Origin of the sequence: uncultured Zhongshania sp. (genome assembly GCF_963975605.1) — a bacterium.
Classification (GTDB): Bacteria; Pseudomonadota; Gammaproteobacteria; order Pseudomonadales; family Spongiibacteraceae; genus Spongiibacter; species Spongiibacter aquimaris.
The window spans coordinates 346,029-403,699 of the sequence record NZ_CAXBHN010000001.1; the positions used below are offsets into that span (position 1 = coordinate 346,029).

Annotated in this window: 50 protein-coding genes (2 of these 50 cut by a window edge); 36 read left to right on the forward strand and 14 right to left on the reverse strand. The window is 49.4% G+C overall.

Annotation, left to right across the window (positions count from 1 at the left end; all coding sequences use genetic code 11):
• Together AAC007_RS01495 and AAC007_RS01500 are read right to left on the reverse strand one after the other, a co-directional pair.
• On the reverse strand, positions 1 to 898 hold the start of the coding sequence (locus tag AAC007_RS01495) for a hypothetical protein (RefSeq protein WP_339674286.1). Its footprint begins 2,306 nt before the window's first position; the window shows 898 of its 3,204 coding nt (coding positions 1-898); it begins with the start codon at positions 896 to 898; the stop codon falls past the left edge of the window.
• Positions 899 to 1,651: 753 nt separating this feature from the next.
• Positions 1,652 to 2,542 (reverse strand): TIGR01777 family oxidoreductase, encoded by an 891-nt coding sequence (locus tag AAC007_RS01500; RefSeq protein WP_339674287.1) that lies wholly within the window; start codon positions 2,540 to 2,542, stop codon positions 1,652 to 1,654.
• A 517-nt stretch (positions 2,543 to 3,059) separates the two neighbouring features.
• Between AAC007_RS01500 and AAC007_RS01505 the strand changes: the two genes are divergently transcribed.
• The 3 genes from AAC007_RS01505 (at position 3,060) to AAC007_RS01515 (ending at position 7,155) form a co-directional block, all read left to right on the forward strand.
• Positions 3,060 to 3,380: a hypothetical protein gene (locus tag AAC007_RS01505; protein ID WP_339674289.1), complete on the forward strand. Its 321-nt coding sequence runs from the start codon at positions 3,060 to 3,062 to the stop codon at positions 3,378 to 3,380.
• A 56-nt stretch (positions 3,381 to 3,436) separates the two neighbouring features.
• Complete coding sequence (gene secD / locus AAC007_RS01510) at positions 3,437 to 5,953, forward strand: protein translocase subunit SecD (protein WP_339674290.1); 2,517 nt, start codon at positions 3,437 to 3,439, stop codon at positions 5,951 to 5,953.
• A 230-nt stretch (positions 5,954 to 6,183) separates the two neighbouring features.
• Entirely contained in the window at positions 6,184 to 7,155 is a 972-nt protein-coding gene (locus AAC007_RS01515) for a calcium/sodium antiporter (RefSeq protein ID WP_339674291.1), read from the forward strand.
• A 112-nt stretch (positions 7,156 to 7,267) separates the two neighbouring features.
• Here AAC007_RS01515 and AAC007_RS01520 read toward each other — a convergent pair whose 3' ends face one another.
• Positions 7,268 to 9,706, reverse strand: a complete 2,439-nt coding sequence (locus AAC007_RS01520; protein ID WP_339674292.1) for a TIM-barrel domain-containing protein — start codon at positions 9,704 to 9,706, stop codon at positions 7,268 to 7,270.
• 20 nt (positions 9,707 to 9,726) lie between these two features.
• Positions 9,727 to 11,187 (reverse strand): GDSL-type esterase/lipase family protein, encoded by a 1,461-nt coding sequence (locus tag AAC007_RS01525; RefSeq protein ID WP_339674293.1) that lies wholly within the window; start codon positions 11,185 to 11,187, stop codon positions 9,727 to 9,729.
• A 145-nt stretch (positions 11,188 to 11,332) separates the two neighbouring features.
• Between AAC007_RS01525 and AAC007_RS01530 the strand changes: the two genes are divergently transcribed.
• The 5 genes from AAC007_RS01530 (at position 11,333) to AAC007_RS01550 (ending at position 18,116) form a co-directional block, all read left to right on the forward strand.
• Entirely contained in the window at positions 11,333 to 11,998 is a 666-nt protein-coding gene (locus tag AAC007_RS01530; RefSeq protein ID WP_295877387.1) for a TetR/AcrR family transcriptional regulator, read from the forward strand.
• Between the two features lie 482 nt (positions 11,999 to 12,480).
• On the forward strand, positions 12,481 to 13,497 hold the full coding sequence (locus tag AAC007_RS01535; protein WP_339674296.1) for a nucleoid-associated protein: 1,017 nt from the start codon (positions 12,481 to 12,483) through the stop codon (positions 13,495 to 13,497).
• Positions 13,498 to 13,765: 268 nt separating this feature from the next.
• A complete protein-coding gene (locus tag AAC007_RS01540) occupies positions 13,766 to 14,245 on the forward strand; it encodes a hypothetical protein (RefSeq protein WP_339674297.1) in 480 nt (159 codons plus the stop codon).
• 188 nt (positions 14,246 to 14,433) lie between these two features.
• Positions 14,434 to 15,537: an acyltransferase gene (locus AAC007_RS01545; RefSeq protein ID WP_339674299.1), complete on the forward strand. Its 1,104-nt coding sequence runs from the start codon at positions 14,434 to 14,436 to the stop codon at positions 15,535 to 15,537.
• 401 nt (positions 15,538 to 15,938) lie between these two features.
• Positions 15,939 to 18,116 carry an FdhF/YdeP family oxidoreductase gene (locus tag AAC007_RS01550; protein ID WP_339674301.1) on the forward strand — a complete coding sequence of 726 codons (2,178 nt, stop codon included), beginning with the start codon at positions 15,939 to 15,941 and terminating at the stop codon, positions 18,114 to 18,116.
• Between the two features lie 41 nt (positions 18,117 to 18,157).
• On the opposite strand, the gene AAC007_RS01555 is transcribed toward AAC007_RS01550, so the two are convergent.
• Together AAC007_RS01555 and AAC007_RS01560 are read right to left on the reverse strand one after the other, a co-directional pair.
• On the reverse strand, positions 18,158 to 20,035 hold the full coding sequence (locus AAC007_RS01555) for an N-acyl-D-glutamate deacylase (RefSeq protein WP_339674302.1): 1,878 nt from the start codon (positions 20,033 to 20,035) through the stop codon (positions 18,158 to 18,160).
• A gap of 17 nt (positions 20,036 to 20,052) precedes the next feature.
• Positions 20,053 to 20,649, reverse strand: coding sequence for a TetR/AcrR family transcriptional regulator (locus AAC007_RS01560; RefSeq protein WP_339674304.1), 597 nt, complete (start codon positions 20,647 to 20,649; stop codon positions 20,053 to 20,055).
• 149 nt (positions 20,650 to 20,798) lie between these two features.
• Between AAC007_RS01560 and AAC007_RS01565 the strand changes: the two genes are divergently transcribed.
• The 3 genes from AAC007_RS01565 (at position 20,799) to AAC007_RS01575 (ending at position 23,434) form a co-directional block, all read left to right on the forward strand.
• On the forward strand, positions 20,799 to 21,713 hold the full coding sequence (locus AAC007_RS01565) for an alpha/beta hydrolase (RefSeq protein WP_339674305.1): 915 nt from the start codon (positions 20,799 to 20,801) through the stop codon (positions 21,711 to 21,713).
• Between the two features lie 292 nt (positions 21,714 to 22,005).
• Positions 22,006 to 22,485, forward strand: a complete 480-nt coding sequence (locus AAC007_RS01570; protein WP_339674308.1) for a DUF411 domain-containing protein — start codon at positions 22,006 to 22,008, stop codon at positions 22,483 to 22,485.
• Between the two features lie 370 nt (positions 22,486 to 22,855).
• Positions 22,856 to 23,434 (forward strand): TetR/AcrR family transcriptional regulator, encoded by a 579-nt coding sequence (locus AAC007_RS01575; protein ID WP_339674310.1) that lies wholly within the window; start codon positions 22,856 to 22,858, stop codon positions 23,432 to 23,434.
• Positions 23,435 to 23,452: 18 nt separating this feature from the next.
• Here AAC007_RS01575 and AAC007_RS01580 read toward each other — a convergent pair whose 3' ends face one another.
• From AAC007_RS01580 to AAC007_RS01600, 5 genes are all read right to left on the reverse strand, one after another.
• Positions 23,453 to 24,499 carry an NAD-dependent epimerase/dehydratase family protein gene (locus AAC007_RS01580; protein ID WP_295877426.1) on the reverse strand — a complete coding sequence of 349 codons (1,047 nt, stop codon included), beginning with the start codon at positions 24,497 to 24,499 and terminating at the stop codon, positions 23,453 to 23,455.
• An 18-nt stretch (positions 24,500 to 24,517) separates the two neighbouring features.
• On the reverse strand, positions 24,518 to 25,195 hold the full coding sequence (locus AAC007_RS01585; RefSeq protein WP_339674314.1) for a sterol desaturase family protein: 678 nt from the start codon (positions 25,193 to 25,195) through the stop codon (positions 24,518 to 24,520).
• Positions 25,196 to 25,221: 26 nt separating this feature from the next.
• A complete protein-coding gene (locus tag AAC007_RS01590; RefSeq protein ID WP_339674316.1) occupies positions 25,222 to 26,832 on the reverse strand; it encodes an aldehyde dehydrogenase family protein in 1,611 nt (536 codons plus the stop codon).
• A 19-nt stretch (positions 26,833 to 26,851) separates the two neighbouring features.
• Complete coding sequence (locus tag AAC007_RS01595; RefSeq protein WP_339674318.1) at positions 26,852 to 28,462, reverse strand: GMC family oxidoreductase; 1,611 nt, start codon at positions 28,460 to 28,462, stop codon at positions 26,852 to 26,854.
• Between the two features lie 231 nt (positions 28,463 to 28,693).
• Entirely contained in the window at positions 28,694 to 29,839 is a 1,146-nt protein-coding gene (locus AAC007_RS01600; RefSeq protein WP_339674320.1) for a MarR family transcriptional regulator, read from the reverse strand.
• A gap of 147 nt (positions 29,840 to 29,986) precedes the next feature.
• On the opposite strand from AAC007_RS01600, the gene AAC007_RS01605 reads away from it, so the two are divergent.
• The 18 genes from AAC007_RS01605 (at position 29,987) to AAC007_RS01690 (ending at position 47,317) form a co-directional block, all read left to right on the forward strand.
• Positions 29,987 to 31,192: a cytochrome P450 gene (locus tag AAC007_RS01605; protein WP_339674321.1), complete on the forward strand. Its 1,206-nt coding sequence runs from the start codon at positions 29,987 to 29,989 to the stop codon at positions 31,190 to 31,192.
• Positions 31,193 to 31,201: 9 nt separating this feature from the next.
• A complete protein-coding gene (locus AAC007_RS01610; RefSeq protein WP_339674323.1) occupies positions 31,202 to 32,083 on the forward strand; it encodes an NAD(P)-dependent oxidoreductase in 882 nt (293 codons plus the stop codon).
• Between the two features lie 52 nt (positions 32,084 to 32,135).
• Positions 32,136 to 33,596, forward strand: coding sequence for an aldehyde dehydrogenase family protein (locus tag AAC007_RS01615; protein ID WP_339674325.1), 1,461 nt, complete (start codon positions 32,136 to 32,138; stop codon positions 33,594 to 33,596).
• Between the two features lie 9 nt (positions 33,597 to 33,605).
• On the forward strand, positions 33,606 to 34,391 hold the full coding sequence (locus AAC007_RS01620) for an SDR family oxidoreductase (RefSeq protein ID WP_339674327.1): 786 nt from the start codon (positions 33,606 to 33,608) through the stop codon (positions 34,389 to 34,391).
• Positions 34,392 to 34,401: 10 nt separating this feature from the next.
• A complete protein-coding gene (locus AAC007_RS01625; RefSeq protein WP_339674329.1) occupies positions 34,402 to 34,722 on the forward strand; it encodes a 2Fe-2S iron-sulfur cluster-binding protein in 321 nt (106 codons plus the stop codon).
• Between the two features lie 34 nt (positions 34,723 to 34,756).
• Positions 34,757 to 35,497, forward strand: coding sequence for an SDR family oxidoreductase (locus tag AAC007_RS01630; RefSeq protein ID WP_339674332.1), 741 nt, complete (start codon positions 34,757 to 34,759; stop codon positions 35,495 to 35,497).
• A 14-nt stretch (positions 35,498 to 35,511) separates the two neighbouring features.
• Positions 35,512 to 35,904, forward strand: coding sequence for a carboxymuconolactone decarboxylase family protein (locus tag AAC007_RS01635; protein WP_339674335.1), 393 nt, complete (start codon positions 35,512 to 35,514; stop codon positions 35,902 to 35,904).
• Between the two features lie 2 nt (positions 35,905 to 35,906).
• Entirely contained in the window at positions 35,907 to 36,332 is a 426-nt protein-coding gene (locus tag AAC007_RS01640) for a nuclear transport factor 2 family protein (RefSeq protein WP_295877465.1), read from the forward strand.
• 160 nt (positions 36,333 to 36,492) lie between these two features.
• Positions 36,493 to 38,139, forward strand: coding sequence for a cytochrome P450 (locus AAC007_RS01645; RefSeq protein WP_339674338.1), 1,647 nt, complete (start codon positions 36,493 to 36,495; stop codon positions 38,137 to 38,139).
• Between the two features lie 4 nt (positions 38,140 to 38,143).
• Complete coding sequence (locus AAC007_RS01650; protein ID WP_339674341.1) at positions 38,144 to 39,151, forward strand: NAD-dependent epimerase/dehydratase family protein; 1,008 nt, start codon at positions 38,144 to 38,146, stop codon at positions 39,149 to 39,151.
• Between the two features lie 51 nt (positions 39,152 to 39,202).
• Complete coding sequence (locus AAC007_RS01655) at positions 39,203 to 39,841, forward strand: hypothetical protein (RefSeq protein WP_295877953.1); 639 nt, start codon at positions 39,203 to 39,205, stop codon at positions 39,839 to 39,841.
• Between the two features lie 52 nt (positions 39,842 to 39,893).
• Complete coding sequence (locus AAC007_RS01660; protein WP_295877954.1) at positions 39,894 to 40,679, forward strand: hypothetical protein; 786 nt, start codon at positions 39,894 to 39,896, stop codon at positions 40,677 to 40,679.
• A gap of 28 nt (positions 40,680 to 40,707) precedes the next feature.
• A complete protein-coding gene (locus tag AAC007_RS01665) occupies positions 40,708 to 43,239 on the forward strand; it encodes a TonB-dependent receptor (protein ID WP_339674345.1) in 2,532 nt (843 codons plus the stop codon).
• 12 nt (positions 43,240 to 43,251) lie between these two features.
• A complete protein-coding gene (locus AAC007_RS01670; protein ID WP_339674347.1) occupies positions 43,252 to 44,334 on the forward strand; it encodes a TIGR03857 family LLM class F420-dependent oxidoreductase in 1,083 nt (360 codons plus the stop codon).
• 27 nt (positions 44,335 to 44,361) lie between these two features.
• Complete coding sequence (locus tag AAC007_RS01675) at positions 44,362 to 44,553, forward strand: hypothetical protein (RefSeq protein ID WP_295877961.1); 192 nt, start codon at positions 44,362 to 44,364, stop codon at positions 44,551 to 44,553.
• Complete coding sequence (locus AAC007_RS01680; RefSeq protein ID WP_339674350.1) at positions 44,553 to 45,425, forward strand: SDR family NAD(P)-dependent oxidoreductase; 873 nt, start codon at positions 44,553 to 44,555, stop codon at positions 45,423 to 45,425. Before AAC007_RS01675 ends, AAC007_RS01680 begins: the two co-directional genes overlap by 1 nt.
• A gap of 46 nt (positions 45,426 to 45,471) precedes the next feature.
• Positions 45,472 to 46,284 (forward strand): SDR family NAD(P)-dependent oxidoreductase, encoded by an 813-nt coding sequence (locus tag AAC007_RS01685; RefSeq protein WP_339674352.1) that lies wholly within the window; start codon positions 45,472 to 45,474, stop codon positions 46,282 to 46,284.
• Complete coding sequence (locus AAC007_RS01690; RefSeq protein WP_339674354.1) at positions 46,277 to 47,317, forward strand: medium chain dehydrogenase/reductase family protein; 1,041 nt, start codon at positions 46,277 to 46,279, stop codon at positions 47,315 to 47,317. The genes AAC007_RS01685 and AAC007_RS01690 overlap by 8 nt, the downstream gene beginning before the upstream one ends.
• 2 nt (positions 47,318 to 47,319) lie before the next feature.
• Here the strand turns inward: AAC007_RS01690 and AAC007_RS01695 are convergent, their stop codons facing one another.
• The 3 genes from AAC007_RS01695 to AAC007_RS01705 all read right to left on the reverse strand — a co-directional run bounded on the left by AAC007_RS01695 (position 47,320) and on the right by AAC007_RS01705 (position 50,949).
• Positions 47,320 to 49,509: a molybdopterin-dependent oxidoreductase gene (locus AAC007_RS01695; RefSeq protein WP_339674356.1), complete on the reverse strand. Its 2,190-nt coding sequence runs from the start codon at positions 49,507 to 49,509 to the stop codon at positions 47,320 to 47,322.
• 228 nt (positions 49,510 to 49,737) lie between these two features.
• Entirely contained in the window at positions 49,738 to 50,409 is a 672-nt protein-coding gene (locus tag AAC007_RS01700) for a pseudouridine synthase (protein WP_339674358.1), read from the reverse strand.
• A 24-nt stretch (positions 50,410 to 50,433) separates the two neighbouring features.
• Positions 50,434 to 50,949 carry a winged helix DNA-binding protein gene (locus AAC007_RS01705; protein ID WP_339674361.1) on the reverse strand — a complete coding sequence of 172 codons (516 nt, stop codon included), beginning with the start codon at positions 50,947 to 50,949 and terminating at the stop codon, positions 50,434 to 50,436.
• Positions 50,950 to 51,119: 170 nt separating this feature from the next.
• Between AAC007_RS01705 and AAC007_RS01710 the strand changes: the two genes are divergently transcribed.
• The 7 genes from AAC007_RS01710 to AAC007_RS01740 form a co-directional block, all read left to right on the forward strand.
• Positions 51,120 to 52,514, forward strand: coding sequence for an aldehyde dehydrogenase family protein (locus AAC007_RS01710; RefSeq protein WP_339674363.1), 1,395 nt, complete (start codon positions 51,120 to 51,122; stop codon positions 52,512 to 52,514).
• Positions 52,511 to 53,773 carry a cytochrome P450 gene (locus AAC007_RS01715; protein WP_339674365.1) on the forward strand — a complete coding sequence of 421 codons (1,263 nt, stop codon included), beginning with the start codon at positions 52,511 to 52,513 and terminating at the stop codon, positions 53,771 to 53,773. Before AAC007_RS01710 ends, AAC007_RS01715 begins: the two co-directional genes overlap by 4 nt.
• A 33-nt stretch (positions 53,774 to 53,806) precedes the next feature.
• Positions 53,807 to 54,115, forward strand: a complete 309-nt coding sequence (locus tag AAC007_RS01720; RefSeq protein WP_296434436.1) for a hypothetical protein — start codon at positions 53,807 to 53,809, stop codon at positions 54,113 to 54,115.
• Between the two features lie 10 nt (positions 54,116 to 54,125).
• Positions 54,126 to 54,557, forward strand: a complete 432-nt coding sequence (locus tag AAC007_RS01725; protein WP_296434435.1) for a nuclear transport factor 2 family protein — start codon at positions 54,126 to 54,128, stop codon at positions 54,555 to 54,557.
• A 25-nt stretch (positions 54,558 to 54,582) separates the two neighbouring features.
• Entirely contained in the window at positions 54,583 to 54,924 is a 342-nt protein-coding gene (locus tag AAC007_RS01730; RefSeq protein ID WP_339674368.1) for a hypothetical protein, read from the forward strand.
• A 94-nt stretch (positions 54,925 to 55,018) separates the two neighbouring features.
• Positions 55,019 to 57,370: a TonB-dependent receptor gene (locus AAC007_RS01735; protein WP_339674371.1), complete on the forward strand. Its 2,352-nt coding sequence runs from the start codon at positions 55,019 to 55,021 to the stop codon at positions 57,368 to 57,370.
• A gap of 81 nt (positions 57,371 to 57,451) precedes the next feature.
• Positions 57,452 to 57,671, forward strand: partial view of a hypothetical protein gene (locus AAC007_RS01740; RefSeq protein ID WP_339674373.1) — the 5' portion only. The gene runs 209 nt beyond the window's last position; the window shows 220 of its 429 coding nt (coding positions 1-220); it begins with the start codon at positions 57,452 to 57,454; the stop codon falls past the right edge of the window.

Genomic DNA, 57,671 nt, shown 5'->3' on the forward strand with positions numbered 1-57,671 from the left:
TTTTAACTACCTTGTTCTTGGCTCTTGGTACACGGGTTTCGTTTTCGTCAAGTACACAGAGATTCACCGGAGGATCGAGATCTGTTCCAGCTAGGGGCGGTATTAATCCTGAGTGTGGGGAGCCCGAATTTAACGGTGCAGAAATAGCTTGTACTAATTTTCTCTTTCGGCGGCGCTGCTTAACGATTTCCTCGCTCATTTCTTTTGATCTGAAATACTTCATCAAATTACTAAAACGATCTAAATCACGCTCAAACCCCGTTAATCCAGTATCGGCGTCATCAATTTTATTTGGATATTCGGTTCTGACGGTTAGCTGTATCCGTGAGATGCCTTTGATTAGGCCCTCCCAGTCACGATCCCGTATAAATGACGAAAGCGCCATCTCAATTTCGCCCTGGGGGTACGTGCCTGTCTCAGTGAGAAGTACAGAGGGTCGATGCCGAAAGAGGCGACAAAACTCGGAAGCTTCAACTATGACATTCTTAGGTAATTGGATTCGTCCCAAAACATGCAGCAGAAGCATAAGCCGCACTGTTCGTTCGAGCTCAACAGCTACGTCATCATTTCGTGTGGGATCGGGGTCCATCGCAACAAAAATCGGAGCTTTTTTTGCGTACGACACTTGGGAGTGGGCGCCGGCCCGATCTTTAGAAATCAGAGTTGCGTTTGGGTCATAAGTAGCTGCTATTGCTCTGGAAAGTTCGATGGCTGACTCTAATTCGTCGGCATCTAGCTGGTCGGAAAACGCCTGGGCGGTGGCTAAAATTTCTTCGGCGACATTGACGGCGAATTTCGAATGAATCGACTCATCCCACCTCACTCCCGGGACACCGAGGTCGGAGATGGGGGGCAGTTCGCTTGATTCTTCTTCAGCAAGCTCTCCGCCTCTCGACATTGTTCAATGTCTCCTTCGTCTGATCAGTTGGTGAAATAATGTATAAGTTCACTAACTTATCGAGAGAAGAGGTAAATTACAATAATAATTAATGTAGCGTATTTAAGGCTATTAAAATTCAATAATATAATAAAACTACTATTTATATTGATGTAATAATATTTATATAGTAGTAAAAACAATGACTTATGATTATAATAGTATTTATATGGATTAAATTGTAATATTAGGAAATGTCTTTTAACCAATTGGGGTTCGAATCCATCACGGCACCATCAAATTCCGAAGAAAATCAAAGCGTTGCAAATGTGCAGCGCTTTTTTTTCGTCTCTAGTTTCTTTCTGTGACCGCCTTGGGCCGCTCTGCGCCCATTTTGTGCGCAGACGCTTATATAAATTAAATGGAAAATCAGCCGAAATGGCTAGTTAGCCTACTTTAGGCCTTTTTTCCTTTGACTGGTTCAGGATGGCATCAACGACGAGCAAATTTTTCTGCTCATTGGCGACCGCAATATTTAACAAGTCGCTATTTTTCGACTTTCAACCCCGCCAATTTCATACTCGCAATTTTATCAGCGCCAGTCTTTTCGCCTAGCCGCCAAGGTTTGCCCTCGCAAATAGTTATATTCTTGCAGCTCTGCAAGCATCCCCTGCACGGTAATCTCGTTCTTGTAGTGCCCATAATCGCCCCAGTAATTGCTCTAGAATTTTGTAATTGCGTGTTCGTCCATAACCGACGGTCTTAGATACGTACTTAATTAAGTAAATTGATCAAGGCGGACTTTAATTTACTAAACTCAAAGCTAAACCCTCTATTCAACAAGGTCTGCGGCACTACTTTCTGGCTATCTAATAACAAGCTAGATGACTCACCGAGTAAGGCGTGTAAGACAAACCGTGGCATCGGAAAAATTGCTATACGGCGCAGGGATTTCGCAAGTGTCTGAGTAAATTCCTTGTTTTTCTCCGCGTTTGGAGCCACCAAATTAACCGGGCCGGAAATGCCTTTGTCCTTTAACAGGAAGTGCATCGCGGCAATATGATCGCGGTAGTGAATCCACGCCATGTATTGCTGGCCACTGCCTATAGGGCCGCCAAGACAAAGTTTAAATGGCAATAGCATTTTTGCTAATGCGCCACCCTGCTTCGCTAAAACAATACCTGTCCTCAATAACACTACCCGTGTGTACGGTTCGGCTTGCCGCGCAATACTTTCCCAGCGTATACACAGGCGTGTTGGGAAATCCCTTTCGGATACCGATGATTTTTCCGTTAAGGACTCATCTCCGCGATTGCCATACACGCCAATTGCCGAGCCACTTAAAAACACCGACGGTGGCGTCGCGCTTTTGGCAAACAAATCTACCAATTGTTGAGTTATCTCCCAGCGACTCTGACAGATAATATCCTTTTGCTCATCACGCCATCGCTTATCAACAATGGGTTCCCCCGCTAGGTTTATTACCGCATCAAATTCATTGAGATGTGGAAGCGTTGACAGGGATTCAATGCAGGTAACCGAGGAGGGCAATGTCGATTTTGCTCCCGCAGTCGACCTGGTGAGCACGGTGAATTGGCAATCCTTAGCGCTTTCAATAAACGCCGATCCGATTAAGCCAGTACCACCGGTTATTAATATATTCATCACATCCCTCAGTTAATAGACAAATAACTACCGCTGCTAGAGTAAGTTCTCAATGCAGCTTTCTAAATTGGCATCCACGCGACTATCGCTGCTAAGTTGGCGACAGTCGCGGCAGTGCCACTGACACCAAAACGCGTATTTTTTAACCGCGTCTCGTCGATCAAATTATGCTCTCTATACTTCTAAGCATTATCCTCATAAAGAACGACATTGGATTCCCTGGATTTGTTCGGGAGCTCTGCTGCCGCCGCAACGCTAAACCGTTGACTAAATAGATACGTCGAAAAGTCGGAATCAGATAATTCCAGGGCAGTAAATGGCAAATGTCACAGAGGCCTGTTGCCCCGCACCAGGCCACCGCGAATGTGAATTTTGACGCTTGGCACTATATAGCTAGAAACGGTGCTTGATTAACGCTTGATTCGCCCCAATAATCCGCGAACTGCAGACACTGTATATAGCCATCATGTTTAAGCCCCCAATAAGTACAAAACTGGATAAGCGCTCGGCGCCGAAGATGCTGGTTTGGCTTTTTGCACTTGTTGGTATGCTCGCCACCGGGGTTAATTTACAAGCCGCTGTGCTGGACACCGGCGAGCATGTTAATACCGCAGATTCGGCGCAAGTCTTTGTTTTTTCAAGTGGCAGTAGCTCCGCTCTTCTGTTTGAGCGCGATGACAGTGATCATCTCTTAGATACGCCAACAATAAATGCCTTTGTCAGCGTCAAGTGTCATTGGCAATTCCTTGGTCTGCTGAAAACGGCTAGTAGCTGGCTTCCTACGCTGCAGGCTGCGTTTCACCTGCGGCCACCATTGCGCGCACCACCGCTTAACTAATCCTCCTCATTTATCTGTAACGATATTTTTATTTCATTAATTTGGAAGGATTATTCATGAGACTCTTCTCAAAACGGGCGGTGATTTACTTGCTGCTTATACTTCTTGGTTTGTCCTGCGCGGTGCCAAACTTTTTGAATGGGCACACACAGACAAACTTACCTGCGTGGTTTACTCAAAACACATTGAAGCTTGGCCTGGATCTTCAGGGCGGCTCACATCTGCTGATGAGCGCAGATACTGCGCCACTTATCGATGGTGCACTGGAACGTGTATCGGAGCAGGTATTACTCCAGCTTCGAGAGAATAACATTGCCTACGCAAAGCCGAACACGGAAGGCGCAAGCTGGCATATTACCTTGCGCAACGCAGACAAGCGTGAGCAGGCGGCAGCGCTGGCAGCGACGAACAATAGAACCACCGAGGGCCTGAGAATGTTTAAGGTGTCTAGCACTGAAAACACCCTCAGCATCTCACTCACGGATGAATACATAAGCCAGATAAAGAAAGACGCGATAGACCGCAGTCTTGAAGTGGTTCGTAGGCGGCTAAATGAAAGCGGTTTGGTTGAGCCGAGTATTAGCAGGCAAGGTGACGATGGCATATTGATTCAAATGCCGGGTGTGAGCGATCCCGCTTATATCCGCCAGTTGCTTGGTACGACGGCGCAGATGTCTTTTCATTGGGTGGCTCGACCTCAGGCCGCAACGCCCACGGTATCGGTCCCGAGCAGCAAAGACCTGCAAAACTATACCCTAGAGAAACGGGTCGCCATGAAAGGGGAGCATATCAGCGATGCTAGTTTGGGCTTTCACCAAAACACCGGCGAGCCGGTGGTCACATTCTCGCTCGACGACGTTGGCGCCAAGCAGTTTGGCGAAATGACCCGCGCCAATATTGGTAGGGCTCTGGCCATCGTTCTTGATAATGATGTGATTACCGCGCCGGTAATTCAGAGCGTCATTGCCGGCGGCAGGGGTGAAATCACTGGGAACTTTAGCTCCGTTGAGGCGAGCAATCTCGCCCTGCTGCTTCGCGCCGGTGCGTTGCCTGCGCCCTTAACCGTTGTTGAGGAGCGCACTGTTGGACCGGACCTTGGTAGCGATGCTATTCAAATGGGCTTGTTTACCGGCGTGTTCGGCGCGGCCTTGGTGTTGATATTCATGACCGTAATTTACCGCGGCTGGGGTTTAATTGCCTGCTCGAGCTTGACCATTAATATTGGCTTGATCTTTGGCCTATTAAGTCTATTCAAGGCGACCCTCACACTGCCCGGTATCGCGGGTATTATTCTCACGATTGGTATGGCCGTTGACGCTAACATCCTAATTAATGAACGAATCCGAGAGGAGTCGGCACGCGGCAAACGGGCCATGGCAGCAATTAGCGCGGGCTTTGATAAAGCTTACGCAACGATTATCGATGCCAACGTAACCACCCTCATCGCGGTGGGTTTGCTGTTCATGTTTGGTAACGGGCCAATACGTGGCTTTGCGGTGACGATCGCCATCGGCTTGCTGACATCCATGTTTACGTCTATCGCGGTTACTCGGGTATTGATTCAATGGCATATACGAAACCGGCAAAGAGAGATCCTTTCCTTCTCTGGATTTGCGAGCTTGGATCGGCTTAGCAAGCGCAAGACTAACTTTATGGGTGGGCGCTTTTTGGGCTTGGCGCTGTCGGCGATACTGTCGCTGAGCTCGGTGGCGCTGTTTTTTGGGGTGGGTTTAAACTATGGGGTCGACTTCACTGGCGGCACCTTGGTGAATGTGAAAACCGAGCAACTGTCTGTGCAGGCTATGCGGAGCAATTTACTGGCCCATGATTTTGATCGCGCGGCGATCCAGGAGTTTGGCGACAAGGGGCAGTTTTTAGTTCGGCTGCCAGCACACAACGGTGACACGCAGCTAAATGCCAACGAGATTGATTTGTTAAAAAAATCAATTCTCAGTGAAGACCCATCTGCGACATTTCCACGGGTGGATATGGTCGGTCCTAAAATCAGTGGTGGCTTTGCCGACGCCGCTATACTCGCGGTGCTTTTGGCCGCTGGCGGTATGCTGGCGTATCTGTGGATTCGCTATGAGTCGCACTTTGCCGCCGCCGCCATCGCCACCATTGGTTTAGATATTACCAAAACCATCGGCTTTTTCGCCTTAACGGGCTTGGAGTTCAATTTAACCGCAGTGGCGGCGCTACTCGCGCTGATAGGCTATTCGATTAACGACAAAGTCGTTGTATTTGATCGCGTGCGTGAAGGACTTCGCGCAGATCCGAATGCCTCTCTCCTAAACGTACTCAATGATAGTATTTCGGCCACGCTGACACGGACGCTCTTCACCTCGGCAACCACCTTGTTGGCGATACTGCCAATGGCGGTAGCGGGCGGCGAGGCGGTGTCCAGTTTTGCCAAGCCTATGTTGTTCGGGATTATCATTGGCACGAGTTCATCAATTTTTATCGCGTCGCCAATCTTGTATTTTCTTGGTATTGGACGAGAACGAAAAGGTCTTAAGCAGTTGCGGCCTAGTGCCGAGGACGTTCGTCAATCCTTAGCGCATATTCCTTAGTTACTACGTGTGCTGCGCGGATACATTCGGTGCGGCACACTCCTTAGTATTGAACGTTTTAAGAAGCGAATTGCGCAAATACGGGTCCAAATTTAGATGGATTTCTACGCAAACGACATGAGATGCTGCCGACGAATTTGGCTTGCTTTATATAAGTCGGGCAACGTTCGCTGGCGAGATACCTCAGCAACTCAATATTATTTAACATTTATTTATAGGTAGTAAAAAAGATGACACTTGCACTATTGGCCATTATTGGTGGATTTGTGCTGCTTATTTGGAGCGCAAACCGTTTTGTTGAGGGCGCCGCTGCTACGGCTAAGCATCTCGGTATGCCCAGCTTACTCATTGGTATGGTGGTTGTCGGCTTCGGCACATCAGCACCTGAGATGGTGGTGTCCGCCATGGCGTCGCTAGACGGCAATCCGGACCTCGCGCTCGGCAACGCGATCGGATCAAACATAGTGAATATCGGCCTTATTCTTGGTATTACCGCTGTGCTAGCGCCGATCAGCGTCCACTCAAATATCGTGCGCAAAGAGCTGCCATTACTGACGCTGATTGGCGCTGTCGTTGGCTTTATACTGTGGGACGGCGCGCTAAGTCGCTTTGAATCATTGTTACTGCTTGGCGGATTTGTAGGGCTCGTGGGCTGGACCATTTTTATGGCCCTGCGGGCGCGAGGCGATAATTTAGAAGTCGAAACGGATCAGCTGCTAACAGCTCATGCAATGCCAATTAAAAAAGCCTTGCTTTGGTTGGTGCTAGGGTTAATTGCACTGATTATCAGCTCACGGATTCTGGTGTGGGGGGCGGTCACTGTCGCCCAAGCGCTCGGGGTAAGCGATTTAATTATTGGTCTGACGATTGTGGCCTTTGGTACGTCGCTACCAGAGCTAGCTGCGTCGATCATTGCTGTTCGTCGCGGCGAACACGATATTGCGATTGGCAATGTGGTGGGCTCAAATATGTTTAACCTATTGGCGGTTATTGGCATTGCCGGTTTGATAAATCCCGTTAGTGCATTCCCCGCCGAGATCATCAGCCGCGATTGGGCGACCATGATGTTGATGACCGTTGGGCTGCTAGTCATGACCTATAGCCTACATAAGGTGGGGCAGCTAAATCGGCTTAAGGGCGGCATCCTGCTGATGTCATTTGTGGCATACAACGCGTGGTTGTTGTTGACGGTGATGAGCTAGCTAGGATTCTGACTTATTAATACGCCGGTCAACGACGTCTCCTGAGCCACTAAAACTCACAGCTTGCAGCGCCGCCAGAGTGGGCGGCACTGGATCTTGTTTCAAGCTAAAGCTAGTTACAGCTTCCGGTATCCAGATTCACGGTTACAGGGTTGCCTGTGCTTAGGTTGTTAGCATCAATGGTCACAGTCTGGCTGGCGGCGCGGTAGCTCCAGGTGGGCGCGCTGCCGTTTACTGTGACTGTCTGTGGTTCTTCAATACCCTTAAAGCGCAGTTCCCAGCTGCGTGAATTCAACGCTCCGTTAAAGTTTTGTCCCTGAGCCGCTCCGATAGTGAGTGTGTGACAGGCACCGTTTGCTGACGACGATAAAGTTATCGGTGTCCAGCGATAAGCACCTTGTTTATAGGCAAAGCCGCGCCCTTCATCTTCATAGAGTTCGAAGTTGCCGTCGGCACCTGGCCAGACATTGATAATTAGATTGTCTTGCGGGCCATGGGCGCTAGTGGGTAGCTGCGGCTGCATGGGCAGAATAGCGCCCTTGCGCATGAATACGCCGTATTCTTCAAGCGGTACGCTGCGGCTGATTTTTCGCGGGCCGGTAAATTCTTCCCCAGTGAAGAAATCGACCCATTCGCCGGGTGGTATCCACACATCGATCATTGCTGGGTCGCCGGGCGCTGCCACCGTGGCGATGAGCATGTCGTTGCCGAGAGTGAATTGGCTGCTGTACTGATAGGCTTCTTCGCTTTCAGGCCATTGCAGGTACAGGGGGCGTGTCATTGGTAGGCCCGTGTCATGCGCTTTGCGACTGAGTGTGTAGAGCATTGGCACGAGTTGGCCGCGCAGACGCAGGAAGTCGCTGGCTACGGTTTCGGCCTTACCGGGATATTCCCAAGGTAGGCGGTCGCCGTGGTGAGAGTGCAGGCGAAGGATGGGCTGGAATGTACCAAGCTGTATCCAGCGCACGTACATGTCGTCGGGTAGATGCTGTCCGGTGTTGAGCCTGTTGGTGCAGTCACTGCCAGGAAGGGGCTCGCCCAGAAAGCTACCAATGTCATGTGAGACATAGGGCAGGCCGATGTTGCCTTCTGCTGCGGTCATTGCAGCTTGGGCCGCCATAAGCTCCCACGTGGAGCATGTGTCGCCGGTGAAGTGAATGCTGTAACGATGCTCTGCAAATGCGCCTATACCATTGTTATCGACGCCATCGAAACCATTCTGGAATGAGCCGCCTATGCGGGAAAAGGCCGGCCATCGGGAACCCATGTCTTCATGTTGTTTGGCATAGGCGGCATTAATCCAGGTGTCGGCGGAAAGACCTGGGGCCTGGGCACGCGAACCTTCGCAGCACCAGTCTAACCACCAGAAATCGATGCCGGTGGTTTCAATGGGCTCATGCAAATCAAAGTAGGCGTCGAGTTGCTCAGCCTCGGTCCAGTCGAATATGTAGCAGGGTGTTGAGGGGTCAGCCTGAATGATGCTGCAGGGTAGTTCGGCATCATCGGTCATCAGCTTGCCGGTTTGGGCGAATGTGTCTGGGTAGGCGGGGTCGGAGCCAGCAATAGATGGATGAACATTTAAGCCGACATCAATACCGCGTTCGTGCAGCCAGCTAACGAAACCATCTGGGTCGGGGAAAATGTTGCGGTTCCAATCCCAGCCATTCCAAGAGCAGGCATCGTTAATAGGCGCTTGAATCACAACGTTCCAGACCAGACAGCCCAGTGGCTGGTGTACCCGTTTCCAGTCGGTATCGATTGAAATAGTATCCAGAGGTACGCCATACGCGGAAAAGGATTCAACTTCGGTACGCCATTCGGCATCGGTGTAGGCCCACCATTTTGAAAACCAAACGCCTAGTGCTTTCTTAGGCAAGAGTGGGGCGGCACCGGTGAGGGTGCGCAAGTCGCTAAGACCCTGCACATAATCTAGACCGTAGCCGAACAGGTAGCCATCCTGATAAGTGCCGCCATCATTGGGGCGAACTTCAAAGCCGGGCGCTGTCTCTGTTAGCAATACAGTGTTGCTGTCGTTAAGTAGGTACCAGCCTTCGCGGCTCAGTATGCCTTCGTGCAATTCCTGCGGGTCTTTTTCGTTGTCGAGGCCTCGACGCCAGCCACCGAGGTTGCCGGGCTGAGGCGCGAATGACCAGTCGGGGTGGACTTCGATGACGTCACTGCCGCGCAGTACTTCAATCGCGAGATTGTTTGGTTTGAAGGAGCCTGTGTTTTGTTTGTAGCGAAGGGTCAGGGCGCTAGTTTTGACGATACGTACGCCGTCTTCGACACGCGTTGTGTAGTCAGCAGAGGCTGGTGGGCGTGTGCCGAGAGTCTGTGTGGGGCGGTCTTCAAACTGACCGTTCTCGGCATATTCCATGCGGACTAGGGTAGGTGAAATAACCGTGAAGCGTGCATTGCCTTCCTGAACGCTGCCGCTATTGGCAGTGTCTTGCTTGGCACTCGAGCCAGAGCTGCCGCCGCAGGCGGTGGTCAGCATGATCAGCAGGAATGCGGCGTATTTGATGATGTGCGTGGCTATGGTTTTCATCATTTATGGGCTCGTTGCAGTATTTAATATGCGTTGTCGGGGGTGCGGAATAAGTCGAGGTTCACGCACTCCGCCATGGCGGCGTAGCCTTCAGGGCTGGGGTGTAGGTTATCGCCGCTATTGTATTCAGCGGCGAGATAGCCGGGATTCTCAGGGTCTTCGAGGCAGGCGTCGAAATCGACGATGCCGTCGCTGAGTTCTTGTGTGCGTATCCATAAATTGACGGTATCACGACTGGCGCGGGCTTCAGCGGTGCCGTGCATCACATCGATGCCGATGGGCAGGTCGCCAATCAGTGGCATGCTATCTGTCACCGCGCCTTCAGCTGGCGGGATGGTGCCGAGGGTGATCTTCATGCCAGCGCGATGGATGTCTTCAATCAGCTCGATGTAACCGGCAATCATGTCTTCCGGGCTGGGCGCCGCGCCCGGTTTTGGGTTGCCAAAGTCATTGGTGCCGATCATCGCAAGCACATGGGTCGCGCCGGTAATGGCGAGGACGTCATAGTCCAGTCGGTCAAGCATGGCTACCCCAAATTGCGGCAGCCAGCCGTCATTCAATAATTCATTGCCACCTATGCCGGCATTGGCCACAGATATTGGCAAGCCAGCTTCGTGAATACGGCGCTGTAAGTGGTTGGGGTAGCGTTGGTCGGTCGAGGTCATGCGGGCAGGTTCGCCACTCAGAAACTCGGTCGTGGAGCCGGAGCCATCGGTAATGGAGTCGCCCACCGCAACTAGGGTGGTAACCTTTTTCGCCGCGGCTACTTCCAGAGCCTCGATGGCCAGAAAATTACTGGCGTAGCCGTCGGGGACTGCTTGAAACAGAGTGCCACTCGGGTCGGCGCTGTGATCACCGGGGAGGCTCATATAAAGGATTTCGTCTGCGCCCAAGTGGCGTGTGATCTGCAGCGTGATTGCAGGTGCGTAAAAGCTGATGCCGACACGCTCAAAGGCGCGAATCGGATAAGCAATGGCGTCGGTGACAACCGATCCTCCCGCCGGAATGGTGATACGGTTTTCGCCACCCACCGTCAGCAGACATTCGCTGTCAGGTATCAGCTCGGGGGCGCCGGGTGCGACTTCTTTTGCGATGTGAATATTCTCCAACGTGACAGGCAAGCTGGAGTAGCGATTGGACAGTTGCAGCCGCATGACTTCGCCATCCCAGTGTGGGGCAAAGAACTGACGAACTGTTAGTGCGGTAATAGGGTGGGTAATAAGGGCGTCGGTGGGTGCAGTGCGCCAGCTGGTGACCATGTGCTGGCCCGCAGGTATTGAATCTACCGTCGAGCAACGCGCTAGAGAATCAAATGATGTGTCGCTGGGGAGTGCGGTGTTAATGCTTGTGTTGCTTTGCTTATTGCCACCGCCGCAGGAGATTATGGCCAGACAGGTGCAAAGTGCCACGCAGGCTCTGCTAAGTCCATGTAAGGGAGCATATAAACGACAAACCACAGTGTGGCTTGCTAATAGATATGTCACGGACAGTGCTCCTGCGGGATATGTATTGGGTCTATATTGGTGTCTGTTTTTTTTATAATCGTGCAGTCATTAACTGACACTAGTCAGTGTCAAATATATATGTGATACTTCTTCGTGTCAAATATGTAGCTTTGAGCAAGTAGCCATGAGTTCTATGTCAACAAAATCAGCGCCGACACCACAGCGCAGCGGTAAGTACGCCGGCAAGGCAGCGAGTACTCGCCAGGCAGAACGCCGAAAAAAGCTACTATCCGCTGGTATCAAACTCATTGGTCGCGAAGGCTATGCCGCGACGAGTATCGATGCAGTTTGCCATGAAGCAGGGCTGACCAAGCGTTACTTTTATGAGTCCTTCACCAACAGCGATCAGTTGCTTGTTGAGGCCTATCGGACAGTGACGCAGGAATATCTGAGTACGATAATGCTGGCGACACGGCCTCACCTAAATGATTCCCGCGAGCTGGTGAGGGCCGGATTACAGCAAGCATTTGGGTTTGTAAAAGACAACCCTGATAAGGCGCGGCTCATAATGATTGAGGCTATGTCTGTTCGGAGTCAGCTGGGTCAGATGTATGGGAAAAGCTATAACGAGTTTGTGGAATTGCTGGTAGGGTTCACCAAGCCATTTTTACCCGATAGTGGATGCAGTGATACCTTGCTGGCTGTGATGGCGAAAGGTGCCGTTGGGGCAATAATTCATTTGTGCCAAGGCTGGATTGCGACTGGCTTCAAGCAACCGGTAGATGAATTAGTCGCAGGCACAGAACTTATCTTTAGCGGTATGGGTCGCGAGCTGGGGATACTGGTCTGAGCAGATGCACCTATCTTCAGCGTCGATCTATAGTTTTGCGTCGGGACGAGGACGGGAAAGTCCCCGCGAGAGTTTATGAGTCGGCGGTTTTAGATGAAATAAGGCCACTGCTGATTGTGGCCCTTGTTTAATGTAAAGCACCCCAAATCGACCTGTCGCCAGGGGTGTTGTTTAAAAATACAAACGTCTATTTAGTCTGCTGCCTTGCTTTGAGCAGTGCGGCCGAGTTTTCTCGCTGAGTCCCCATTTCTTCTATATCGACTTTGCTATTGTCTACTCTCAGAGCGAGCTATAAGTTGATTCCTTTCGCGCTCGTAGCTGTGACACAATGGCGCCCGCTATGTATTTTGTGAGCATCGCAAGCCCGATTAGGCTTAAATCGCGATTGTCTCTACCTCCTTGCGCAAAGCAAAGATTATCAATGGGCCTGGTTGACGCTGGCAGTAAATAGGCTTCATATATTTATAAGAATTGGAGTGGGTATGATAGATGTAAGTGCTGCGCGACTAATGAAGGTTGCGGTACATAGAGTAGGCAGCAAAGCGCATGACGAAGGGATTAGCTTGGCGGAGAGCGAATCTACGGTCAGTGAATCATTGGGTGAGCTATTTATAGATCACTATTTACTGCCGCTCTCAAAGCAGAAAAACATATATGACTTTTTTCATGAATCAGATATTTCCCTAAATGCCGTTGCCAATATTTCCGGCAAAATGTTCAGAGAAGAGGGCGAATTTATTGCCCAGACCCAGGCGTTGGCGAAGCATTTGTATGCCGTGTCTACCCATCAGAATATCTCGTCAGGTGATCTGCTTTTTTTGCTGTATTCTGGCGTTATGGTGAATGGCATTGAGTCGACCGTTCTCGCCGTGATGAAAATGGAGAACAAGGATAATTTTATAGAGATAAATGAAAACTCAGGGACTTTCGAGGTGTCTGAGCGATCAGGTGTCTCACTGAATAAAATTCAAAAAGGCGCGCTAATTTTGCCGGGTTCAGCGGGTGTTTTAGTCGTCGATAATCTTGGTCAAAAAACGAAATACTGGCTGGATACCTTTTTAAAGGTGACGCCAAGAGCAAGCTCGAAATCCTATGCAAAAATATGCGGATCTATTTTAAAGGGGGTCACGTCTAAAATAGAAGATTCCCAAGTAATCACCGAGCTCAACGAGGAAATTACAGAGAAGATTAACTCCTCAGACCTGATGTCGGTCGGCGAGATTAAAAGTTTATCATCCCGCTATATAGATTCAGAGGCGCTGGAAGAAGTGATGTCCGGTGTGGCCAGTAGCACCGGAATTGATATCTCTGATAATTATGAGATCAAGGCAAAAGATGTTGCGAGTCAAGCTAAGCCGATTACCAGCAGGGTTAGAGTGCGCGCTGGCGTTGGGATGATAATTAGTGACGCTAAGTATTCCGTATCGGGCATATCGATTAACGACAACAGCGACGGCTTTCAGGCTATTATCGATATAAAGTCGCGCAAAAAAGATTAATAGAGACCTTTGCACGAGCCGGAATTTTGTTCTCTGGCAAGAAAAAAGCGCACGAACCGTAGCGTAGCGGAGATCACGCACTTGTGCGAGTGACCAGCGGGAACGGTAAATGAGGGAGTTTATAGTTATAAATGACCGACTGAGTAGAGCCTGCCCCGCGAGCGGAGCGAGTGCTTTGGGTACGATTTTGCCAACAGTAGGCGCTATAGGCGACGAAGGCAGAGGGTAAAATAACTATCGTGCAAAGGTCTCTAGAGGAAAGCTGCAAATGCGTAAACTAATCCTTGTCACACTTGCTGTGTTGTTGATGACGGCATGCTCACAGCTTCCCAATACACAGGCGAGCTATGCTGGGCCAGTCGCCTATATTAACGATGCCAGCAGGAAAAAATCTGCCATTCGGATTTATTTCTACGAGTTGGCGATGGTAGATGGCAGGGACGTTTACGCTAGCTCAAGCTGTCATTACGACGGCGGTGGTAGCGAGCAGGTGGGTGTGAACGCGTGTTCCGCACGTCACACTGTGCCTGCAGGAGAACACACCCTGCGCATTCGAGCAGTTAACTACTTAACAGTGCCATTTTTCTCCCTGTTTAATGATCGTTATAAAGCAGAGGGCGATGTCACCGTAAACCTGGCCCGCGGGGTAGAGTATTTCGTGAGAGGAGAAATCTTTGATGACCGCGCCGCGGTGTGGATAGAAGATTCAAAAGGGAATCCAGTGTCTCGCCGAATTGAGACGAAATAAGCCGTAATATTTTGAATTGCATCGAAATTTTAACCACTTCGATTTATTTTTTGCATTTCGAGTTGACCCGTCGTCGGAGTAAAAAATACAATAATATCGAAAGGTTTCACGTTTTCTGGCGGGTCAAGAAACCGTGAAAATAGAGGGTCATTTCTAGGTGCAGTTCAACAATAATAAGGAATAAACTAATGCGCGACCTGCAGCTTGACGGCTTGCGCGGGGTAGCAGCACTTGGAGTGGTGATTTTTCATGCACACTACGGGCCTGCCTTGGATTGGATGTGGCGTTTCGTTGATCTATTCTTCGTGCTATCGGGTTTCCTGATTACTCGGATAATACTCGAAGCGCTTAGGCGGGATGTCTTCTCGCTGCGTAATTTCATGATGCGCCGCGTCCTTCGGATCTGGCCAGTTTACTACCTCACCCTAGTATTGTGTTTACTTGCCGCATCGGGGAGGGCTCTATTAACCGGAGAAATTGATCATTTTAGTGGCGCGGCATCCGCTCCGTTCTTCCTGCAGTATGTCCACCATTATTTCTCACCAGGACTTCATGCTGGTGAAGAGAACTTCATATTATGGTTTCACCATAGTTGGTCTATTGCTGTCGAAGAACAATTCTACTTGCTCATGCCTCTGCTGCTTATCGTATTTAAAACACGATTGCGTGTAGCCCTTGTTGTGATGTTGATGCTGATCCCGGTTGCCGTGTACTACCGTTCCAGCGGTGCATTCTTTTGGCTCTTGATTTCAAGAGTTGATGCTTTGTCCATTGGTGTTGCGCTGGCATTTTATTGGCACGCCAAGCGACATCGCTTTAAAAATAGTGCCGACGAAGTTACCTCTCACTCTCTTCAAGTCGAAATCCTTCCTTGGCACACAGCCATGGTTATCATCATCGGGCTCAGTCTCGTTGCGCAGAATGCATTGTCATTAGAGCTGTGCTCTCCCGGCTGGCGAAATGGTCTTTCTCTATTTGGTTACAATCTGTTGTTTGGCGCGACTGTATTGATACTGGTAGAAGGGTGGCTGCCACATCTCAATAAGGTGTTGTCGTCGAATCCATTGCTCTTCCTTGGATCTATCAGTTACGCCTTGTATGTATTTCATGTACCAATTCGAGGCGCCATATTGTTCATCACAAAGAACACCCACATCTCTGAATCTCCAATTTGGATTCAGGCTTTTTATTTCGGTTCAGCTATTACTGCCGCGTACCTTTCTAAGATCCTGCTCGAAGATCGTGTGGAGACGTATAAGCATCGGTTTCCGGTGGCTAGCCAATCCAAGTAAATCGTTTTTTTAACGGTAAATCCCGACATTAAATATTATTTCTCTTGCAGTCTTGTCACAATTTCTTGATAGATTCAAATGCCGTCATGATTGAGCGTCCACAACCAAGACCGGCCTGCGTCTACACGCTCGACAAGATGCTATACCGAAAAGTGGCCAGCCTCAGTTTTTTACTCTAAATAGACCAACAAGCTCATTCTATGGGTGAATCGCCAAGTTTGGCTCTTGCAATGCGTAATCGCTAAGCTAAGAATTATGTGATTCACTGATTGCGATTGAAAAGTATTTTAGCCGTGCCCCTCCTGCAGTATCCTTGGTTAATTGAAGCCGTATTTATTGTGTATTGTCATGCAATAGACCCGAGGACCTTATAGAGCGGTATCGGCTAGCTGGAGACAGAAATGAAATCGATTGTGGGAGGAGGGCCTAAGAAGCTTCTCTATACCTTGAAGACCGCGAATAAGATCGGTCTACTTAGTTCGGCTAAAGCCTTAAATTCGAGCAATGCCTGCAAGGCGTGTGGCTTGGGTATGGGTGGTCAGCGCGGAGGTATGATTAATGAGCTGGACGAATTCCCCTCGGTTTGTAATAAAAGTGTTCAAGCGCAATCCACCGATATTCAAAAGCCCATTCCCCCTGAAATATTTTCACATAGCCTAGATGAGTTTCGGGCTCTGTCCGCGTTCCAACTTGAACACTTGGGGCGCTTGGGTAAGCCAATTTACAAGGCGGCGGGCGAGCAACACTATCGCGAAGTGGACTGGGATTGGGCGCTGGATCACGCCGCCGCGGGTATGGCAAAGGTAGATCCCGACCGCAGTTTTTTCTATAGCTCAGGCCGCTCTTCAAATGAGGCGGGTTTTGTTCTGCAGCTGATGGCGCGGCTTTACGGCACCAATAATATTAGCAACTGCTCTTATTACTGCCACCAGGCGACCGGCGAAGCCTTGGGTAATACGGTTGGCACCGGTACGGCCACTGTTGAGCTTGATGATATCGCCCACTGTGATTTGTTTTTCTTGATCGGCGCAAATCCCGCCTCTAATCATCCGCGGCTACTCCATAAACTGATCGGCTTACGCCGTCGCGGTGGTACGGTAGTCGTGATCAATCCGCTGCGAGAGGCGGGTTTGGTGCAGTTTGCTGCGCCTAAAATGATCAGCTCTATGATCAAGGGCGGGGACGAAGTAGCGAGTATTTATTTGCAGCCAAAAATCGGCAGCGATATCGCTTTGTTCACGGCTATTGCCAAGGCGGTGATTGAGGAGGGAGGCTGCGCGCAGGCCTTTATTGCGCAGCATTGCAGCGGTTATACGGATTTTTTAAGTCACGTTGAATCTCAGTCCTGGGCTACATTGGTAGATCGCTGCGGTATTGCTAAAGAGCAGGTTTTGCAGGTCGCTGATATGTATATCAATTCCCAGAGCGCGATTTTTGCGTGGGGTATGGGTATGACTCACCATCGTCATGGCGTCGACAATATTGAATGGATTAGCAACCTCGCTTTACTGCGCGGTATGGTCGGCAAGGCTAATGCCGGCCTGCTGCCACTGCGCGGGCATAGCAATGTGCAAGGCATAGGAACGATTGGGGTTAAGCCGGTGCTGCCCAGTGAAGTCTTTGAGCGCATAGAAGCAACCTTTGGGGTGAGCTTGCCGAGTAAGAAAGGCATGCACACGCTGGAGTCGCTGGAGCGGGCTCATGAGGGAGGTATAGATGCGGCTCTCATTCTTGGCGGAAATTTATACGAAGCCACGCCAGACAGTAAGTGGGCTGCCAAGGCGCTGGATAATATTGGCCTGAAAATTTTCCTGACCACGACCCTCAACCGAGGCCATATCACCGGCGTCGACAGCGGCGAGGTGCTGGTGCTACCGGTTTGCGCGCGGGACGAAGAGCCAGAACCAACGACGCAAGAATCGATGTTTAACTATGTTCGTTTAAGTGATGGTGGTATTGAGCGTATTGCATCGGTTCGTTCAGAGGTGGCTATTCTTGCTGATATCGCCGCGAAACTGATACCGGCCAGTAAAATTAATTTCAGTGAATTTAAGCGTCATCAGCATGTTCGTGACGCCATCGCTAAGGTCGTTCCCGGTTTGGAAGAATTGGCTGATATTGACGTGGCCAAACGCGAATTCTATGTACACGGTCGGCTCAAGCACACGCCAGAGTTTAATACTGACGACGGAAAGGCCCGCTTTGTGGTTCCTCTGAGCGCGTTCGAATCAGGGTCGTCTCAGCGCCCCTTTACCATGATGACCATCCGCAGCGAAGGCCAGTTTAATTCCATTATCTACGAAGAGAATGACAGTTATCGCGGTGTTACAAATCGTTGGACGGTATTGCTGAATCAGCAAGACGCACTGGAGTTGGGGGTGAGTGAAGGCGCGACGGTCGATATCAGCTCTGACTACGGAGAAATGCGTGGTGTTGAGGTGAAGTTATTTAATCTGCCGCAGGGCTGCATTGCTGCGTATTACCCTGAAGCAAATGTATTGAGTTCGCGATTAACCGATCCGCGTTCACATACACCGCAGTTTAAGTCGATCGCGGTTTCGGTGTCGCGGTGTGAGTAACGCGGTGTTTATTCGCGATAGTTAATGCCCTGTATCGCGAGTTAAGCAGCAGACGCTCTAAGCAGCCTCCCCATGGGCTTGGTTTCAAGTTCAGTGCTAAAGGCGTCGTTTTCCCACGCGATATTCCCGCCAATCATTACCAGTGGTACCACGCCGTCAGATCGATTAACTAGTTGTTCGTGATTGTATTCATTGCGGTGCTGACGAATAACATTGGCTTCCCCGTCGTAATTAGCTAGCTGTTTAGGGTCTATCAAGATCAAATCAGCGACATCACCTTCGTTAATTGTGCCCGCCTTAACGCCAAATAAATCAGCGGCGTCTTTCGTCAAACGTTTTACGATATAGCTAATATCTTTGTCGCCGCCGCTTGATGCTAGCTTTAGGCTGCGCAGATTTACATCATAAAATGCCATATTGGTAAGGTGCGCACCGCAGTCGTTAAAACCGGGCATCAGCAGCGGGTTCATGAGTAGTTCGCGAATTGTGTCAGGGTTGCGATTCGCGGTGACCGTACTCCAGCTCAAATCGAGGTCAAAGCTTCGCAGTAATTGCAGCATAAAGTCGGCTTCATCACTGATCCAAAAGAAGTCCTTATTGATGATGCTCAGCTCCTGCTGACTAATGTCGCTGGGGATATTGCCGCGTTTAATATCAAGTATGCGATCCTGTACATACTGCATATTTAGGCCAACCCAGTGATCAATGGGGCAGCGTTCCACGGTCATATCGCTGAGTTTGCGGTTAAAGGCATAGTCTTCAATATTTAATCTGCGTTTTAACTTTGCCAGGCCCCAGCCCTGCTTTCCTTTTAGCCACATTGAACGAAAAGCGCTTATATATTCAGGGTCGTTGAGAATAGTAAGTCTGGCTTGACGATCTTCTAAATTCGTTTCGTTGAGTCTCCGTAGCTCCGGAATTTCTTCAGATAGCGGTGTGACTGCGCCGTCTGACCAGACTTTGAATGGCGCACCAAGCGCCTGTAAATGAAAGTCGCCTTGAATAAATTTGGAATTTAAAATCTTCGCTAGTAATTTGGCCAGACGGAGTAATCTCCAGTTATTGGCAACATCCAAGGCCGCAACGACGGTAGTTCGCAAGGGCTTTTTATGTAATCTACCGCTGGTAAGTAAAAAGGTTTTGATGGTGTTAATGGCGCTGTCCTTCGGTGGTGTCGCCTGCCATACCGCGCCGTGGTCGCGCACAACCTGGGTAAGCTTTTTAATCTCACCGTATTTGGCAAATTGGGTCGGTATGGTTTTCTCGCAATTAGGTTGATTTGCCAGGTAATGGAAGGGAAGCGCATCGGTTGAGAAGCCCGCGTAGCCAAGTTTGAGTGCGTCGCTAAGCTTAGCTTGCATGGTCTTTAGTTCGCTGTCGTTGGGATCGCGGCTGATGCTGTTGTCGAAACCCATGGCGTCAATCCGCAACATGGAGTGGGGCATTAGGGCGACGACATTTGGGCCAAGGTTAAGCTCTTCCAGGTGTTCCAAGTATGTCTTTGGCGAGTCCCAATGAACTTTTTCCGCGCAGCTGCGCAGAAAAGATTTGGGTAAATTCTCAACTCTAGCGAAGCAATCGACAATCGGGTCTATATCTCCGCTCCGTTGGTTGCCAAAGGCCAGACCTAAACTGCAGTTCGCAATGACCACGCTAGTTGTGCCGTGCCGAAGTGATTCGGGTAAGCCTGGTGAAAATTCCAGCTCCAGGTCGTAGTGGGTGTGGATGTCAAAAAAACCTGGCATTAGCCATTTGCCCTTGCCGTCAATAACGCGCGATGCATTGTCTGCGGCTAAGTCTTTACCTCGTGCGACAATTTTGCCGGCGGCGATGGCGATGTCTTCAATAATGGCGGGCTCCCCATTATTAAAAATCTTGGCGCCTTTTATCAGGGTATCGAATAGCGGTGATGAGCTCATGGATTTTACCTATTATGTTATAAGTGCTCGAAATAACTGGCTAGCATGCTTGCGCCCAGCTCCAGCGTCGTTTCCTTTGATTGGTCTGGTTTTCCGAATACATGGCGGTGTACCAATCCTTCGGCCATCGCGAATAAGTTAAATGCAACGGCCTCGGCATTTTCAATATTAAAGCTGCGCACGAAATGTAATACGCGCTCGTCCAATAGAATTTCACCTTGCTTCAAAATTTCTGCGAGTTGCGGATCCAGGGTCTTGCGATGTTCTAATACTTGGTGCAATTCTGGTTCCGCTTCGTGGAAGGCATAAATCAGCTTGAGCACATAGTGGAATATATCTTTGGTGGTATTAGCTTGTTCACTTATCGATATGAATTCGGTTGTCGATGGTACTTGTTGATAAAGATCTTCGATGCGCTGTTGCGCGATAACGCACAAAATGTCTTCTTTGTTTTCGAAATATTGATAAAAGGTGCCGGTTGCAACGCCGGCTCTACTCGCGATTGTCTTTGCCGTGGTGTTGTCATAACCCTGCTCAACAAAGCACACTTTCGCTGCGCTAATTAAAGCGCTGCGTTTTTGCTTGGCCCTAGCTTGGGTAGGAATTGCTTTCATTGTGGCGCTCTAATATTGAATTTTGTTGGTGTTGTTTGAGTAAGTGTTGTTGGCAATATAGTCAAAACTTGAACTAGACGTCAAGTTCGGCTTTAATTGAAAAGCGCACAGTTCTGGTTTATCAGCCGTCGTCTAAGTCTGGAGTCGAGATGAGTTTTGAAAATGCGGGTAACTTGCAAAACGATCTTGCCGCGTGGAAGGCAAGTGGAGAGTACTTGGAGATATCTGGCCATCAAATATTTGTAAAAGACGAGGGCGATAGTCAATTACCGGTGTTGTTGCTGATTCACGGCTTTCCAACCTCAAGCTGGGATTGGTCAGGCGTTTGGGATGAGCTAAAGACCCATTTTCGCTTAGTCGCTCTCGACATGCTGGGTTTTGGTTTCTCTGATAAGCCCAATGTGAGTAGTTACTCGATTCACGGTCAGGCCGACATTGTCGAGGCGCTTATAGCGGCTAAATCCTTAGACAGCTTTCACGTGTTGGCTCACGATTACGGCGACACGGTCGCACAGGAACTTTTGGCTAGGCAGCAGAGTGGCGCGGGAATAGGCCGATGGCTGTCGTGTTGCTTTCTAAACGGCGGTCTATTTCCAGAAACCCATCACGCCTTATTAACGCAGAAATTACTGCTAAGCCCGTTGGGGCCGCTGGTGAATAAATTAGCCGGATTTAAGCGGTTCAGCGCTAACTTTAGCTCGGTTTTTGGCCCGCATACTAAGCCGACGGCGGAGGAGTTGGCGTTGTTTTGGCAGATAATTAATGAGAAAGACGGCAAACATATTTTTCATAATTTAATTACCTATATGCGAGATCGTAAACTGCATCGCGAGCGTTGGGTAAAGGTCTTACAACAATCTGCTATTCCCCTGGCACTAATTAATGGCTCCCTTGATCCTGTGTCAGGTGCTCATATGGTCGCGCGCTATCAAGAGCTCAACTGCCGGCTGGACTACCTCGGTGTATTGGCGGAAATTGGGCATTATCCTCAGGTAGAAGATTCAACCGGAGTTGTTAAACACTACCTTACCTTTATGGACGGGATAGGATATCAATCGAAATAGCCAAACCTTAGTAGACTTTATGGGTGGCGCAGTCGTTGAGAAAACACCTTTAATTCGACGAATAACAGTATTTTATTAGTTTGTGCGAATAAGCTGAGTAATTGTTCGGTAGTGATTTTTGATTGGCAATAGTAAAAGAGAAGGCCGCTGAGCCAAGGTTTGCTATCATCAGCGGAGGTAGTTCGGCTTTCGTTATGTGTCATAGATGTGCGGAAGTATTACGTGTAGAAATGAGTGTATTAGAATCAGACTTTTAAAATTGAGCTCGTTGATAAGATTTAAGGGTGTCTTGATGAATATATTTAATAGAATTTTCGTTCTCTGTTTATTGCTAAGTGCTAACGTTGCTTTTTCTGAAACGGGATCGCCGGGAGCAACCGCACTAGACGTGTTTAAAAGTCCCTCCTGCGGCTGCTGTGGAAAGTGGGTTGAGCACATTGAAGAAAATAGCTTTACTGCGACGGTTCAGCATCCCTCTAATTTGAATGAGACTAAGGCCGCATTGGGTATTCCACCAAATTTAAGTTCGTGTCATACCGGGGTTAGCGCCGAGGGCTACTTCTTTGAAGGTCACGTACCCGCTAGTGTGATGGCGCGATTTTTAGCAAACCCACCGGCCGACTCTGCGGGATTAGCCGTGCCCGGCATGCCTGCAGGTAGTCCTGGTATGGAGATGGGTAGCCAGTTCACGCCATACAATGTTGTGCTTGTGAAGAAGGACGGTTCTAGTGAGGTCTTTGCGCGTATGATGTCTTATGACGATCAGTTTTAGTCTCGTCGTTAGTAGTGTGTGGTGTGCTTGGATCACTTAAAGAGGGCGATACTGTGGGGCCTGGAGCGGCCCGTTGAGTGCATGAAAAACACGACGTAGTGTTGGCTTCGTGCCTAATGGATTCAGGATCGGATACACCAAATCTTAATTGAATGTCGTCTCCCTGTTGCAGTGCGACTAATGCCACGAGTTTGTAATGTCGTCAAATTCCACGGCGTAATCGCCACCAATTTAGTGCGCGGCTTCCAGACATTGAGTGCCGTTAACTTTGTTGTCAAAGATAGCTTTTCTTATTCCTAGCCACTAAAATTAGGCTTTACGAAAAAACACTCTTTATAAGATTGTAAACAGGAAAGCCACTTACCTATTTATGGATATTTTCGGAACAAAACCCGTCTTCAATGAAACCCAGCAGCGCATTATAGACGCCGCTACCAGTTGTGTTAAACGCTGGGGAGTAGAAAAGACCAGTTTAAACGATATTGCCAAAGAAGCCGGTGTGACGCGGCCAACGGTATATAATTACTTCCCCAATCGACAAGATATATTGAGCACGGCGCTCGTGCAGTCGACCTATGATTTTGCCGAGCGACTTTATACGCATTTTAGAAAGTTTAAAACACCCCGCTCACGTCTTTTGGAAGCGGTGCTTTTCTGTGTTGAAACCCTGCCCAATGAACATTCGCTCACTTTGCTCACCGGCTCAGATCTGTCGGTATTCGTGAACGAGGGTGCACTGACCAATGAATTTAGTCAGCAAGTGCGGCTCAGTTTGTTCAAAGAGATATTGAAAGATAGTGGCTTGAGTGAGGCTGAGCTTGTCGAGTTAACCGAATTCGCCACCAGAATGCTGCTGTCATTATTAATGACACGCAGCGCCATTCCCCGCGATAGGGGGGCGCTGAAGGGTTTCCTTGAGCGCAGAATGTTGCCGGGTTGCGGATTGTAGGGTGGTCATTACCGGCAGCTACGCCGGCAATTTTTGCGCTGTGTCCAGGGCGCCACCGTTTTTATGGTGTGCGCCGACGGTAAGCTTAATTCCTTGCTCCAGATTGACTTTGGGCTTCCAGCCGAAATCGCGATAGGCCTTTTCAATACTGTAATAATGGTGGGTGACCATATAGCGGATGGCGAAACGGGTCATGCCGTTTTCACTATTTAGCGTGCCCCCTTTTAACGTATCAAGTCCTTCCATGATCGCCGCGGCCGTGTAAGCCAGCCAGAAAGGCACCTTTTTGGTGATGGGTGGGTGACCTAGTTCAACGGCAATTTTTTCGACAAAATCAAAGAAGGCCATTGGCTCGCCATTGGTAACGAAGTAGGCCTGCCCGCAGACCGGTGAGCCGGCCACGAGATTTTCTTCCGCCGCCAAAACCGCGTCCACCATATTACTTATATAGGTAAAGTCGGATAGCTTGTCGCGATTACCCACGGCGCGGGTCAAACTGCCGTTGGCTATTTTTTCGAGTATGGCGGGTAAAAAACGGTTGTCACCCTCGCCAAATACGACGTGGGGGCGAATAGCGCAGACTTGGGTGAGGGTAGTGCCACTAAATGCCAACACGGCTTTTTCAGCCTTGATTTTACTGTCGGCATAGGGCGCCTGCGATATCGACGAGTAGGGTAAGGTTTCGTCACCGTATTCTATGTCCTTGCCTTCGTAGACTGCACTGGCCGAGCTTATATAAACCAGGCGCGGAATCTTGTTCGCGACACAGGCTTCCATAATGTTCAATGTGCCGTCATAGTTCACTGCCCATACAGCGGCCTCTTGGTTGTGCTTGGTGTGCACAATTGAGGCGTTGTGAACAATAGTATCCGCACCTTGGCAGGCGTCGATAAGCGCTGCTTTGTCGCAAATATTGATGTTGATAAACCTCACGTCATCGCGAAAGGCGCTTCCACCAAAATCGAGGACAGTGACCTTGTGTCCCGCGTCTGCAAAGCCGTTGACCAAGTTGCGGCCAATAAACCCGCAGCCACCCGTTACCACAATATTTCGTTTCGTTGTCATAACATGTCCCTGTTTATATTATTTTGCGGTGCCGAACATTTGGTCCCAGAATGGGAAAATAGACGCGTAATTCGCGTTTAAATGTTTGCCGTGGTGAATGTCGTGTTTTATAGCCCAGAAATTTAGCAGCCGTAGGGCGGGGTGCGGAAACACCAGATTCGAGTGCACAATAATATTGACACTGGTATAGATGAAAAACATGATCGCGAACGCGGTGGTGCTGATTGGGCCCAATATAACTACGGCAATAAAAAGCAGAGATACACCCAAGATATTTTCCAAAGGGTGCAGGTAGGTGCTCTCGACCGAGGTTGGGAAGCGCACGTAGTGGTGTACACCATGCACATATTTCATCACTTTGGGATAGTGCATGCCGCGATGAAGAAAATAATACATGAAGTCATATAGCATCAGTGATGCCAGCACTTCGCCGACCAAGGTTGCGACCGACGTCGAGCCAACATAGACCAACTTGTCGCCAAGGTAATAAAACGCAGCGACAAACAGCAGTAGTGAAAGCAGCATATTTAGACTGACATTGATGTATTTTTTGCCAGTAGGAATACGATTGCGCTCTGGCGTGCGGATACGATACTTGCCAAAGCGTTCTGATTGCACCGCCCACGTCATAAAGCCGATTAATACGGTGTTCGTCACGAAGACCGCAGCGATCATAATTAAAAAGTATGTGTTCATAAAAATCTCACGGCGCTTAGCCTGGTCTATCCGTTCTTTTTAAGAGAAAGTGAAATAAGTTTGCACAGATGTTTGAGTTTCTGAATTAGGCCATTTGAAAACATCATGCGCGTTGACGCTAAGGCTACGTCGTAGTCGCTCGCCCCGACTGGAAAGAGTTTGGGCGGAATTTCAAATGGAAAGCGGTCGCTTAAAACGGCCTTTTGATTGGTGTATGCACGCAAGCCGTCACGGCCATTCATGCGTCCAAAGCCAGAGTATTTAACGCCGCCAAAAGGCAAATCCTGGTTTAGGTAACACAGCCCGAAATCATTGATGCAGGTAGCGCCGGCCTCTAGTTGATCGGCGATCTTTTCGCCGCGACGGCGACTTTTGGTAATAACGGAGGAGTGCAAACCGAAGTCTGTGCTATTAGCCAGCGCGATCGCTTCTTCATCACTACTCACTCTCATGATTAGCATGACCGGGCCGAAAACCTCTTCGTAACTGATGGCCATGTCTGGGCTAACGTCGGCCAAGATTGTCGGTGGATAGTAATTGCCTTGGAGGTCCTCGTTGATAGCGCCTCCGCAAATAACGCGAGCCCCTTTGGCGATGGCATCTTTCACGAGCTTGTCGACAATGGCGACCTGAAGTGGAGAGGTCATGGCGCCCACATCAACATTGCCACCTTTTTGGGGCGGTCCCTGGCGCAGTGCACAGGCGACTGTGCTCACTTGCTCTAAAAATGCCTTGTACACTTTGTTGTGAACAATGATTCGCTCTGAGGCAATGCAGTTCTGCCCCAGATTGATAAAGTTGCCACCTAATGCGGAGTGAACTGCTTTATCCAGGTTGGCATCTTCGCAAACAATAAGCGGGTCTTTGCCGCCAAGTTCCATTACTACCGGCACGATATTTTTGGCGCTGCCTTCGATAATGCGGCGACCGTTTCCCACCGAACCGATAAATAATATTTTTTGAATATTGCTTCTCACCAGGGCGGCGCCAGTGTCGCCATAGCCATTGATAATTTGCACGGTATCGCTGGAGAACCCTTCTTTTTCCAGTGCTTGATTGGTAATTTCCTGAAATTTACTCGATGACCAGGCGACCATTTCAGACGCTTTGATGATGACCGCATTACCCGCCATTAAGGGAGCGCCCAAGGAGCTTATTATATTTTGTAGTGGGTAGTTCCACGGCACGATACACGCAACAACGCCTAATGGCCGGTATTCAATTCGGCCTTTCTTATGCATTAACAATCCGGAGCTGACTTTCTCCGAACGGAGATGTCGCTCGCCGTTTTTAATTAGCCATTTCAGTTTATTGCAGGCGGCAAAAATTTCGCCAAGCAGGGCGTTTTCGTAGGTTTTTCCGGAATCTTGCACGATGTAATCGCAAAGCTCGTCGGCATTGTTCAGCAGGTAATCAAGAATATGTTGTAGTACCGCGCGCCGCTGTTTGAAACTGCTTTTGGCCCAGGTTTTCTGCGCGCGGTGTGCGCTTTCTACCGCCGCATCTACTTCACTTGCAGATAGTGCCGCAACTTGTCCCAGCGCGTGACCATTTGCCGGGTTGCTGCACAAGATCATTGCCGGTGAGGGCATTTCCGTTTTCGCAATATCTACTTCAACAACACTGGTATTCATCATTATTATCCGTATTGGTTTTTCAAAGTGAGTGGCCGGCGAGAATGAAGTCCGCCGCGCGATAGGCAATCATCATTGTTGGCGCGTTTATAGCCGAAACCGGAATTTCGGGAATAGCCGAGGCGTCGGCAACGCGAATGTTCGCTACGCCTTTTAAGCGCAATTCTAAATCGACGGGCTGTTTATCGGTCTCGCCCATCGCGCAGGAGCCGCAATAGTGGAAGGTGGTCATTGTTGCCGCTTCAGCCCATTTTCTGACTCGTGTCTTATCGTCTGATTTGCCACCCAGGCTCATGGCTTTATTGCCCCATGCCGCCATCCCTGCTTGTTCGGCAATCTTTTTCGCGGTGGCAACGCCGGCCAGCAGCGTGTCCATGTCGCGTCTTTCGCTGTAGTAAGCGGGATCGATTCTGGCTTGTTGCTCGGGGTCTGCCGACAGCAGGCCAATACTGCCACGGGATTCTGGCTTACCCAGGATGACCACAATGCCGTATATTTTTTCTACGTAGCTGCGAACAGCCGCTAGTTTAAAGGCGAGGTTTATCGCCCCGCGCAACAAACTGCGCAAGGTTTTGATTTTGTATAGGCGGCCTGGCAGGGCGAGTACCGGCGCCATTCTCAGCATCGACTTGTGTAAAGTGAGGGGGGCAGAGAACAGGACATAGCAGGTATCGGCTTGACCACTGGCTAGCTGCGTACGGGGATTGGCGCGGTTAAATCCGTAAAGCTGCGGGTAGCCAAAATCAATGGGATTTTTAGCGCGATAAAACATGCAAACGTTGGGGTGGTCGTGGAGGTTTTGGCCGACGCCGTCTGACTCTACGTCTACCGTAATGCCGACTGGTTCCAACTCATTGCGCGGCCCAATCCCTGACAACATCAATAGTTTTGGCGTTTCTAATGCGCCCGCGCACATGATGACTTCGCGCTTGACGCTGGCTTCGTGCATTGCACCTTGGTGGCGGTAGCGCACACTAGTGACGACATGCCGATTATCGTTGTCACGACGTAGGCAGAGCTTATGGACATGAGCATCGGTTTTAACAGTGAGATTCTGTGGCGGCTCGTCACGTATAAACGCAACGTAAGAGCTGCGACGCTTATCGCCCTCAAAATTCATCGCGTTGTAGCCGATTTTATTATTGATGCTGCCGTTGTTTAAATCCTGTTCTCGGCTAAACCCAAGAGCGGCGCTAGAATGAATAAATAGTTCGGTGAACGGGCTGCCGGCTCGGCTTCTTGGGCGCAAGGTCTCTTCTAGTTTAATAAATGTTGGCTCTACGTCCTGCCAATGCCAGCCCTTGGGCCATTGGGCAAAATCGAGTTTGTCGCCACGGGTGTAGACCATACCGTTTACTGCACCGCTACCGCCCATACCGCGGCCACTGCCGGCAAAAAGGCTGCGGTTGCCGCAGTTGTCCTGCGCCGTTGACGCCCTGTCGATGATGACCGCATCATTGGCAAAGGCATCGCGGAAACCATCTGCGTTGAGGGTTTCTGGATTGCGGTCTGCAGCTTGCCCGGCCTCTAAAAGTAGTACCTTTAAATTACCGTGGTTCGCTAAGCGAGACGCGACGATGCAGCCAGCTGATCCGCCTCCTACAACAATGTAATCAAAGACCTCTTGGCTCACGACTATTCCTTTTATTATGGCTGCGCTTGTGAACGATTTTGAGTTTATATTACTTTACACATATACATCAAGTGTAATGTGGTAAATATTTGTTCGCGGTGCCGATTGTGGCTGCTTTCAGTCAGAGTGACTGTTGGTGTGGCCTATCTGCGCATGTTCGGCTAAGAAAATGACGCGATAGCGGTCACGTACTTGGTGGTGAGCGACGGTCTTAAGTGCTGAGCTACTACTTCAATTTATCTGCAACTTTTGAATCAGCTTTTTAAATTCTTGCTGCTCTTTTGCGGTGAGGCGTGAATCAATCCATTTATCTATATTCTTATCGCCGCCTTCGCCCGCGAGTATCGCGGAGAAATGCTTAAGGACGCTTACTTTGCTGATGCTTTCCTGGGGGTTGTTGCGTGGCGTTTTGCTTAATATGGCTCTGACAGAATCGTCTTGATAGGGGCCGACACTGTGTGAGTTCAGGCCGAGTGCTTGGTGAAGTTGTGCCAGCTGTTTCGTCAATTTAGTAAAGGCGCGATTGCCAATCGTGGCCGTCATTTCTTGCTCTACTTCAGTCATCGCGGCGACGGAGTCATTTATTAGCGTTAAGCCCATTGGGGTGAAGCAGACATTGCGAACTCGCTTGTCAACTGAACTGTTCTCGCGGCGAACGTAGCCTCGCTGTTCCAGCTCTTTAACCAGCCTAGATATGGCCTGCGGCGATACGCCGTTGTATTCCGCAAGGTCGCTCATAGCCGAGCCATCCAGTGCCACGTATAGCAATACTTGTGCGTAGGAAAGCTGGAGTTCCAGATGGCCGCTGTTGGCAAGTTTGGCGGTTAGGCGACTGTGTAGGTAGCGACCGAGCATGCCGACTATCATTGTTGCGGTGTGTTCTATATCACTTTGCGAGGCGTTTTTTAGGGTCGCAAGTTCAGCGCTGCGACCCAGTGCGGCGAGTTTAGCGCTCATGTCTTGCAGGGCGGCTTCGCCCAGTAGCTGTGCAAACTCTTGATTGATTTCAATGAGTTGCAAGCCCGCGTCGGTGATTAATGCCCTACCTTGTTTGCTGAGTGAAATCAGTTTGGCGCGACCGTCCTCGCTGTCATTCTGCTGGAGAATGTAGCCTGCCTTTTTGATGGGCTGCAGTGATTGCAGACAGAGCTGCTTGCTCATATTGAGTAGCTCGGCCAGCTCAGTGAGTCGCATGGGTCGTTGGTAAAGCAGGTTGAGTGGCGCGCTGTATTGCATGGCTAATTGCGGGTAGCCAGCATCACTAAGTGTCTGCATCACTCTCTTTTCGGTATAGGCCGCAATATCACCTAAGTGGCGAATCGGATTGCTGCGATAGCGCGCCCAATTACTGGCGATTAACGTGTCTTCTTTAGTCAATTACGTGTGCCTAGCGTAGGGGTTAATACTAAACGGATATATATTAAATACTATTCATGTATTTACCAAATGTAAAACACTGTGTTACTTTAAATTTCACCCGATCACAGCGTAGCGGGTAAGACAATAATAACAATGAGGCACACGATGACCCTAGATACTGGGCGGTCGGCACCTGTGTTCGACCCGTACTCACATGCAATGCACGATGATCCATACCCGTCGTATGCGCGCTTGCGCGCTGAAGATCCAGTGCATTACAACAGCGAACACGGCTTTTGGTTATTTACTAAATGGGATGATTGCCACGCGGCGTTTCGTGATTTTAAAACCTATAGCAGTATCAATGGCCCGGCGCTAGAAGCTGATCAAAGTGCCAATGCGGGTTATCCCATGTTTATTAATATGGACCCGCCGAACCATACCCGTATACGCAAATTGCTTTCTGGCCTAATGGTGCCCCAGCGTATCAAGTCTTTAGAGGACTATACCCGCAAGAAGGCGATTGCCTTGCTGGAACCGATGCTGGCCGGCGGTGAGATGGATGTGATCAAAGATTTCAGCGCAATTCTGCCGATGGACGTGATTTCCACCATGATTCACGTGCCAGAATCAGAACAAGCCGATGTGCGGACGTGGGCGGACGATCTTATTTATCGCGAAGACGGTCAGTTCGGCTTGACCGATCGCAATGTAAAAGCCTACTTCAAAATAGCGGCTTACTTTGACGAGCTGGCAAAGTCCTTAGCTCATAAACCCTATGATCCCGATGATATGTTTAGCTGCGTTTTGCGTGCTGAGAAAGACGGCAAAATGACCCATGACGACGTCATTGGTTTCGGTATTTTACTTGCGGTGGCGGGCAATGAAACCACCACCAAATTAATCGGCAATATGGCTTATCGACTTTGGCAATACCCTGAGCAGCGTCAGCGTCTGCTCGACCACCCAGAGCGAATTGGCGATGCCGTGGAAGAGACGCTGCGCTTTGACGGCTCGAGTCAATTGATTGGCCGTACCGTAATGCAGGATGTTGAGGTGCGTGGCAAGAAGCTGAAAAAGGGGGATCGCGTTGGTCTCTGTATTGTGTCCGCCAGCCGCGACGAAGATCGCTATGACAATGCCGACGTTTACGATGTGTTTCGTGGCGAGCGGAATCACATGGCCTTTGGCGCCGGTATTCACTCCTGTCTGGGTGCCGCATTAGCGCGTTTAGAAGTTAGGGTCTGCTTTGAAGAACTGCTTAAACGCATTCCCCACTATGACGTAGACGTGGGTCGTGCAGATCGAACTCACAATCCAAATGTGCGGGGCTATACAACTTTACCTATTCGTTTTACGCAAACTTACTGAGGGCTTGCGATGATGCATTGTGGCTTTATTGGACTGGGCAATATCGGCAAGCCGATGGCGGAAAACCTAGCTAAAAAATGCGCGACATACGATATGGCGCTCACGGTGTTTGATGTTATGCCTGCGCCTATGGCGGATCTTGCTGCCTTGGGAGCGTCGACTGCAAATAGTCCGGAAGATATGGCAAAGCAGTGTGAGTTGATCGGTATTTGTGTTCGCAATGACGATGATGTTGAGCAACTTTTATACGGCGCTAACGGCCGGGATGGCATGTTAAAGCTGGGGCGGCCGAACGCGATTTTTGCGATTCACAGCACAGTGACTCGCGACAATATTGTGCGCTGGGCAGCAGACGCTAAACAACACAATATTCATGTTGTTGACGCGCCAATTACCGGCGGCGCTGGCGGTGCGGCGGCGGGTACCCTCTGCATTATGCTCGGTGCCAGTCCTGAGCTTAGCGAGCGTCTGCAGCCAATGCTGTCGTGCATGGCAAGCAAACTGGTTGCAGCCGGTGAGCCGGGGGCGGGTACGGTTTTAAAATTGGCGAATAATTTAATGAATTACACCGCCTTTACGGCGATCAGTGAAGCGACTGCATTGGTGAAGGCTGCGGGTGTTGATGTTGAAAAACTATTTGAAGTCGGTGAGGCCAATGGCGTGATTACGCCGATGGCAAAGCAGTTTGTCACCGGTCGAGATGGTCTGTTTTCAGGGTGTACAAAAGAAGAAATGTTTTCAATCTTTGGCCCCTTTGCGGGTTTGGCTGAAAAAGATTTGGACCATGCCCTGCATCTTGCAGCGCAATTAGGTTTGGAGTTTAGCGTAGCAAAAAAGGTGCGCGAGGGAATTCATCAAACCTTCCTAGAGGTGATTACCGCTAAGTGTTAAGTATCTAAATACCAGAATAAAATCGAGAAATAACTCGAATAGAGGAATTCAAATGTCATTTTTTGCCGAACAGCGGCTCTATATAGACGGAACATTATGTGATGCCGAGGGTGGTCGCGTTTACGACAATATCAACCCTCTTACCGAAGAGCTAGCCGGTGTTGCTGCGGACGCGAGTTGCGCCGATGCGGAGCGTACAATTGCGGCTGCACGCCGCGCCTTCGACGAGACGGAGTGGTCGCGGGATCATCGCGGTAGGGCAAAGATATTACGGCGCTTTGTGCAGGGATTAAATTCGCATATAGATGCGCTGCGCGCCGCGGTTGCGACTGAAACAGGGGCCACGCAATTTTTTGTTAACGGCCCGCAGTGCGACGGGCCGGTTGCGATGGCGTCGTGGCCGCTGGATTATTTAGAGCAATTCACTTGGCAGCGCGATATCGGCCACTATGAAGTGATGGGCATAAAAAGTCGTCGTATTGTTTTTAAAGAGGCGGCGGGTGTGGTGGCGGCAATTAGCCCCTGGAATTTTCCCATTCAAATTAATTTAGCCAAGTGTATGCCAGCGCTGGCGGCGGGCTGCACGGTGATATTAAAGGCTGCACCAGAAACGCCGTGGACCGCGTCGCTATTGGGGCGCATTGCTGAAGAGGCGGGCTTACCCGCAGGCGTGTTCAATGTGCTGACAGCCAAAGACCCTGCGGAAATTGGCGCCATATTGAGTACCGATCCGCGTATCGATGTGGTGTCTTTTACTGGCTCGACCGCCGTTGGCAAAACCGTTATGCGCAATGCCGCAGATACGGTTAAGCGCGTGTTTCTCGAGTTGGGTGGTAAGTCAGCGATGGTGGTATTGGACGATGCCGATCTCGAAAGTGCCTTGTTTGGTGTATTCGCTGTTTGCGCGCACAGCGGCCAGGGCTGCGCCATTCCAACCCGTCTTCTTATTCCCCGTGCGCGTTTGGCTGAGGCAGAGGCACTGGTAACAGCTTATTTAGGTGGTTTGTCTTATGGCAGCCTGGACACGAGTGCGGAAATGCAGGGGCCGCTAATCAGCGAGCGTCAGCGTCAGCGGGTACTGGCGTATATCGAACAGGGAAAGGCAGAAGGCGCGAGATTGCTCATGGGCGGCGGAGTGCCCGCTCATCTTAAACGGGGCTTCTTCGTCGAGCCGACGGTGTTTAGCGACGTTGATAATTCTATGAGTATCGCTCGCGAAGAAATCTTCGGTCCGGTGTTGGTCATCATCCCCTATGATTCCGAGGCCGACGCATTGCGCATTGCCAACGACTCTATTTACGGTTTGTCCGGCGCCGTTTACTCGGCGAGTGAGGAGCGTGCCATGAATTTTGCCAGCCGAGTTAGAAGCGGCACGATGATGGTTAACGGCGGTAATTTTCTCGGTCCGGATGCGCCCTTTGGTGGCTATAAGCAAAGTGGCAACGGCCGTGAGATGGGGCCGGAGGGGTTCGAAGAATATTTAGAAACCAAGACAGTGGCAGTTGCGGTATAGGAAGCGCGTATGAGTAATTTCCATCATCCTATCGCGGGTCATGTTTATGCAGTGACTGGTGCATCAAGTGGCTATGGCTTCGCGATAGCACAGGCAATTGTCGCCGCTGGTGCGGTGGTGGGCTTAATTGCGCGCGGCCAGGAAAATCTCGATTTAGCGCTGGCCACCATTGGCAGCGAAAACGGCTTTATTGCCACTGCGGATGTCAGTGATAGCAAACAGGCCGGCGCGGCACTGCAGAAAATTCATGCGCACTTCGGTCGCCTGGATGGCCTGGTCAACAATGCCGGGATGGCGCGGCCGGGGTCTATTGAAACCTACAGCGATGACGAAATTACCTCGCAATTGCAGCTCAATATTGCGGCGGCGATGTATTGCTCGAGGGCCGCCATTCCCTATTTAAAAAATGCGAATAACCCCCGTATTGTCAATATCAGTTCAGCCAGTGCAGAGCATCACGATGAAATGCAGGGCCTGTCATTGTACGCGGCGACCAAGGCTGCGCTGGAGCGATTGAGTCGAGATACCCGTCGCGAGGTTCAGGAGTATGGCATTGGTGTCACGATATTGCGGCCGGGTGCGGCGATGACTGAGTTTGTTGCTGACTGGGATATGGCGAAGCTAAAAACTGCCGTTGATGTTTGGAATGAGCGGCAAGGTCGCTGGATGGATAGTGGCATGGAGCCTGGGCACGTTGCCGATGCCTTGGTTTATTGCCTCGGCGTGCCGCCGGGCGTGTCGGTAGATTTACTTGAAGTGCGCCCGAATAAATTAGTCGAAAAGTTTAAATTCTAAAGAGTATGAGATGGTTGCTATTACTTATATAGAGCATGACGGCAGCGAGCACTGCGTCGATGTTGAAGAAGAAATGAGTCTTATGGAAGGGGCGAGCTTGAATATGGTGCCCGGCATTGAAGGCATGTGCGGTGGTATTTGCTCCTGCGCAACATGCCATTGCTTTATTGATCTAGAAGATCAGCAGCGACTTGCGAATATTAGTGAAGGCGAAGATGCCATGCTAGATGGCCTCGCAGATCGGCGGCCGGAGAGTCGTCTTTCCTGCCAAATTCCTGTTACGGACGCTTTGGCGGGTTTGCGCATTCGTTTGCCAATGAGTCAGGATTAGCTCGTAACTAAAATAATAACGGCGTGGGGGATGTATGACATTTAAAGACAAGGTGGTGGTGATCACCGGCGCGGGGCAGGGCATTGGCGAGTGCTATGCAAAGCGCTGCGCAGCGGAAGGGATGAAGATTGTTATTGCCGAACTCAATGTGGAGCAGGGGCAAAGGGTGGCGACACAAATTGCCGAGACCGGCGCCGAAGTTGCCTTTGTGCAGACCGATGTGGGGGACGAGCAATCGTGTTTGGACTGCGCCGCACAAACCGTAGCGCGATTCGGACGTATCGACTACCTCATTAATAATGCGGCGATCTTCGGCAATATGAAAATTGAAGGGTATTTAAATGTTGAGATGGACTACCTTGAAAAATTCATGCGGGTAAATGTCCACGGTAGCTTAATGATGGCCCGAGCTTGCGTGCCACACATGCCCAAGGGAAGCGCCATTGTGAATCAATCGTCCACCGCGGCGTGGATGAATATTGGGTTTTACGGGGTGGCCAAATTGGCACTCAATGGTTTAACCGGCTCGCTTGCCCGCGAATTGGGTTGGCGAAAAATTCGCATCAATGCCATCGCACCCGGTCCGACGGAAACGGAAGCACTGCGCAATACCGCTGGCGATTACGCGGATGAACTAGTGAAGCAAATGCCCTTGAGCCGCTTGGGTACACCAGAGGATATGGCCGACGCGGCGTTATTCCTGCTGTCGGATCAGGCATCTTGGATTACCGGTCATATTATGAATGTCGATGGCGGCCAATTTATGCGCGTCTAGCGCGGGAGAAGTGTATGAGTAATACCAAGCGAGAGCAGGGCATCGCAAAATACCACGAGGTGTATTGCAATCAATTACCTGAGCCACCCGCGGAGGGGCAAGATCGCTTTTTTGACTATATGCTCAGCTCCCTATTCGGTGATTTGTGGGCTAACGCGACCTTAAGTATTCGAGATCGGCGCCTATTATTGCTCGGTGCAATTGCGGCCCAAGGCGAAGATTTTACTTTCACTATTCAGGCGGAGTCTGCTTTTAAGCGCGGCGAACTGAGTGAGCTTGAGCTGGAAGAGGCAGTGTTATTTCTCACCCAGTATGTTGGCTATCCTCGCGCGTCGAAGATGCGTTTGGCGCTAATGGGCTTGATGGCTAAGTTAAAACAAGCCGATACCAAGGGTGCTGAGGTTTAGTTATGGGCTTGTTGCAAGAGAAGACCGAGCAAAACAGAGCGACGGCGATTCAGTTTATCACGCTGCTGTCTGCCGGCGACGTGGACGGTTTTATAGCGCTTTATCACCCAGAGGCAAGTCTGTGGACATCTGGCACCACATTAATATCTGGTCGCTACACGCGTGAACAGATAGAGGCAACGGCACATTTTGTGTTCGACGCGTTTCCAAATGGTTTGGCATTTTTTGTGCGGGGTGTTACCGCCGATGGCGATCGGGTGGCGGTGGAAGCGGAGAGCGAAGGTGAGCATATATCTGGGGTGGTGTATCAAAATTTGTACCACTTCCTGTTTGAGTTTAAAGACGGCAAGGTGCTTTGCCTTAAAGAGTATATGGATACCGAGCGGGTTACAGAGGTTCTTTGCGGTGGCCAGCGACCGTCAAAGTGATATTAATTCAAATGGATGATGTTTTAACTTTACACTTTGATGCAAGTTGTAATAATGTAAATTAATGATGCAGCGTGGAATAGATATAAAATTCCGCGACTAACTGATCCTTAAATTAAAATAATGCAAGAACTGCAATCGCAGTAATGAGGAGCAAAAGATGGCGGCGACTTCTGCAGTGACCAGCCCGCAAGGGCAAGAGCCACCTAAGGCCAAAGGCGGACTACCGGTTTTGGGGCAAATGTTGGGTTTCGCGCGCAACCCCTATCAGTTTGTAAAAAAATTGTCTGATGACCATGGGGATATTGTCAGTTTTCAAATGCTGGGTCAGCGCATTGTTCTGCTAACCGGCGAGGAAGCCAGTACATTATTTTACCGCTCTTCTGATGAACAAATGGATCAATCTGCCGCCTATAAACTCATGACGCCAATCTTTGGCGAGGGTTTGGTATTTGACGCGCCCAATGATCGTAAAAATGAGCAGCTCAAAATGTTGATGCCGTCCTTGCGGATGGAAGCGATGCGCGATCACTCGCATAAAATCGTCGGCGAGGTTGAGAGTGCAATTGAGAGCTGGGGGGAGAGCGGCGAAGTCGAGCTTGTTGATTTCATGAAGCGCTTGACGATCAATACCGCCAGTCACTGCTTGTTGGGAAAAGAATTCCGCTACGAATTAAGCGAAGAGTTTGCTGAAATTTACCACGACCTAGAGCAGGGCGTGCACCCCGTTGCCTATCATTTCCCCAATTTGCCCCTGGCACGTTTTCGCAAGCGTGATCGCGCGCGAGTGCGTCTGCAGGAGTTGGTGGGGAGTATTGTAAAGCGCCGGGAATCTCAGGCCGAGAAGCCATCGGATATGTTTCAAACCTTGATTGATATGCGGTATGAAGATGGCACCGCGCTCGATGACAATGAAATAACGGGTTTGCTGGTTGGTGCTATTTTCGCTGGTCACCACACTAGCTCTGGTACCGCCGCTTGGGTACTGCTCGAGTTACTTAAAAACCCCGCGATATGTCGCAACGTAAAATCTGAACTTGATGGTTTGCTTGGCGCAAGCGGTGAAGTGACTTTCCAAAATTTACGGGAAGTACCTCATCTGGAAAATACCTTGAAAGAGGTGCTTCGCCTTCACCCACCGTTAATTATTCTGATGCGCAAGGTGTCTGAGGATTTGCATTTTAGAGACTACACCATTAAAGCAGGGGATATGGTGTGGACGTCACCACCGGTAACCCATCGAATGTCTAGTCTATTTGCTAATCCTGAGGTGTTTGATCCCGATCGGTTTACGGCGGGGCGTGCAGAAGACAAACGCTTAATGGCGTATCAACCCTTTGGTGGCGGTAAGCATAAATGCTCTGGCAATGCCTTTGCCATGTTTCAGATTAAAGCCATATTTGCCGTGCTATTGCGCCGCTATGAATTTGAGTTGGTCGATTCACCGGCAAGCTATGTCGATGATTACGCGGAAATGATCGTGCAACCGAAATCACCTTGCCGCGTAAAATATCGCCGTCGCGATACAGCGAGCTTTGCTTCAGAGTTCGGCAATTCAGCGGCGTCATCTGCAGCCGGAACCTGCCCAGCTCACCAGGCGAAAGCGCCGTCTTTAAAAGTCAAAGTTGATATGGGTTTATGTCAAGGTCACGCCATGTGTGTGGGTGAAGCGCCTGACCATTTTAAAATCGACGGCAACGGGATTTTAAATATTATTAAAACTGATGTCAGTGATGAAGAAAAACAGCACGTCGCAAAAGCAGTAGAGTTTTGTCCTAATCAAGCATTGCGTTTAGAGACGGAGTAAATACGTGAAGGTATTTCTAACCGGCGCTACCGGATTAGTAGGTGCACATACCGGACTTGCCTTACTTGAGGCTGGTCATCAACTGCGGCTCCTGGTAAGGGATCAAGGCTTAGCGCAGGCGTGGTTTGCAGAGCGGGGCCATCAGATTGACGATTGCTGTGTTGCGGATATGCGCGACCGCGAGGCGGTCGCAAAGGGCATAGCGGGTTGCGATGCCGTCGTTCACGCTGCCGCGGTGGTGAATTTAGACACCCGTCAAGGTAAAGAGACCATGGCGGCTAATTTGGCGGGGGTGGACTCAGTCATTACTGCCGCGGTACGAATGGGTTTACAGAAAATACTCTATGTCTCTAGCGTCGCCATCTTCATGCATCCGCAGGCAAAGAGCCTCAGGGAAGACGGGTCACTGGCGGTAGTGGGTGAATCTTATAGCGGGGCAAAAATCGCCTGCGAACAAAAGGTGCGGGCTCTGCAAACCGAGGGAGCGCCGGTGACAATCAGCTATCCGGCAATGGTAGTCGGGCCCGACGACCCACGCTTGTCGGAAAGCAACGGCGCACTCAGTATTTTCGTCAATCGCTTTATACCGATTACGACGTCCGGCATGCAAATTGTAGATGCCAGAGATCTTGCCAAGGCGCACGTACAGCTATTGGAAGATGTGCCGCGAGGGAACTACTGTAACCGACGCTATGTGGTAGGTGGCCATTTCATAACATGGGCAGAGCTGGCGACAGCGATGTCTCTACAGCTGGCGCGCCCACTTCGCCGCCTGCCTATCCCCGCTGTTATTTTGCGCTGGAGCGGCGCCTTAATGGACGTGTTGAGAAAACTTATTCCTATCCAATTCCCACTGAGCAGTGAGTCGGCGCGACTAGTTACCTCATTAGTGCCAGCGGATTCCCGCCGCTTAATTAAAGAGTACGGGTTTAAATTTCGGCCCACATCGGAGACGCTTGCCGACGCTTTAGTCTGGCTCGCAGACAATAATCATATACCCGCTCAGCGCTGAGCGAGTACCTGGAATTCCAATAAAGTTAATAATAAATAGCAGGAGTTTAAAATGGCAGATAAGCGTGTTGCATCGATAGTTCCACCTAATAAATCTTATCCTCGGGAAGAGTTGGAGGAAATGGTCACCCGTTGGTTACAGGCCAATGTCGATTGTGAAAAGGACGGCGACTGGACTAAACATCTAGCTCCGATGTATGCCGAAAACGCTGTCTATGGCTGGAATATTGGCCCTAACGAGGAGTTTGTTGCCAACGGCCGTCAAGAGATATGTGACTTGGCGTTGGGCTATCAAATGAAAGGGTTTGAAGAGTGGGAGTACCCCTATCACGACATCATTATTGATGAGAAACGCGGTACGGTTATCGGTTTCTGGAAGCAGGTAGCACCCTATAAAAGAAAAGATGGCAGCTTCTATGAAATTGCCGGCATCGGCGGTTCCTGGTTTGAATACGGCGGCAATTATCAGTGGGCGTGGCAGCGAGACTTTTTTGACCTCGGCAATGCGAAAGACTGCTTTTTTCAGCTTGCAGGTGCAGGTGCTTTGGAGCCCATTGTTAAGGAAAAAATTCATCGTCAGGCGAAGGGTATTTTACTTCCCGGGCATCGCAAACTGCGTGAAGAACCCAGTCGCTATGAAAAAATCAGAAACTCGCTTGCCTTGGTAAAAATCGCATTGACCGGTCGTTAAACCGTCGTTGATTGTTGGCAATAAAAATAACGATAAATAGAGATGAGAAGCTATGTGGTTTTCAGATAATCCGGATAAGGCGTGGGTAGAAAAGTTTTTCCTAATGTATACCCCGGTTTGGATGGCGCTGATGGCGCTGATGATGGTAACGGGTTGGGCGCAGTCTGTCGGTGATAAAGTCTTATTGATTCACGCGGCGATTGTTGCCCTTCCGATACTGATTATTCCCGCGCTATTGAATAGCCGTAAGTCAGCGACGCCCTGGCACGAGAGCTATTGGCTGAAGGCGAATATCTATCTTTTTGTTTTTGGATTTTTCGGAAACTATTTTGGGTCTGAGTATTTCTTTGATGTGTTGGGAATGGTCTACCACTATCCAAATGCAAGTACGAATTTGGACTCTGCTCTGCTAGGTAGTGGTGAGCAGAGAGTTCCTCTTATTATGTACTTTTATACACACGCCTATTTTATGACTTATCACGCTACTGCGAATATCGTGCTGCGGCGACTGCGAAATTTAAATATTCCCGGCGGAATTGCCTTGTTTCCAGTAATGGTTTTTGCCGTAGGGTATGTGTGGGCGTGGGCAGAGACGCGTGCCATGGCAAACCCGATGCTAGCGGAGAGTTTCTACTATCAAGATATGGCGAGGATGTTGGCCTACGGTTCAGCAATCTATGCCATTTACTTTATTGCTAGCTTTCCTATCTATTACCGAATTGACGAGCGTCGCGGCCAGTCGTGGTCACTGTGGGTAACTGCGTCTGCGGGTATGGCGGCCAGTATGCTGACATTTTATATGTTGGACTTTGTGGCTCATTGGATCGGTGCGCTTTAGTACACACATAATAATAAGGGGTGTTTAGATGGATCTTGAAATTTCTACACCATTGAGAAAATGGTTAGTTTACTCAGTGCTGTCTACAGCGATGTACTCTTCGACGGTTTTTGCCCAGCAGCAAGAACCAGTCGCTGTTGAGAAGAAACGCAGCTCGCAAATGCTTGAAGAGGTGTTTGTTACCGCTCGAAAACGGGTTGAGAGCTTGCAGGAAACACCGGTGGCAGTCACTGCGATGGGGGCAGAGGCGCTTCGAGAGGCGGGTATCGCTAGTATCACAGATTTGCAGGGTTCGGTTCCCAGTCTTCAGTTTGGTGAAAGCGGTTCTAAGACCCCAGCCATTTTCATTCGTGGCGTTGGTCAGCGCGAGGCAACGTCGGTACTGGATCCCGGCGTCGGGGTTTATCTCAATGGGATTTATATTGCCAGACAAGATGGCCAGCTACTGGATACCGTTGATACAGAAAGTATTCAGGTTTTGCGGGGGCCTCAGGGAACGCTGTTTGGTAAGAATAATACTGGCGGTGCGATTCTGGTGAATACCATTGCTCCTGACACCCAGGAGGTCTCGGGCTCAGCGTTGGTGAACGTAGGTAACTTCGGCAGAAAAGATTTAAAGTTAAGCGGTAATGTCCCCTTGGCCGATGGTCGCGCGGCAATGCGGGTAGCACTGAATAGCCGGCGGTTAGATGGATACTTTGATAATGTGAATGGCAGTGGTGATTTCGCCGATGAAGATCGCCTAGCCCTATCTGCTCGATTTTTATGGTTGGCCACCGATGATTTGACGGTCGATGTTTTTGGTTACTGGAGTAAACAAAGCGAGTTGAGTACCGGGGTTACCTGTATATTTCAAAACCCGGATGCCAATGTCGCACAGTTGCGCTATCCAGGGCAGCCGCTATTTCAAGATGCCTGTGAAGAAAGTGAACGTCTAAGTCGCAGTAATAAGTTGTCGGTGAATCAGGATCACAGCGAAATTACCATGGAAAATCGCATGGCAGCGCTGACCCTTGACTGGTCTATTTCTGAAACCATGAGCCTTAAAAATATTACCGCATTTAGCTGGCAGGACGGCATAAACCGCAATGATGATCAGGACGGGACGTCAATACCGATTCTTGATAGCGGCACTAGCTCACTTAATCGCGCTTTGCGCGCCGATGGCAAAGCCGTGCCGGAAGAAACACGACTGCAATTCAGCGAGGAACTGCAGTTAAGTGGTACTGCGTTCGATGGAGATTTAACCTACACCACCGGTTTATTTGCCTCTGTTGAGGAAATTAAAAACAATGCTTTCAGTCAAGTTGTGGGCCCTAAGGGCTTGGCTGGCGTGAGACCCAGTACCGCTTGCGCATCGTTGTCGATTCCGATTTGTGGCCTAATCGATGATGCCCTTGTTTTCCCCTTGGCCAATATGTTTTCCAACCGCAGCGATTTAGAAAATACCAGCTTTGCCTTGTTTGCGCAGGGAACCTATAGCCTTACCGACTACCTGCAGCTAACGCTCGGCGCGCGCTATACATTTGAAGAGCGCGAGCGAGTAATGACCTTGTTTGAGGTAGATTCCTTGGCATATGGTCAACGAATAGGTGCCCTGTATATCGATGCGGCCGGTTTGTATAGCCCGATTCTAGTGGCACAGTTTGATCAGTTGGGGAATGACGTACCTGATTTGCCGCTTATAGTTAGGGATGATGCGGTAAGCGATCAGGCGGACTGGTCAAACTTTACGCCCTCAGCAACCCTTTCTGTTATTGCGCCAGATAGCTGGTTGTCGACGATGAAGCTCGATAGCTTTATGAGCTATTTTACTTACTCAGAAGGTTTTAAAGCTGGTGGTTTTGAGCCAAAAGGCCCCGAGCTGGTGTCCTTTGATCCTGAGGAAGTGGTTAACTATGAGCTAGGGGTTAAGCTGGACGCGCTCGATTCGAGACTTCGGGTAAATGCCGCGGTTTACACCATGAGTTATGAAGATATTCAAGTGCGCGTTGCCGAGCAGGGTGATCGCATCGCTGATCTGTTTTTGTATTTAAGTAACGCGGGTAAAGCGACTATCAATGGTGCGGAACTGGAAACGACCCTGGTGCTCGGCGACTGGTTTATTCAGGGCGGCTATTCGTGGACCGATGCCGAATACCAGGAGTTTGACGGCATCGTGGTTACGCCGGGGCAGGGAGAATCATTAGTCGACCGCAGTGACGAGCCCTTTGCACTGGTTCCTGAGCACACTTGGTCACTGGCATTAAGTTATCAATGGCTGACGCCTATCGGCATGTTTACCCCGAGACTATCTGCCTATTACCGAAGTGAATTATTTACCGGTATCGATTATTTGTCGGACGAGTATGAAAGCTCGTTTATAAAGGAAGAAACCATATGGAATTTCCGCTTGGGCTGGTATCCCTCTGAGGAGTTTCATGTCACTGCCTACGTCAACAACTTAACTGATGAGACGTATTTTAAAAGTGGCTTCGCGGTATCGGCATTGCTAGGCGCGGCGACGCTAACCCAGGGTGCGCCACGGGCAGCCGGTTTAGAATTTGCTTGGGAGTTTTAAAAAGGTAAAACGATGACAAATCCACTATCTGAGTTTCCCGAACTGGGCTGCTATCTGTTGCCCGGCCATACTGACAACCCCGCCGACATCATCAGTGAAGTTCGGCAAGCGGAACGATTAGGCTTGGGTTCGGCGTGGATTTCTGAGCGCTTTGATGTAAAGGAAGCAGCGTCTCTTGCGGGCGCGGCAGGGGCGGTTACAGACAGGATTTGTATCGGCACTGCCGCCACCAATATCAATACCCGCCATCCCTTGGTCACCGCATCAATGGCGACGACACTACATAAACTCACCCACGGGCGTTTTGCCCTGGGTATTGCCAGAGGCGTCGGTATTCGCGGGGATTTAATGGGGCTGACTCCCCAAACAAACGCGCATCTAAAGGAGTTTGTTGAGCTGATGCACAAGCTTTGGCGGGGCGAGCGAGTTAGTCATCAGGGTAAATTGGGTGACTTTCCCTACCTGCATATGAAAGACGGGATGAGTGCAGATATCCCCTTAATGTTTGTCGGCTTTGGTATAAAAAGTTTAGAGATGGCGGGCGGTTTATTCGACGGTGTTATTTTGCATACCTTTTTAAGTGATGACGCCTTGCAACGCAGTGTGCGAGCTGTCCGCAGGGGGGCGGAAGTCGCTGGTCGTGACCCGGCGACGGTGAAGGTGTGGAGTGTATTGGCAACGTCTTGTAATGACGATGACGAAGCGGTGTTGCGCAAAATTGTTGCGCGAATGGCGACCTATATGCAGGCGCCGGGCTATGGCGAGTTACTATTTGCTAGCAATGAGTGGGATCCGGAATTGCTGAAAGCCTTTCGCGCGGATAGCGTCGTGGCGAGTATGAGTGGCGGTATAGATAGCGTAGCGACGCTTGAACAGTTGCGTCATATCCGCGATTTAATACCGGCGTATTGCTTGCCAGCGGCAGTCGGGTCGCCGGAGCAGTGCGCGCAACGTTTTGTCGATCAGTTCGACGCCGGCGCCGATGGCATTATTATTCACGCCAGCACGGCAGACGAGTTTGCGCCTGTGATTACCGCGTATAAGGCGTGTCGAGATAGCAAGAGATTTGCCGATAGAACTAATCGGCCGGTGTAGCCATACAATTAATAAAAAGAGATTTAAATGGATGAACTCAGATCGACGCCAAAGTTAAGTGACCCTAAGCAAGTAGAGCAAAGTCTAGAGCGCTGGTTTGCAGGGTTAAGAATTTCTTTGATCCTAGCGGGGATGTCGATAGTGAGCGGCGACCGCGGCATGTTGGCTGAGAGTTTTGCTAGCCAATACCTAAGCAAAGTTCTCGCGGAGCGAAGCTAGTGTTGGATTTAACAAATCAAGTAGCGCTTATTACCGGTGCTGGCAGCGGGATTGGCTTCGCACTCGCGAAGGTCGCTGCGCAGCGTGGTATGCATTTAGTCTTGGTGGATATTGAAGCCGCAGCATTAGAACAGGCTAAAACGCTATTGGAGGCGGAATTAGTCGCTTCGCAAATAATCCGTTGCTTTACCGTTGACGTATCAGATGCAGAGCAAATGGACGCGATGGCAGCGGCGGTATTCGCCGAATTTGCCCACCTGGATTTGCTGTTTAATAACGCTGGTGTAGGTGGTTCTGGCGCCATTTGGGAGCAGGATAAAGCCTACTGGGAGTGGGTGCTCGGGGTGAATTTATGGGGTGTTATCAACGGTGTCAACGCTTTTACCGCCGCCATGGTGGAGCGGGATTCGGGCTATATTATTAATACCGCCTCGGTGGCGGGATTAGTGTCAGCTGCCGACACCGGCCCCTATACGGTGAGTAAACACGCGGTGGTTGCGTTGTCGGAGGTATTAGTTGCCGACTTGCGCAAACGCAATAGCCGCGTTGGCGTGTCAATCATTTGTCCTTCTTTTGTAAACACTAAAATATACGCCGCTGAGCGCAATCGCCCACTGCCGGCCAGTCTTCAACACGATGAACATTATCACCGTGAGCAAGCCGCCCTTGCCGAAGCAGCTAGCGAATTTTTCGCGCATACCTTGTCGCCAGACCGAGTGGCGGAACAGGTGTTTGAGGCGATTGAGCGCCGTGAGTTTTATATCCTGCCACACCCAGAGGGGAGTCGCGCAGCGATAGCGCAGCGGTTTGACGGTATTGCGGCGGGGGAGGCGAAACCGTTGCGCGGCCCAGAGGAATATCCCTTTAGTTAAACCTGATCGCATTCATAGAATTAAACACGCAGTGCTGGGAATTAGTATGAAAGATCTTATGGGTAAAGTCGCCGTTGTTACTGGCGCAGGTTCTGGTATTGGCAAGGCAATTGCGCACGCCGCTGCAGATCACGGGATGTCGGTGGCGGTTGCCGATATTAATATTGCAAACGCGCAGCTAGTGGTTGATGAGCTTTATGCAAAAGGTGTGGATGCGATTGCCGTCGACGTGGACGTCAGTGATATCGAATCAGTAAGACGGCTTCGCGATGCCGCTATCTCGCACTTCGGCGCAGTCCACCTGCTGTGTAATAACGCGGGGGTCTGGGTTGGGGCGCACATGGCAGAGGCGGATATTCGCGACTGGCGATATTTAATTGATGTAAATCTCTACGGTGTCATTAACGGCGTTAATGTGTTTCTTCCCGATATGATAGCGCAGGGCACGGGTCATATAGTGAACACCTCTTCCATGGGCGGCTTGGTCTCGGGCCCCCCGGAAGGGCTTTACTGCACAACAAAGTTTGCGATTGTGGGGTTGTCGGAATCGCTATTATTAGAATCTGTCGAGAGCGGTGTGGGCGTGTCGGTTTTGTGTCCGGGTTTGGTCAATACCAATTTAATCACCAGTTCGTCGGCCTTGCGCCCATCTAACTTGAGTCATGACAAAGCGCACAAAGTGGCTGCTCCCGATGTGAAGTCGGGCCTTTCCCCTGAGGAAATTGGGCGGCGCGTTTTAGATGCGGTGTTAGATGAAGAGTTTTATATTATTCCTCATAGCGATTTCCGCGAGATTTTGATGATGCGCCATCAAGGTATTATCGATGCGTTCGATCGTCAGGTAGCGCGTTATGAATAGCGAAACCTCGTATAACCGTATTGAGATTACGGAGTTTGGCGGCCCAGACGTGTTGGCAGTGTGCGTCGAAGATTCACTACCGCTGCCCGCGCGCGGCGAAGTAAGAGTGAAAGTGCTCACGGCGGGAACCGGATTTACCGACACCATTATTCGGCGTGGGCAGTATTATGATGTCAAAGATAAGCCGCCTTTCACCCTGGGCTATGACTGGTTTGGGGTGGTGGACGCCTTGGGTGAAGGGGTTGTTGATTTTGAAGTAGGCCAGTATGTCGCCGATATGCCGGTAATCGGCGGCTATACGCAATATCTTTGTGTGTCTAGCGATTCACTGGTTGCCGCGCCAGCAGGTTTGGACCCCGCCGAGGCAGTGGCGATGATTTTATCTTATACCACCGCCTACCAAATGCTAACGCGTATAAAAGAGCTACCTGCGGGATCGACCTGTTTAGTGCATGCCGCTGCAGGGGCGGTGGGCACGGCGTTGCTCGAACTTGGTCGCCTGCGGGGGCTGACTATGTACGGCACGGCATCCAAGGCCAAACACGACACCGTGCGCGCCTTTGGCGCAGAACCGATAGACTATCGAAGGGATGATTTTGTTGCCGAGATCGCGCGCCTGACGGGTGGTCAGGGAGTTGATGTGGTGTTTGATACCATCGGCGGTAAGAGCTGGTCCAGGTCGTATGGCTGCCTGAAACGCGGTGGCTTGTTGATAGGTTTCGGCGCATTGCAATTGACCACCGGTGAAGAAAAGGTACCTTCCTTATTGTGGGGCTTCTTTAAGTTGCTATTTGGCTGGCGCTTAATTCCCGACGGAAAGAAAAGTGAATTTTATAATATTCAAACTCGGCGTAAGAAATATCCGCAACAGTTTAAAGATGATGTGGGTGAGTTATTTTCTTTGCTGAAACAGGGGCGCTTGCATCCTCAGATCGACGCGGTGGTCGATCTGGAACATGCCCAAGATGTGCATCGGCGTATAGATAGCGCAGACATTAGTGGCAAGGTCGTATTGCGTTGCAATGCTTACTAGCATTAATTGGCGGTCGCTAATTCGCTAGCAGCTTCAACCTCGACCAAAATGCCATTGAATTGAACCATGCCAGATATTTTCTCGATATTAGCGGGGCCGTCGCTGGCGAGAATATTGACGTTAGCGCCCTTGGCCTGCGAGGCAACCGCAAGACTGCTGGCGTCTTGCTGGCCCCAGCCGTGGGTCATGGCCACTGCCCCCGGCATCATGTCGTTGCTGATAGCGAGCTGTACTCGCAGCCGCCCTTGAGCATTGAACACGTTCACCCATTGATCTTCTTGCAGATCGCGGCGCTGCGCATCTTCGCTGTTCATATATAGATAATTTCGGTTACGACTGCCTTTGACAAAGCTGGGATGATTGAAAGTCCAGCTGTTGTGACTGTAGCGATCGCGCTTACTTATGAGCTTGAGTTTGCTGTTGTCTTGTATTTCTGACTCAAATTTATCGTGAAGAGCGCGACTCATCGCAAGAAATTCCGGCGGTGCTAAATTTATTTTTGCCGTCGGCGTGAGAATTCCCCCTTTAATAAAACTGCCAATTTCGCGGTTTTTTCGCAGTACACCGTGGGGCTGGCGGCGCATTTTGTTCAGGCTACCAAAGCCCGATACCCGATTGACGATCGCTAAAACAACGGTGCTGAAATCAGGTAGTTTTTTGCCAATATACGGAAGCTTTCTTCCCAGGTGGCCGCAGTTGATTGCAAATTGCAGTAATTTTGAGCCGCCAAAGGGAAAGCCGCTTTTTCTACACAAATCTAAGAAAATACTGATCTCATCGCGCGATTCTCCCTTTAATGGGAGGACGGGGTCGGTGTACTGATGAAAAATATTGGGACTTGTGCCCAGCATTGAAATAAATGCAAAGGGCATATCGGGGCGTTCAAGCCAATGACTGCCGGGCAGCAGATAGTGTGCATGGCGCGCGGTTTCACTTTCCACTAAATCTATCGCCACTAGTAGCTCAAGCTCTTGTAGCGCACCTCGCAGACGCTCGCTATTCGCGCAGCTCAGTATTGGGTTTCCCGAGGTACAGATAAACGCTTTTAATTGCCCTTTGCCGGGGGTGAGAATGTCGTCGGCTAATACGCCAGCGGGCACGGTTCCCATTACCAGGGGAATATCCGCGAGGCGGAATGTTTGCTTGGGTATTTGCGGATCAAAGCGGTCGTAGCGAGCCACGTCGATAATCCCCTTGCCGACTAAACTGCCGCCACGTCGATCTAAGTTGCCGGAAACGACATTGATGACTTCCTGTAGCCAGAATGTGAGTGAGCCGTGGCTGCCCTGATTTACACCTGTGGAACTGTATATGCTTGCGCCATCGGCGCTTTTAAATGCCGCGGCCCACTCTCTAATGGTTGTTGCTGGGATGCCGGTCACTGCGGCGCTGCGCTCCGGTGGCCAGTCATTGACCAGCGTTTCCACGCTTTCCCAACCTTCGCAGGCGGCGTTTATTGAGCGGCGGTTAATGGCGCCGATTTCTATCAATACATGTAGAAAACTCAGCATAAAGTAGACGTCTGTATTGGGTCGAATAAATTGATGTTCGCCAATCGATTTTGCGGTTTCTGTGCGGCGCGGATTGAGCCATATTATCCGCCCACCGTTGGCGATCATTGCCTCTAAACGCTTTCTTGAATGCGGAAAATTGATAAACGACATTTTTGAAATAAGCGGGTTTGAGCCGACGGCAATAAAAAATTTACAGTTGTCTATATCGGGAAAGGGCTGGATATGTGCGCTGCCATACATGCGCTCTGAGACGACAAATTTGTTATTACAGTCTTGCGAGCCAGTGTGATAGAGCTTGCTTGATCCAAAGGACTTGATAAACGCATTTGAAAGAATGGGTGGCAAAAAACTCATGCTAATAGGGTTGCCGATATACATGCCGAGGGCGTCGCCGCCATCTCGCTGAACTATCTCCCTAAGTTTGCCACCGATTTCCGTTAAGGCCTGCTCCCAGCTTATGGCCTCTAGTTTGCCGTTGACGCGCTTCATTGGCGAAGTGATGCGATCCGGTGAATCTCGAAATTCGTTTGCCTTTAAGCCTTTTAGGCAGGCGTAGCCAGCCGAGGCGACATGCTCGGTATTGGGCTTGATTTCAGATATGTCGCCCTTTTCATCAATATGGATTTTTAGGCCACACGCAGCCTCGCAGATCCGACAAAAAGTAAACGTTTCTTGCATGATCAACGCCTTTATTATTTTTTATAAACTATAAATAGTAGTTATCCTAGATAATATACTTTAATCGGGTGAGGCTATACTGGGTATTGGCTAGGATTTAGACTTTTCATATTGTCTGATGAGATACACTTTATACTCGCGGCTATTTGCTTAAACTTGTTTTTGATTTTTGTAGTCATATCTATGACGATCAGTTTTAGTCATTTTTACGATAATGGCGCGAACATATTAAAACGGACACGGGCAATTCACTGACATTCGCTGTCCCGTCGCTGGATGGTCAAATTCGATTGACGCTGCATGCAGCAGTAATCTCGGCGCTAGTTGTGTCGAGTTTTCGCGGTGGTATAAATCGCATCCCAAAATGGGATGGCCAATGGCAAGACTGTGGATTCTTAGTTGGTGAGTTCGCCCTGTTAACGGTTTGAAAAGTACACGACTACGTATTGGGCTCGTCAGGCGCGCAATGACTTTAAAATGACTTTGCGCGCCTTTGCCGCTTTTTTCACAGAGCTTTAATACGGGAAATTTTTCTGGATCCTTCGCTATTGCAGCATTGATGATTCCCTCATCGTCCTCTATATGGCCGAGTAATTCACTAATATAGGTTTTCTTGACGCTACGGTTTTGAAACTGTCTAGTCAGATTGGCGTTGGCGTCTTTGTTTAGCGCTAAAACCATAATGCCCGATGTACCAAAATCTAAACGGTGGGCTAAGGTGATACTGGGGAATAGTTGAACCATGCGGTAGTGAACCGAATCTTTATTTAATGGGTTTTTTCCAGAAAGGCTTAGCAAGCCACTTGGCTTGTTAAGCAGCAAGATATGTTCATCTTGATAGAGGATGTCGATCTCATCGGCGCAAAGCGGCGCGATAAAGTCGTCAACAGGCGTATTCACGGGCAGGCACGAGGGCGAATAATATCAGCCCCTGATTTTTGAAAACTCATCGTCCATACGCATAAACATATAGACACCCATTTTATTTTCATCGTCCGAGAAATTTTCTGTAATACGTTTAATAACACTGCAGGCGCTGGCAATCATTTCTTTGCAATGTTGCTCGCCATTTGGGGTGAGCGTAATTAATTTCTCTCTACCGGAATTGGGGTCTTCTTCAATCTCTATGTAATTCAATGGTGATTTGGACAGCGCGCGCAGCGCCTTGGAAACACTGCTGCTGGTAATGTCATACCAATTCGTCATTAATCGGACAATATCTTTTCGACTAATTGCGCGCTCTCCACTGCGCATGGTCTCGGACCGAAGAATCCACATGATAACGGTTTGGTGGCGATCAAGACGCCCGCACTCCATTAATCCGGCCTCTATTTTCATCCCAATAGAAAAGTGAATGGGGTAAAAATAGTCCAAAAACATTTTTGGTGCCGTTTCTTGGTTGACGGGCACATCGTCGTGTTTTTTCCAGGGCTTACTCAATTTCTTTCCCAATATACTGATTTATATGTGAATTTAGGGTCGATTAGCGCTTGTGTCAAGATATTTGAATTTCGACATCATAACATAATAGAAACAGTTTCCTATTGACACTATTTCTTCGTATCGTTATTCTTGCGCCAAACAATAACGAGTTGGCATAGGTTATCGATGTGAGTGGTACTAACTTAGAATCTCAATTCAAAGCGCTGCGTGTTGGCTATCACTTGGAGCGTTTTCCGTCGCTTGCAACGCGTTTGGATCGTTTGCGTCGCGTTAAAGCCATGTTGTCCGAACACGAGGCGGCATGGTGTGAGGCTCTGTCGCAAGATTTTGGTTACCGCTCAGCAGATCAAAGTTCGTTTGCGGATATCACCACCACCATTAAGGCTGCAAACCACGCATTAAAGAATTTGAAGTTCTGGATGAAGGCCGAGCGCCGCACGCCGGATCTGAGCTTAAGGATGAGCGGCGCAAAGACCTATGTCGAGTCGTTCCCCAAGGGGGTAGTGGGTATTGTTAGTCCATGGAACTTCCCAATAAATTTGGCGCTTTCGCCACTAATCTCGGTATTGGCGGCCGGGAATCGCGCATTTATAAAGCCTTCAGAAATTACGCCTGCGACGTCGGCATTGCTAGAGAAGTTAATAGCTCAGTATTTTGCTGACGATGAAGTGTCAGTGGCCTGTGGTGATGTAGATGTGGCTCAAGCGTTCGTAAAGTTGCCATTTGACCACATTATTTACACCGGTGGCGAAACGGTAGCTAAGTATATTATGCGCGACGCCGCCGAGAATCTTGTACCACTAACTCTGGAGTTAGGCGGCAAGTCGCCGGTGATAGTCAGCAGCTCAGCGGATTTAAAGTTAGCTGCAAAACGCGTTGCCTTCGGCAAGTATTTTAACGCTGGGCAAATTTGCATTGCACCTGATTACCTTTTGATCGCACAAGAAAGACTAGATGCGTTTCTGACCCAGCTGAAAGCAGCTGTTGAGAATACCGATTCTTCTCAAGGTTCGACGGACTCGGTATCGATTGTTAATGATCGTCATCGCCAGCGTTTAGAGAATCTAGTTGCTGAGGGCGAGGGTAAAGGCGGTAAAGTTGTTCGTTTTGCTGGACTTAATCAATCGAACTACCAGCTTACTGTGGTGATAGACCCATCAAATGACGCGGCAATTAATACCGGCGAGATATTTGGTCCGGTATTACTTATAAAAACCATTGGCGATCTGTCAGAACAGATTTCTTATATCAATCAGTCGTCACACCCTTTGGTTATTTATTACTTTGGTAGCAGCGAAGCTGAGTTTAGACGTGTTGCCTGCGAAACCAGCTCCGGTGGTTTGGTGAAAAACGATGTGATTTTCCAGTACGCGAATGACGATCTTCCCTTTGGCGGTGTGGGCGGTAGTGGTATGGGTAAATATCGCGGGGAATACGGCTTTAAGGAATTTTCAAATAGCAGAGCTGTTTATAAATCCGGATTTATGGATGTGTCGGGCTTTGTTACACCTCCGTATTCGGATGTGTTCAGAATGGTTAACAAATTAATGAGGAAGATATGAATAATAACGCTATGAGCAATACAGACACAGAGATCGAACTCCTCGTAAAAAATATGTTGTCACCTGAATGCATAAGTAATCCGTATCCGGTTTACAAACAGTTGCGAAATCACGCGCCGGTAAATGGTCTGCTGGATTATCCTCCAGGGACCGTACCTGGTGTTGATACGCCGTATCCTGCATGGGTGGTGACACGCTACGAAGATGTCGACTATGTCTTGCGTAACCCTGAGATATTTTCGTCCGAAGATCCCATGCAGGCTAACTCTAGCGCGCCCAGTTTGATGTTGGTGAATCACGACCGCCCTCGTCATACAGCACTAAGAAATTTAGCGAAAATGGCGTTCACGCCGAAACGTATCCACGACAATATTGTGGAGCGATTGCGTTTAGATGTTAATAAAATTGTAGATCGATCTCTCAATACTGAAATTGATTTTATGGTCGACGTGGCGGGCGTTATTCCCGCCTTGGTTATGACCTATCTTATGGGGCTGCCACCGGAAGATTATAAGCTTCTTGTACGCTGGGCTAACGCATTTATGGTGTCGTCAGACTTCACCTCGGATGAGCGTCAATCTTGTAATGTCGAGCTTTTTCACTATTTCGTGGCTGCAGTAGAAAAACGTTACGCTGATATTGAAGCGGGCATTGAAGTCTCCGATGACCTCATGACTGCGTTTATCAATGCAGAATTCGAAGGTGATACTTTATCTAAGGAAGAAGTCGTCCTGTTTTGTATTACCTTAGTGGTTGCTGGTGCTGAAACAACCACCTATTTCATAGGTAATTTGATGGGTGTCATGCTCGAAGATGCTGATTGGTTTTCAAAGTTAAAAGAAGATCGCAGTTTGATTCGGCCATTTATGGAAGAGTGCTTGCGTCGTGATGGACCTCCACAGCGCTTATTCCGCCTTGTTCTTCAAGATTGTGAAATTTCTGGCCAAGCTATTAAAGCTGGTGATTGGATCGCGTTTTTCATGGCCGCGGCTAATCATGATGAAAGTGTATTTCCTGAACCAGAAAAATTCATTATTGGCCGTAAAAATATTGCCAAACACGTCACCTTTGGGCGAGGCATTCACCATTGTCTAGGTGCACCTTTGGCGCGTGTTGAGGCCGAAATTATGTTGAATGTTGTTCTTGATAAATGCGACGGCATTAAAGGAAGTATTAGTAATTCAAAACGCCAATCAGGTGGTTTGCTTGCTTATGGCTTTTCTACTTTGCCTGTCGAGCTAGTCGCAACGCGGAGCTAATCAAACTTCATTAACGGACGTAAGGCGTTTTTTGTGCAGGTAATAGTAACGGATAGAGCCGGTGAGGTAGCTGAGTATAGTGTGGATGGATTTTCCGACCTTTTCACTCAGCTTGGCGATGAAATGAAAATAGATGCTTTGTGTGGCGGCTGTTGTTCTTGTGCAACATGCCATATTTACACTGACGATAGTGATGCGAAGTATTTATCGGATTGTGATGAGAATGAGCGAGACGTACTAGACGGTTTATTGCATGTTAAAAGCGGCAGTCGCCTTCTATGTCAACTAAGTACTAAAGAAACACTGAATACCTTAAAAATCACAATAGCTCAGGCAGAATAGGGGAATAATAATGAGTGATGCTGAAGTAAAAAAACTTGAAGAAGCTAACTTGGCTTTAACCAAGGAAGTATTTTTTCGATTTGGTAGTCATGATGTAGACGGTATAGTTGAGTTGCTGCATGACGACGCCCACATAGAATTCTATGGGCCTAGTGAAATCCCCTATGCTGGAGATTATAAGGGTCTAGTCGAATGTCGCGAATTTTTTACAACAGTGCTTTCATCGGTTGATATTCATGTATTCGAAGCGGACGAATTCATTTGTGAAAACGATAAAGTCATTGTTGTTGGGCATCTGCGCTTGACGACTAAAACTAACGGCAATGAAATTAAATCGCCGTTTGTACACGTCATCACTTGCAAAGATGGTAAATGGCTGTGGTTCCGCGACTTTATGAATACCACAGTCGCGTACAAGGCGTTTACCAACAATGTTGCCTAATCATCGCAGTTTCTACGTGTCGGACGTGGGGCTGTTTTTGCTCCTAGCAATCCCATGTCTAAACGAGTATGTGATCACCTTGATATTGTCTTTTGGTGATACCGATTTCTATGTTGGATCAGCAAAAACAGCGTTAAATACTTTTGTAGGTGTTGCTGGTGTATTGGGTTTAGGCTTTTCTTTATTGAGGCTACGAATCCCAGACAGCAGGGATCTTGTACTCATTAGTATGCTGGTGAAATTGTTTGCTGGTGGGTGGCTGCTGTTTGGCTATATGCAGGGTGTATCTCCCGCATTGCTGGTATTTGCGCTGGCAGATTTTGCTGCGGCAGCGATGTTCAGCATGACATTAATAAGGCAAACCTAAATCAAGTGTGAATCTGGAAGTGGTAGTGAAAAGTAGGTCGAAATAGAACCTGCATCGCTGTTTAATATAAGTAGATAATAATGGTGTGTAAATCATGAATTACCTTTATCGAATGATGGCATTGGCTATCGGTGGTAGCACGGCAATGGCCATTCCGGTGTCGGCCTCGGCGGCCGGTCAGGGTAGCCGACTGATCGAAGAAGTGATGGTCACGGCTCAGAAGCGTGAGGAAGACTCGCAAGATATCCCTATTATGATCAGTGCATTCAGCGGTGAGAAATTAGACGCAATGGGCGTCGATTCAACTGCTGATCTTCAAAAAATCACACCGGGCCTGACATTCACTTACGCCTATGGTTACACCGTTATCTATTTGCGCGGCATTGGTACTGATGCCTTTCTACCTAACGCCGACCCCAGCATTGCGACTTATATTGATGGAATAAACATAGGTCCCAGTCAGGGTAAGCAAGATACTTTGGGCGCAGTAAAGCGAGTTGAAGTGTTGAAGGGTCCCCAGGGAACGCTGTTTGGTCGAAATGCGACGGGTGGTGCCATCAGTATTATTACAGAAGATCCACCAGAAGAATTTACAGGCTACTTGAAGACAGAAGTGGGTAATTACAATGCCAAAGCTAGTCAGCTTTATTTGGGATTGCCGGTGACCGATAGCTTAGGTCTTACTGTCTCATTATTTAATAGCTCGCAAGACTTATATGGTCGCAATGAGGTGTTTGGTGAGCCGGGACCGATGAAGGACGAGTTTGCTGAAGGCGCGCGAGTCAAAATGCGCTGGGATCCATTAGATAGTTTTTCTATGACCTTAATTGCCTCCTATGGCAATCAATTTACCAGTAACTCTCTGTCTCAGGAGAACACCCGTCCTGCTCCTGTGCTATTAGCTGGCGTGGAGGCTGACGAACGAGATCGTGTTTGGCGCAATAACGACCTTGGCGGTAACTCAACTATGAATGAGTTATACGGTGGTATTTTTGAATGGCATCCCGGTCCAGTCGATGTGAAATTCATATACTCTGAAAACTACGCCATTGTTGACGAGGCGCATTACGATCTTGATTCAACAGAGCAAGCCGAAGCGTATTTCTATAGTGCTGATCAGTTCAATGATCAGAAAACTTATGAATTGCAGGTCTTATCTAATGAAGACACTTGGCTGTCTGAGGATCTGCAATGGGTTGCTGGTTTGTACCGCTTAGAAGGTGAGGGTGGCTTTGGCAGCTTATATCTGACACTTAATCCTGTTGGTGTTGCCGCATCACTGGCCGGTTTGCCGAGTATTTTGGCGCCGATTTTGGGGCCAATTTTAAATACTACGCCAGATATTGTTTTGGGTAATGGCGGTATTTTGACTACTGAATCCAACTCCGCTTACGCACAGGCAACGTGGTTTACCACCGACTGGTTTAATGTCACGGCGGGTGTGCGTTACCAGGAGGAAGTGCGCGGTATTACCAATAGCTACTTGGATGTGGTGTTGCCGACCGCTGGCGATCCACCGAATGAGTACTACCGCTCAGGTGATCGCTCGCAGAATCAACGGATTTCTGACTTTACCGCGCCGGATCTTGAGGCTGAAACGGTTTCGCCGCGTATTGCACTTCAGCTTTTCCCAACTGAAAACTTGCAGATATTTGCATCGGCACAGCGCGGTTATAAAAGCCCCACCTACAATATTGTAAACTTCTTTACGGATCCAGATCCGGTTGAAGAAGAGGAGGCGACCGCGTTTGAGCTAGGCTTTAAATCGGATTTGTTTGACAGCTCGCTACGACTTAACGGTGCGATTTTTAAAACCAAAATTGAAGGTCTGTTAACGGCTTTGGTTGCCATTCCTTCGGGCGGGATTGTTAGCTTTAAAAATGCAGGCACGGCAGAGATAGAAGGTGCTGAAATCGATTTTCAGTGGCAGCCGATGGCTGACTTAAATCCCGGTTTGGTATTCAGCGGCGGGGCAACCTATTTAGATGCCTTCTATACCGATTATCAAAATGGTGCGGGCTTTGACGATGATACTGGTCTGTATTTTGGTGACGACAGTTTGACGGGTGATCCAGCTCGTGACTTTAGTGGCAATCGGATTGTTCGGACGCCGCGTTTTAGTTCTAGTGTATCCGCTAACCAGTTCTTGAGTATGGGTGATTTCGGTAACCTGGAGTTTGGTGTGGACTACTATTACAACGGTGGCTACAACACGACACCACAAGCGTCGCCGCATTTTGAACAAGATCAGTACGAAACCTGGGCCGGTCGCGTGTCATATTTTTACGATCCACTGGGTTTACAGTTGACGGCCTTTGTGAATAACGCCAAAGACAAAGATTATACCCAGGCTATGGTGCAACAAGACTTCGGTCGCACCGTAACGTTAGCGCCACCACGGACCTACGGACTTAAATTAAAATGGGATTTTGACACCCTGTTCTAATCGGTCGCAATCACCCTTGCGGAGGATGTGTGACGGCGTGTCCTCCGCTTTTTTAATTTATAGAATAAAAAGGAATGGAATATGAAATTAAAAAATGACTTTTCTAAATCTGTCATCGCCGTGTCGATACTCGCTGCATCCCTTTTTACGATGAGCGATCGCGTGTTAGCTCAGGCGGAGTTGGCTGGCTTGCTATCACTGCGCACCGGTCCCTTGGCGCCGCTCTATGCGCCAATTGGCGACTTGGGATTACTACCGCCTGGACTTGAAAATGGCACCGCATTATTTTTGGCGGGCTCAG

What these genes read in the sequence shown, in the direction of transcription:
- AAC007_RS01640 (WP_295877465.1), top strand. Translation starts at nt 35,907, where the DNA reads ATGGGCTTGTTGCAAGAGAAGACCGAGCAAAACAGAGCGACGGCGATT.
- AAC007_RS01500 (WP_339674287.1), bottom strand. Translation starts at nt 2,542, where the DNA reads ATGAATATATTAATAACCGGTGGTACTGGCTTAATCGGATCGGCGTTT.
- AAC007_RS01570 (WP_339674308.1), top strand. Translation starts at nt 22,006, where the DNA reads ATGAATATATTTAATAGAATTTTCGTTCTCTGTTTATTGCTAAGTGCT.
- AAC007_RS01620 (WP_339674327.1), top strand. Translation starts at nt 33,606, where the DNA reads ATGAGTAATTTCCATCATCCTATCGCGGGTCATGTTTATGCAGTGACT.
- AAC007_RS01630 (WP_339674332.1), top strand. Translation starts at nt 34,757, where the DNA reads ATGACATTTAAAGACAAGGTGGTGGTGATCACCGGCGCGGGGCAGGGC.
- AAC007_RS01615 (WP_339674325.1), top strand. Translation starts at nt 32,136, where the DNA reads ATGTCATTTTTTGCCGAACAGCGGCTCTATATAGACGGAACATTATGT.
- AAC007_RS01590 (WP_339674316.1), bottom strand. Translation starts at nt 26,832, where the DNA reads ATGATGAATACCAGTGTTGTTGAAGTAGATATTGCGAAAACGGAAATG.
- AAC007_RS01520 (WP_339674292.1), bottom strand. Translation starts at nt 9,706, where the DNA reads ATGATGAAAACCATAGCCACGCACATCATCAAATACGCCGCATTCCTG.
- AAC007_RS01715 (WP_339674365.1), top strand. Translation starts at nt 52,511, where the DNA reads ATGAATAATAACGCTATGAGCAATACAGACACAGAGATCGAACTCCTC.
- AAC007_RS01575 (WP_339674310.1), top strand. Translation starts at nt 22,856, where the DNA reads ATGGATATTTTCGGAACAAAACCCGTCTTCAATGAAACCCAGCAGCGC.
- AAC007_RS01645 (WP_339674338.1), top strand. Translation starts at nt 36,493, where the DNA reads ATGGCGGCGACTTCTGCAGTGACCAGCCCGCAAGGGCAAGAGCCACCT.
- AAC007_RS01605 (WP_339674321.1), top strand. Translation starts at nt 29,987, where the DNA reads ATGACCCTAGATACTGGGCGGTCGGCACCTGTGTTCGACCCGTACTCA.
- AAC007_RS01670 (WP_339674347.1), top strand. Translation starts at nt 43,252, where the DNA reads ATGACAAATCCACTATCTGAGTTTCCCGAACTGGGCTGCTATCTGTTG.
- AAC007_RS01515 (WP_339674291.1), top strand. Translation starts at nt 6,184, where the DNA reads ATGACACTTGCACTATTGGCCATTATTGGTGGATTTGTGCTGCTTATT.
- AAC007_RS01685 (WP_339674352.1), top strand. Translation starts at nt 45,472, where the DNA reads ATGAAAGATCTTATGGGTAAAGTCGCCGTTGTTACTGGCGCAGGTTCT.
- AAC007_RS01695 (WP_339674356.1), bottom strand. Translation starts at nt 49,509, where the DNA reads ATGCAAGAAACGTTTACTTTTTGTCGGATCTGCGAGGCTGCGTGTGGC.
- AAC007_RS01585 (WP_339674314.1), bottom strand. Translation starts at nt 25,195, where the DNA reads ATGAACACATACTTTTTAATTATGATCGCTGCGGTCTTCGTGACGAAC.
- AAC007_RS01660 (WP_295877954.1), top strand. Translation starts at nt 39,894, where the DNA reads ATGTGGTTTTCAGATAATCCGGATAAGGCGTGGGTAGAAAAGTTTTTC.
- AAC007_RS01725 (WP_296434435.1), top strand. Translation starts at nt 54,126, where the DNA reads ATGAGTGATGCTGAAGTAAAAAAACTTGAAGAAGCTAACTTGGCTTTA.
- AAC007_RS01530 (WP_295877387.1), top strand. Translation starts at nt 11,333, where the DNA reads ATGAGTTCTATGTCAACAAAATCAGCGCCGACACCACAGCGCAGCGGT.
- AAC007_RS01735 (WP_339674371.1), top strand. Translation starts at nt 55,019, where the DNA reads ATGAATTACCTTTATCGAATGATGGCATTGGCTATCGGTGGTAGCACG.
- AAC007_RS01580 (WP_295877426.1), bottom strand. Translation starts at nt 24,499, where the DNA reads ATGACAACGAAACGAAATATTGTGGTAACGGGTGGCTGCGGGTTTATT.
- AAC007_RS01505 (WP_339674289.1), top strand. Translation starts at nt 3,060, where the DNA reads ATGCTGGTTTGGCTTTTTGCACTTGTTGGTATGCTCGCCACCGGGGTT.
- AAC007_RS01545 (WP_339674299.1), top strand. Translation starts at nt 14,434, where the DNA reads ATGCGCGACCTGCAGCTTGACGGCTTGCGCGGGGTAGCAGCACTTGGA.
- AAC007_RS01610 (WP_339674323.1), top strand. Translation starts at nt 31,202, where the DNA reads ATGATGCATTGTGGCTTTATTGGACTGGGCAATATCGGCAAGCCGATG.
- AAC007_RS01555 (WP_339674302.1), bottom strand. Translation starts at nt 20,035, where the DNA reads ATGAGCTCATCACCGCTATTCGATACCCTGATAAAAGGCGCCAAGATT.
- AAC007_RS01675 (WP_295877961.1), top strand. Translation starts at nt 44,362, where the DNA reads ATGGATGAACTCAGATCGACGCCAAAGTTAAGTGACCCTAAGCAAGTA.
- AAC007_RS01535 (WP_339674296.1), top strand. Translation starts at nt 12,481, where the DNA reads ATGATAGATGTAAGTGCTGCGCGACTAATGAAGGTTGCGGTACATAGA.
- AAC007_RS01635 (WP_339674335.1), top strand. Translation starts at nt 35,512, where the DNA reads ATGAGTAATACCAAGCGAGAGCAGGGCATCGCAAAATACCACGAGGTG.
- AAC007_RS01565 (WP_339674305.1), top strand. Translation starts at nt 20,799, where the DNA reads ATGAGTTTTGAAAATGCGGGTAACTTGCAAAACGATCTTGCCGCGTGG.
- AAC007_RS01540 (WP_339674297.1), top strand. Translation starts at nt 13,766, where the DNA reads ATGCGTAAACTAATCCTTGTCACACTTGCTGTGTTGTTGATGACGGCA.
- AAC007_RS01655 (WP_295877953.1), top strand. Translation starts at nt 39,203, where the DNA reads ATGGCAGATAAGCGTGTTGCATCGATAGTTCCACCTAATAAATCTTAT.
- AAC007_RS01625 (WP_339674329.1), top strand. Translation starts at nt 34,402, where the DNA reads ATGGTTGCTATTACTTATATAGAGCATGACGGCAGCGAGCACTGCGTC.
- AAC007_RS01550 (WP_339674301.1), top strand. Translation starts at nt 15,939, where the DNA reads ATGAAATCGATTGTGGGAGGAGGGCCTAAGAAGCTTCTCTATACCTTG.
- secD (WP_339674290.1), top strand. Translation starts at nt 3,437, where the DNA reads ATGAGACTCTTCTCAAAACGGGCGGTGATTTACTTGCTGCTTATACTT.
- AAC007_RS01665 (WP_339674345.1), top strand. Translation starts at nt 40,708, where the DNA reads ATGGATCTTGAAATTTCTACACCATTGAGAAAATGGTTAGTTTACTCA.
- AAC007_RS01560 (WP_339674304.1), bottom strand. Translation starts at nt 20,649, where the DNA reads ATGAAAGCAATTCCTACCCAAGCTAGGGCCAAGCAAAAACGCAGCGCT.
- AAC007_RS01690 (WP_339674354.1), top strand. Translation starts at nt 46,277, where the DNA reads ATGAATAGCGAAACCTCGTATAACCGTATTGAGATTACGGAGTTTGGC.